The organism is Dehalobacter restrictus DSM 9455 (assembly GCF_000512895.1).
GTDB lineage: Bacteria > Bacillota > Desulfitobacteriia > Desulfitobacteriales > Syntrophobotulaceae > Dehalobacter > Dehalobacter restrictus.
The window spans coordinates 230,686-288,356 of record NZ_CP007033.1; the positions used below are offsets into that span (position 1 = coordinate 230,686).

Genomic DNA, 57,671 nt, shown 5'->3' on the forward strand with positions numbered 1-57,671 from the left:
TGAGATACCATCCACACCGGAAATAAAGCAGAAAATTAAAGCGATTGAAGGAGTCTACAGAGTCAGGATTGTAAAATAATGAAAATTGATATCATTGGTAATGGGAGGGTTCGATTTGGCTACAATCAGACCGTTTAAAGCGCTGCGGCCGAGGGAAGAACTTGCTGCGAAAGTCGCAGCACTTCCTTATGATGTCTATAACCGCGAAGAAGCATTGGCTGAAGTAAGAAAAGAACCGTTGTCGTTTTTGCAGATTGACCGGGCAGAGACCCAGTTCACTCCTGAGGTCAGTCCTTATGATATCCGGGTCTATGAGAGAGCGAGAGACAGTCTGCAGGAAATGATCCAAAATGGCGTTTTTGTCAGGGAGGATAGACCCTGCTATTATGTGTATGAACTGGTGATGGATGGCCGTTCCCAGACGGGTTTGGTCGGATGTGCCGCGATGGATGATTACCTGAACAATGTTATCAAAAAACATGAAAAAACCAGAGAAGATAAGGAAATTGACAGAATTAATCATGTCGACATTTGCAAGGCTCAGACCGGCCCGATTTTTTTGGCTTATCGGTCTCAACAGGGAATCAATGAGGTTGTCAGCCGAATTAAACAAGAAAGCCCCCTCTATGATTTCACTGCTCCGGACGGAATTAGACATACCGTTTGGAAAATAGATGGGGATCATGATTTGGCTGCGATCTATTTCGGATTTCAAAATACCCGAAGCATCTATATTGCGGATGGACACCACAGAGCTGCTTCGGCGGTGAAAGTAGGCTTGCGCAGAAGAGACGCCCATCCCGGTTTTACCGGAGAGGAAGAATTCAACTATTTTCTTTCTGTCCTTTTCCCGCACGATCAATTGATGATCCTGGATTACAATAGAGTAGTCAAAGATCTTAACGGTTATCAGAAAGATGCCCTGCTGAAAGAAATAGAAAAAGCATTTATTGTAACCAAAACGGGTGCTGAACCCTATAAGCCTCAGAAAAAAGCTGTCTTTGGTATGTATCTGGAAGAATCATGGTATAAACTGGAGGCCAGGGCTGAGATCCTTTCCGATGATCCTGTGGAAGGCTTGGACGTTTCACTGCTGCAAAATCATCTCTTAACACCGATCCTGGATATCAAAGATGTCAGAACGGATAAACGAATCGATTTTGTCGGTGGGATACGCGGCCTGAAGGAACTGGAAAAGCGGGTGGCCAGTGATATGAAACTTGCTTTTTCGATGTATCCGACATCGATTGATGAACTTTTTGCGGTATCTGATGCAGATAAGCTTATGCCGCCCAAATCTACCTGGTTTGAACCCAAACTGAGAAGCGGACTGCTTATTCACGAACTGGAATAGGGTTGACTTGCAACCCGGTATAGTACTATACCGGGTTAGCATCTAGTCTGCCGTTAAAAATATTTTTGAGCCATACACATAGGATGATAGTTTTTGTTTCATGATAAAGTCAGATGATATTTTAATGGTTAATGAGGCGGAGCGGTTGTTTATTCTATGAGTGAAAGCATGCGTGATCGGAGGTAACTATGTCAATTAATGTTACGGATGAATTTCTTAAGCTTGTTTCCATTGACAGTCCGTCCAAAAAAGAAGGGAAACTCGCAGGCTATCTAAAACGAAGGTTGAAAGAGCTCGGTGCTGATGTCTATGAGGACCATTCCGCCGCCAAAACAGGGAGTGATACGGGCAATCTGATCGCAGTACTGCAGGGCAACAGTGAGGGTGCACCGGTGATCATGCTTGCAGCTCATATGGATACGGTAGCATCCACTGAAGGAATGACACCCCGGATTGAGGAAGGGGTCATTTACAGCGATGGACAAACCATCCTTGGGGCGGATGATAAAGCTGGAATAGCCGTAATACTCGCAGTACTGAGCAGGCTTCAGGAAGACAAGCATATCCTGCATAGTCCGGTTGAAGTTGTTCTGACAGTCCAGGAAGAAATTGGTCTTTATGGTATAAAAAATCTTGATTATGCCCTTAAAGCTGACTTCGGCTATGTCTTGGATGGTGACGGCCCTGTGGGTACCGTAGTCCACGCAGCACCTTCTCATATCACGCTTGATCTGGTTGTTCAGGGTAAAGCTGCACATGCGGGCCTGGCGCCTGAAACGGGCGTGAATGCAATTGTTGTTGCGTCCAAAGCCATTGCAGACTTGAAATCAGGAAGGATAGACCAGGAAACAACGAGTAATTTCGGGATCATTACCGGTGGCACAGCACGCAATGTGGTTGCTGAAAAGGTACAAATCACGGCAGAGGTACGAAGTCATGATCAAGCGAAACTTGAAATTGAAACCGATAAAATTCTTGAAAAATTTGAAACTGTTGCAGCCAAGAACCAGGCAAATTTCAGCTATACGAAGGAACTCGCCTATGAAGCGTTTAGCATAGATCCTGCACATCCGGCTGTTCAAAATTTACTGGAGGCAGGGAAGACACTCGGCATTCACACGGAATTAACTTCGACTGGCGGAGGACTTGATGCCAATATTCTAAATTCCCGCGGCATACCGTGTCTGGCACTGGGCCTTGGGAATCATAACCCGCATACGCGCGAAGAATATGTCGAAATTGACCAGATGGAAAAATCCGTCGAATTCGTACTTGAGGCTTTGTCTTATTCATAGGATATACTGAGGTGACGACAAATGTGGGAACGTATTCGTCGTGAACTTTTAGTGGAATACTATTGGTGGAAAAGGCAGAAATTAAATAAAAGACGTTTGGATAGTCCAATTGGTCTTCTGGGAATACTGTTAATAACCGTCGGAATTATTCTGATGGTGATCATCGGGCAGGGTATTGGGGCACTGTTCCGTAATATGATACCTTTCGTAAGCGGGACACAGGTTGCCGGTACCTACTGGTCTTCCGTTTTTTTGGCCTTAAAGATCAGCCTGCTGTTAATCGTAATGATGATTGGTTTTGCCGGCATCATCATCTATAAATTATTCGGACGTAAAAAATGAAGAGTTCCGTCGATAATTGACTCCCAAGAAAAAAATGTTTGAATATAAACATTTGTGTATGTTTGTTGCCTTAAAAGAATAATAAAATAGATTCTTAAGATATTGTACAAGTCTTATTGCAGGCAGCAGTAATATCTGCTAAAATTGATAAATTGAGGGGGGGTAAGATTTTTGGATAGTTTTTCCAATATTGTGCAAGAAATTTTTAACGTTACTATGATTTCTCTACAAGTCATCATTATTTTTGTGACTTTGTATTATTTTATTTTATCGATTCTGGGGATGCGTCGGAAACCTGAAGATGATGAATTTGAACCCAAGAATAGATTTGCGATTGTCGTTGCCGCCCATAATGAGCAAAGGGTAATCGCGCCGTTGATTAACAACCTTAAAAATCTGGATTATCCGAGAGAACTTTTTGACATCTTTGTTGTAGCCGATAATTGCACGGATAACACTGCTTACCTGGCAAAAAAAGCTGGAGCCTATGTGTACAAGCGTTTTGATGAGACAAAACGCGGAAAAGGCTATGCCTTGGAATACTTATTTTCGAAGATTTTTGCTTTAGACCATACGTATGATGCTTTTGTTTTGTTTGATGCCGATAATCTCGTCAAGGGTAACTTCCTCAGAGAGATGAATAAAAAGCTCTGCCAGGGAGATCAAATCATTCAGGGCTATGTGGATTCCAAGAACCCTTATGATACATGGGTTACCACTTCATTTTCAATTGCATTTTGGATGATGAACAGGCTGGTTCAGCTGGCCAGGTTCAATTTCGGAGTTTCCAATACCCTGGCCGGTACAGGGATGTGTATTTCCTACGATGTACTTAAGAAATTTGGCTGGGGAGCTCATTCTTTGGTTGAAGATCTTGAGTTTACGATGAAAGCCCTGGTATATGGGATAAAAACCAGCTGGGCGCATGACGCGGTCGTCTATGACGAAAAGCCGCTTAGCTTTGTACAGTCCTGTCATCAAAGGAAACGCTGGGCTCAGGGGCAGGTTGACGTTGCCTGCAGATATTTGCCTATTCTTCTTGTAAAAGGATTCCGCGAGAAAAAGTGGCTGTATTTTGATGCAGCGATGCATCTCTTTCAGCCGTTCTTCCTGATTATTTCGGCTTCGTTTATTTTGATGCAGGTGTTATTCTTTCTGCGCCCTTATTATGTCAACTTGTTTATTGACTATATTCCTGCAGGTGTCTGGCAGGTTCTTTCCGGAAGTGTTGTTGTTTTTGCCATATTGTCCCTGTACTTGGACAAAAAGCCAACAAAGGCCTATTTTGGCTTGATTCTGTATCCGATCTTTATGTACAGCTGGATACCGATCATTATTGCCGGGTTTATTCATCGCAACAAGAAAGAGTGGTCGCATACGCTACATACCCGCTCGATTAATTATGAGGAAATTCGTGCGGAAGAAAAAGTATCGACCAGCTGAATAACCTCAACGGTAAAGAATACAGAAGACCCGGCTTTGACCGGGTCTTTTCGCGTGCTGTGGAATAACAATCCACCAAAAAATGTCTTGTTTTTACGCAAAAAATCCTTTGACACACCATCGATATTTGTGTATACTATAATTCGTCACAGCAAGCCTGGGTGATTAGCTCAGCTGGGAGAGCGCCTGCCTTACAAGCAGGATGTCGGCAGTTCGATCCTGTCATCGCCCACCAAACTCGAAGTTCGAAGTTCGAGGCGCGAAGTTCGAAAAAGCATATTAAGATATTGCTTGAAGAGCGGAAGGTACGAACTGAACATCGGGAAACTTACTGTAGAGGAATACGAAGGTTCGAATATCGAACGTCGTGCCTCGAATATCGAATTGGCCCCGTAGCTTAGTGGTTTAAAGCGCCTGCCTGTCACGCAGGAGATCGTCGGTTCAAATCCGATCGGGGTCGCCATACGCGATATTCGAAGTTCGTGGTTCAAAAGGTGGAAGTTAAATTCCATAGCGAATAGTCACCACGGTACTTCAACTATTGCGGATTAGATACCGCAAGAGGCATACACAAGTTCAAACATCGAATATCGTGCCTCGAACATCGATTATGCCTCGGTAGCTCAGTCGGTAGAGCAGAGGACTGAAAATCCTCGTGTCGGCGGTTCGATTCCGTCCTGAGGCACCATGATCATGCGGGTGTAACTCAGTGGTAGAGTGTCACCTTGCCAAGGTGAAAGTCGCGAGTTCGAATCTCGTCACCCGCTCCAATAGTAAACTTAAGGCGGCATAGCCAAGTGGTAAGGCAGAGGTCTGCAAAACCTTTATCCCCCAGTTCAAATCTGGGTGCCGCCTCCAAACGCCGAAGTGGCGGAACTGGCAGACGCACGGGACTTAAAATCCCGCGAGGTTTACCCCTCGTACCGGTTCGATTCCGGTCTTCGGCACCAATTTTGGGTTTGTAGCTCAGCTGGTTAGAGTACTGCGTTGACATCGCAGGGGTCGGAGGTTCGAGTCCTCTCAAACCCACCAAAATTCGTCTAAAAACCCGCTATTCATGCGGGTTTTATGATTTGCAAGGCAGGGATTTCCCTGTTTTTTTATATGGATTTGAAAAAAGCAAAAAAAGAAGGGATTATCCCCCCATTGCCTCCACTAATTTCCTTGTTCCCACCATATTGATGGCCCTTTTCAAATTATAAGCAAGAAAACTAAGCCCCAGCTCGCCTGTGGCTTTCTCTATGCCCTTACACAACAGATAGTGAGCGCCATGGTACCATTTAACCGTGCCAAAAGAATGTTCAGACAGACATAAGCGGAGCTTTTGGGGCGGGATATCGTCACGAAATCTGTGCCTGAAAGATAATAATTTGCATTGTTTTTCTTTAAAAATACACTCTAATATGACATAATATAGAGTGTAAATGTACAACAAGGGGTGGCACATGATGAAAACTATTGACAAAATTAAAGAGATTCTCAAACAAAACAATGGCATTATTACTGCCTCACAGGTTACTGATGCCAATATTTCAAGGCATTATCTTAAGAAAATGCTGGACATAGGGGCCTTGGCAAAGGTTGACCGGGGGATTTATATCAAGCCGAAAATGTGGGAAGATAAAATGTATATCTTGCAGTACAAGTATAGCCGTGGCATCTTTTCCCACGAAACGGCCTTATATATTCATGGTCTGACGGACAGGATACCCCAGAAATATACCATGACGTTTCCCTATGGATATCATACGCACTCTCTGAAAGAAGAAAATGTAATCATAAAAAAATCCGTTAAGGATCTGTACGAGCTCGGGTTGACCAAGGGCGTTTCGCCCTGCGGCAATCCCATACGCCTGTACGACGTGGAACGAACGCTGTGCGATATTGTTAAAGGCAATAACACCTGTGATATTCAGATTGTGAATCAGGCCATGAAGCAGTATGCCAAGATGCCGGGAAACAATATCCCGCTGCTTTTTGACTATGCGGAGAAAGTACGGGTAAAGCCTAAAATACTGAACTATATGGAGGTGCTGCTGTGAGAACGAACAATCCAATGCAGTTAAAAGCCTATATAAGATGGCTGCTGAGAAAAACATTTCCGCCCAGCTTGTAATGCAGAACTACATGCTGGAAAGGCTGTTGGAACGTATTTCTCTATCCAAGTATCACCCGAATCTGATTTTGAAAGGCGGTTTTTTGATCTCGGCCATTGTCGGACTGGATACAAGGGCAACGATGGATTTGGATACCACAATCAAAGGCTTTGACGTGAAAAGTAGAACTGTATTATCAAACTATAAAGCAGTAATGGAAAACATTGCTTCAAGCGAACAACTGAAAGGCTTCTGGGAAAAATACCAATCAAATTTTGATTATGCACGTGACGTTGATTTTGCTGATGCCTGCCAAACGATCAGCCAAATTTTCCAAGAAATCGGTTTTTAAGAAACAAAAAAACTTTATCTGATTAAGATTTTGAGTTTGTTTGTGCTATAATACAGTTCAAATGTCAACGATTTTTAAAAAAAATCATATTGACAGTAAAAGGTATAGTAATCCTCCGTTTAAGCAATGCTCCGGATGCAGGTTCTGGGACGAAAGGAAATGTATCGGAGGTTGTTTAGGCTATAATATCAAGGGAAAATCATCTACCTGCTGTGCCGGATAGCTTTCCTCAAGGTGATTGTATAGAAAATTCTTCCATTTACGTTTTCCAAAAATTCAAAGATATTTATTTTATAACAACGTTTTTATATGACTTCCGGTTGTCTGAAATTCTATGGACATAGCAAAAATAATGGCGTATAATTCAAAATACAAATATTTGAGTCAAGAAAGACTCTATTAACTTATTACAAATAAGTGTCGATAAACTAAACATCTAATGATAATTAGCCATGAAGGTTGAAAAATCCGCAGGAGCGGGCAGTCAGCATTCGTGGTTTTTATTTTTATGAAGTATAAAGTGCAAATCAAATATTGCAAACGCAGACTAAAGGAAGTGAACGCATTGGTAAAGATATGTATTTTTTGTTGCTCAAAAGTTACCCAAAAACTGGGGTGTTCCAGTACCCAATGTCTCTGTGCACTGTTTCTCGAATCTGTAGGCAAGATATTTCCAGAAGAAGAAAACCTTGTGCTAGAGAATATCTTTGGTGAAAGGAAAATTGTTAAGGCGAAAATCAAAGGAATTGAACTGGTAGATCAGAGAATCGTGCTGAAAAAATAGGTTGAAAATTTTTTTTAATATAGACATGTAATTTAATATATCTTATAATTTGACTATCAAAAATGAGTAATGAAGACTCATAGGATATTTAGATCCAAAAAAACAAACGAAAGATATGGATTAGAGTAAGCCACGAAGGCTGAGAAACATCCGCAGGAGCGGAGGTTCAGCTTCGTGGTTTTCTATTTTTGCAAATTCCGTATTTTAGTAACAAGAAAACAATGAGAATTTTAATCCCCCCCTAGCGGATTGTAGAATATGGGAAACCCTGATATTCTGATTTTTAACTGAGGTGATAAAAATGAATATTGAAGAAATCCGCGAAAGATGGAACCTGAAAGAACAAAACAAAAAAGCCAGCGTAGATATGTGGAATTCAATGGCCGGAAGCTTCGGTGAAAATGTTCGCCCTGGTTTTGAGGAAGATGCGTTTTTGAAGCTGCTGCTAAACAAGAATATGCTGAATCCGGAGGGACTGATCCTGGATATCGGCTGCGGCGCGGGCAAATATGCGTTGGCCTTAGCCGGGAGATGCAGCCAGGTAACTGGTGTTGACCTGTCTCCCCAAATGATTGCGATTGCCGAACAAAAAAAGAAAGAATATAAAATCGACAACGCTGCTTTTTATTGTGAGGATTGGCATAACCTGGATCTTGTGCAGGCCGGGTGGCAACACAAATTCGACCTCGTGTTTGCCCATATGACGCCGGCCGTTCAAAGTGCGGATACTTTTGAAAAGCTGAGTGCCGCGTCGAAAGGCTGGTGTATACTCTCCAAGCCGATTCGGCGAACCGATCCGGTGTCTGATGTCGTTAAAGCGCTGGCTGGAATTAAGGAGAAGCGGGAAAGCAGTGACGAAGAGCTGGTATTCGCGTTTGAACTTCTTTGGCGTCAGGGGTATCTTCCGGAACTGCAATACGAGAAGCAGGTCTGGAAAATGAAGAAAACGTTGGAGCAAGCAAAAGGGTTGTATATCAACCGGATAAAAACCTACCGCGATATTTCCTCTGCAGAGGAAAAAGAAATCGAAACCTATTTGGGATCTCTGGCCAAGGACGGTTTTGTTTATGAAGAGGTTGATACAACCGTTGCAACAATGGTTTGGCAAGTTTAATGAAATACCGAATCGATAATAGCAAGCAAGGAGGAACTAAAATGTGTGTAAAACCTACTGAATGGGAAAAGGCGGTGGAATTCCATGGACATCAGTGTCCGGGACTGGCTATCGGCTATAAAGCGGCAGTCACGGCTCGGGAAAAGATGGGCGTGCGCTTTTCTGTGGATGAAGAAATTGTCTGTGTTACCGAAAACGATGCCTGCGGCGTCGATGCGATCCAGGTCATGACCGGCTGCAGCATGGGAAAAGGGAATCTGATCTATAGGGGAACCGGTAAAATGGCGTTCAGTTTTTTTAACCGGAGAAACGGGGAAAGCCTGCGATTAATTCTAAAGCCGTTTGAAGGGGAAATGAACAGGGAAGAGCGTCAGGCATATATCCTGAACGCCCAGGCAGAAGAAATTTTTCAGATGATGAAACCAAGTTATGAATTGCCTGAAACGGCAAGGCTCTTTACCTCAGTAGTTTGTGAAGTCTGCGGAGAAAACGCGCCGGAACATAAAATCAGATTGCAGGACGGCAAAAAAGTCTGCCTGGACTGTTTCAAAGATTACGGCAGGGGCTGGTAGAGATATAACGGTAGAAAAAAATTAAAAGGAACAAGACTTAATGAAGCATAAACAAACTGATGCGGGTAATTTACAAGAAAAGGATATTTATCACCAATATACGCATAAGAAAAAAATAGTGATTTTGGTGCTGGCTTTTTTAATTGTCTTGTTAGCTATAGCCGCGGTCAACGCCGGCTCATTTAATCTCAATCCGCTTCAGGTAATTCAATCGCTCCTGGGAAAAGGAAGCGATGCTTCCAGTGTTGTCATCTGGCAAATACGGATGCCCAGGATTCTGGCGGCGATAACTGCCGGCGCCGGGTTGGCGGTGGCCGGATGTGTCATGCAAAATAATCTGAGGAACCCGCTGGCCGCGCCCGATACGCTGGGGGTCTCCCATGCGGCGGCTTTCGGAGCGAATATTGCTATTATTGTTTTAGGTGCCGGCAGTATTTCCAGTACAAGTACGGATGCGGTGACCATCAATAATCCCTATCTGGTTACGCTTTGTGCTTTTGCCTGTTCCATGGCGGCAACGCTGGTGATTCTGCTGTTGGCAGGAATACGGGGGTTTTCGCCCGAAGCCATGATCCTGGCAGGGGTAGCGCTGAATTCCCTGTTTATGGCCGGAACCATTCTGATCCAATATTTTGCCAGTGATGTCCAGGTGGCTGCTGCAGTTTTTTGGACTTTCGGGGATCTGGGAAGGGTTGCCTGGCGGGAAGTATTGATTCTGGCCTGCCTGGTAATTTTCGCCTTTATTTATTTCCTGTTTAAAAGGTGGGACTATAACGCGCTGGACAGCGGAGAAGAAACCGCCAAAAGTCTGGGCGTTCACGTAAAAAGAGTCCGGCAGGGAGGTATGTTTGTTTCGGCGTTAATAGCGTCTGTAGCCGTATCTTTTCTCGGTATTATCGGTTTTGTCGGACTTATCGCGCCTCAGATCATGCGCAGGATTATCGGCGGTGATCACCGCTACCTGATACCGGCTTCCGCTCTGATGGGATCCGTGCTGATGCTTTTTTCTGATACAATCGCCAGAACCATGGTTGCACCGGTGGTTCTTCCGGTCGGGGCTATTACTTCTTTTTTTGGCGCGCCGCTCTTTTTGTACTTGCTGGTGAGGGGGTATCAAAGACGATGATTTTATCCGTCAAAGGATTGGCGTTTCAATATCCGAGCCGGGAGGTATTGCAGGATATTAATTTTACCGTGGCCAAAGGAGATTTTCTGGCTATTCTGGGAGTAAACGGCGCGGGGAAATCCACGCTGCTGAAATGCCTGAATAAAGTGTTAAGCCCTCATGCCGGCACGGTGTTTATCCGGGAGGAAGATACCGGCAAGCTTAGCCGGAGGGAACTGGCCAAAAGAATCGGTTATGTTGCCCAACGCCAGGAAGGTGCCTTCGCCACGGTATTTGATGCTGTTCTTTTAGGAAGAAAACCGTATATTCAATGGGAAGCTTCCCAAAAAGATCTGGAAATCACCCGTAAGGCTTTAAAATCGCTGGATCTGGAAGGATATGCCTTGCGTTACCTGAATGAACTCAGCGGAGGAGAACAGCAAAAAGTTGTCATTGCCAGGGCCTTGGCGCAAGAACCGGAACTTCTTTTGCTGGACGAACCGACCAGCAGCTTGGATTTGAAAAACCAGTTTGAGGTCGCCAAAATTGTCCGGAATGTTGTCCAAGACAACCAAATGTGCGCGGTGGTCACGATGCATGACTTGAATCTGGCGATCCGATATGCCAATAAGTTCCTCCTGCTGAAAAACGGCGTTATTTTTGCAGCCGGAGGTCTTGAAGTGATGACGCCCGAAAATATTGAAAGTGTTTATGCTGTACCGGTCAAAATCAAAGAAATCGAGGATATTCCGGTTGTGGTGCCGGTTTAAATATTCCGACCCAATGAGAGTATCAGGACAAAAAATTAAACTGAAGGAAAATATGAATTGGAGGGTAAAAATGAAAAGAAAGTTTATCTCACAAAGACAATTAATCGCCCTGACCCTGGCGGCGTTATTCTGTCTGACATTTTTGTTCAGCGGGTGTTCCGCCCAATCTTCCCAGAATGCTTCTGCGAAAATCACTGTGACGGATACGCTGGGAAGACAAGTTGAAATCAACGGAACAGCTAAAAAAGTGGTTGCGATCGGTCCAGGAGCCTTAAGGCTTTGCTGCTATTTCGAGAATACGGATATATTTGCGGGTATTGAGCAAATGGAAATCGACAGTCCGACAGGAAGACCATACCTTTACGCCAATCCGTCGCTGGCGAAGCTTCCGGTTATTGGGCCGGGAGGACCCAATAACGCTCCGAATCCGGAACAAATCCTTGCCGTAAAACCGGATGTTATTTTTACAACTTACGCAGCGGATCAAGCCACTGCCGATAACTTGCAGTCCAAAACCGGTATTCCGGTTGTGGCGTTAAGCTATGGCCAAACATCAACTTTTGATCCCAAGGTCGATGTTTCCCTGACACTTATCGGCAAAATTATCGGCATGGATAAAAGGGCTCAGGAATTAGTCGGCCTGATGGCCCAATACAAGACGGATCTGGATACCAGGACAAAAGATGTGGCTGACACTCAGAAACCATCCGCTTATGTCGGCGGCTTAGGAATGAAAGGCGTCCACGGCATAGAGAGTACGCAGGGCAATTACTCGCTCTTTAATGCCGTCCATGCCAAGAATGTAGTTGATGAAACGGGCAAAACAGGTTCTTTGATGATTGATAAAGAAAAACTGATCAGTTGGAACCCGGATAAGATTTTTCTTGATGGAGCCGGATACCCTTCCGTACTTGAAGACTATAAGAAAAACCCTAAGTTCTATCAAAGTTTGTCTGCAGTAAAGAACGGGGAACTCTATGCCCTGCTTCCGTATAATTACTATACGACCAATATTGATACATCAATCGCTGATGCTTATTATATCGGTAAAGTCCTTTATCCGGAGCAGTTTAAGGATATTGATCCGGAGAAAAAAGCGGCTGAAATTTATCAGGCGCTTTTAGGAAAAGATGCTTATGCCCAGATGGCTAAGGATTTTGGCGGGTTTAGGAAGCTTGAGCTGAAGTAAAACGCTTTTTATCAGTCAATCGTTAGCTTTTAAAAATTAAAACCCATCAGGCTGAAAAACACACCTGATGGGTTACTTCTAATCATTATAGTAAAGAGGTGTTTCATGTGATACTGGAACCGCGTAAAAGAGAACAGATTATGCCGTTACCGGTCGCCCTTATTTCGACAATGAGCAAAGACGGTGTGCGTAATATTGCTCCCTGGTCAAATATTACCCCAATCCTAAGACCCTATGAGGAAATCGTTTTGGCTTCCTGGATAAAGAGAGATACATTAATCAATATCCGACAAACCGGAGAATTTGTCATCAATATCCCTCCGGCTAATCTGGCTGATGCGGTGATGGTTTGTTCCAAAAATTATTCTCCGGAAGTTGATGAGTTTCTGAAAGCCGGTTTAACACCGTTCCCGTCCAAACAGATCAAAGTTCCGGGAATTGAAGGGTGTTTGGCCTGGGCGGAATGCAAGCTGGTTGAAGAAATACTCAGGGAAAAGTATTCGTTGGTGATTGGTCAAGTTGTTCACCTGGAGGTAAATGCGTCCTTTTTCAATGAGGACGGAGACATGGATTTTGAACGTGCTCGGCCGCTTTCAGTGATGTTGGGTAATGAACAAATGTGGTTTACGAGGCCGGTTTTTACCGGAAGGAAAGCAGACTATGCCGAGATGTTTGATAAATGAGCAAAATAGTTGAATAGAACTATCGTCCTTCAATATCAAGGAGGTTAGCGTGAAAATTACAGTCTTATATGTCAGTGTTACCGGCAATACGGAAAAAATGGCGGGTTATATTCAGCAAGGAATTGAAGAGGTCGGTTGTATAGAAGTAAAGCTGATGAATCTGGTGCAGGAAGATACTGTCGATTATGAATTTGTTGAGGACAGCCAGGCGGTTATTATCGGGACCCCGGCCTATGCGGCAGACTTGAGCTGGCAGTTGAAAAAGTGGTTTGATACGGATTGGAATTGCAGTTTGGCAGGGAAACTCGGCGCGGCTTTTGCCACGGCAAATTGCCTGCATGGTGGGGCAGACCGGGCGATTTCTAGTGTTTTGAGTCATATGCTGGTCAAGGGTATGCTGGTATACTCATCCGGGATGGGCTGCGGCAGACCGTTCATTCATTTGGGACCTGTAGCGTTAAGAGACGATCTGGAGGGGAAAGAAGATCTATTTCAGTTGTTTGGAAGACGGGTTGCGGAAAAAGCAGTGGAATTATTTCACTAAAGTCGTATTTGAGATGCGTCATAGGCAATTTCCCCTGTTTCATATATTGCTAGTAAATAAAATACTAATAGAGTGTTTTGTTTTCGAATTTTTCACTTTCGCCGACATAAATTTAAGTAATTTCTCTTTTTCCAACATGTTTATCCTCCAGGCTTAAATAAGGCGGGCAAGGCCCATACCAAGAAACACTCCCAGAAAACCAATAATAATACTAACCAATGTATAAATGCCCGCAGTTAAAATATTTCCATCTTTCAACAGCATGATCGTCTCGTAGCCAAAGGTGGAAAATGTGGTAAAAGCCCCTAAAAAACCGACTGTCATAGCTAACCGCATTTCCGGACTTAAGGTAAGTTTGTCCAAAAAGAGGGTATTAAGGAATCCCAATAAAAATGCTCCGGTAATGTTGATCAAAAAGGTATGCAGGGGAAAGTCATGAGTCCATTTGTTGGATATCCAAATTCCCAGACCATAACGGGCAACCGCGCCTAAAGCGCCCCCCATCGCAACTGAAAAGACATTCATCATAATACATTTCTACTCCTCAAAGTAATTCTATATATTCCAATAAAACAATAAAAAACTCCTATCAGACTATACCAATATATAGTCTGATAGGAGCTATCAACCTTAAGGTAAAAGCGGGCTCCATCGCTAAATATAACAAAATTTATTTTAACTTTTGAGGAAAGACAATGCAAGTATTTTATGTGAGTAAAGCAATTACTTTTTGGGAGAGTACTTGATAATTTCAATATCCTCAATGGTAATCAGACCTTCATTGACTGCTTCATCTAAAAACGGCATGATTGTTTCTATATACTCAATGCTGTTCAACAATATCAATCACAATAGGAAGGTCATGGGACAATTCAAGGATTTTAGCGGTCTTGATTCTGGAATTCGCACCGAACCCTTCAATTCCCCGCAAAACGGTAACACCCGCCAGGCCAAGCTCTTTAGCTTTCTTAACAATGGCGTGATATAACAGGGTTCCTTTATATTTACTCGCTTCGCCGATATAAATCCGTAGTCTGCGCGCCTGTCCTGATATCTTAACCATAATAATCCACCCTCCCTAAAATTATTTATTAAATATAATTCAATAATCCGATCTTATTTCCTTTATATTGATTCTATGTAAGAATTCTTTGATTAAAAGTGAAATAGGTTGGGATCAAAAACGTTATGATTAGTTGAAAATCAAACTGTAATAATTCTATAATGAGTATTCTAAATGATCATTGTAAAAAATAGTATTATGATATATTATAGCATTAGTAATGAAAATCAGAATAATTTGCGATGGGGCTCGCATACGCATAAAGCTAATGGCTCCTACCTTTGAGGTAGGAGTTTTTGTTTTTTCGTACCGAATCATTCGTGAGAATACTTTATATTCATTAGGTGTAAGTTAGGGGGAATGAACGTGGAGAATACGTACTGGATTGCGACACAATGGATTCTTTTGGCTTTGGCAGCAAGTATCATATCGATCCGCTTGGGTATGTCGGTGGCTCTTGTGGAAATTCTGGTTGGTATCTTTGGCGGAAACGTCATGCACATCCAGATTACAGATTGGGTCAATTTCTTGGCAAGTGTGGGGGCGGTCATATTGACTTTTTTGGCCGGAGCAGAAATTAACCCGGTGAGCCTCAAAAAGAACTTAAAGCAAAGCATGGCGATTGGAATTCTCTCATTCCTGCTCCCTTTTTTATTTGGCATGATCGTCGCCTTTTATTTCCTGGGATGGGATGTCAATGCCGCAAAAATTACCGGGATCGCTTTATCAACTACATCTGTCGCAGTTGTTTACGCTGTCATGGTAGAAAGTAAACTGAGCGCAACTTCTTTTGGACAATCAATTCTAGCAGCTTGCTTTATTACAGACTTGGGAACAGTCTTAGCCCTGGGATTGTTATTTACAGGTTTTTCCTATAAGATCCTTATCTTTACAGGAGCGCTGGTCTTAGTGATCTTGGTAGGAACGCCCTTGGCCAAACGTGTCTTTAAAATATACAGCGGCAAGGTCAGTGAACCGGAAATAAAGTTCGTGCTTCTAATCCTCTTATTACTGGCATATCTTGCGGTATATTCAGGGAGTGAAGCTGTTCTTCCGGCGTATATCATCGGTCTTGCCATGGCGGGTTTTTTCCTGCAATATAAGGAAACACTGCATAAATTACGCGCCATCGGGTTCGTAGCCTTTACGCCGTTTTACTTTATCAAGGCAGGTTCTCTGGTTTCCGTTAAAGCCCTTATAACGACGTTTTCTCTGATAGCTCTTTTGCTGATCGTAAAGGTTGCAGCTAAATTTATTGGAGTCCTACCGGCGACTATGTTTTTCAAATATGGCAGACGGGATGGTATCTATACCACGCTGCTAATGAGTACCGGCTTAACTTTTGGGACAATTTCAGCCCTCTATGGGTTAACCAATCAGTATATTACCAATTCTCAATATAGCGTGATTGTTTCAGTCGTAATACTAAGTGCTGTTATTCCTACTTTGATAGCTCAAAAATTCTTCTTTCCTCGAAATCTATTAAAAGGAGGACAAAGCGATGGAAATCAATAAGATTCTTGTGGGGTTTGACGGTTCACCCAGCAGCAGGAAGGCACTGGAGTACGCTAAAGAATTAAGCAACAAACTTAATTCATCTGTTACAGTTTTAACTGTAGTCCGATTGCCTGATTTTAGCCAAAGCATGGACGAAGTAGAGGAAACCATTGAAGAAGCGCAAAGAAAAATTGAGCCGCTGCATCAAGAAATTCGAGAAACAGGGCTTAAGGAAGGAATGAAAATTGCAACGGAAATTGTCCACGGGCATCCGGCTGAAAAACTCATTAGTTATGCAAAAGAGAATGGGTTTGACCTAATCATTGTTGGCACAAGAGGCTTGGGAGGGTTTAAAAAACTCGTGATCGGCAGCGTGGCTCAGAAAGTAGTAAGCTATTCTGCCATACCTGTTTTAACTGTTAAAGATGGACGTTAATAAAGGACTGTTCTATTAAATCTCTGCAACGATTTTACCCATGTCGCTTGTGTCATAACCGCCTATATTCGCAAATTCATTTTTAAAAGCTGGAGAACGGATGATATTTAACATTGTTTGAATTTCTGGAGTTTGGAAATTCTCTTTTTTGACAACTAAATCATAGCGTTCTTTTTTCAGTGGAATGAAATCAATATTATCGACCTGTCTCGCGATCTTTTCGTTGCCCACGGCCACATCAGCCTCTCCGCTGCTTACGGCACTGGCAACTGCCAAATGGGACTGGTTTTCTTTCTTATACCCTCTAATTGTGCTTCCGTATATCCCAAGGAGCTTTAAATTCTCATCAAGAAGAACTCTGGAACCAGCCCCAAATTCCCTATTAATCATGGTAATGTCATCCCGGCCAAAATCTGCCCAGGTCGTGATCCCTTTTGGATTTCCTTTGGCCACATATAATCCCTGCATACGGCAGGTAAGGTGAATAATCACTGTGGGAATACCGGGAAGCAGTCTTCTGACATAGGGGACGTTATATTGATCTGTATCACTATCCCACAAATGCGTAGAGGCAACATTGATCTTATTTTTGTATAAGGAAACCAAGCTGTCATAACTCCCTATGTAAGCTCTTAGCGCGTGAATATCATGTAGTCTCATGTAATTGGAAAGAATATCGAGAATCAGATCCTGGCCGCAAATAATAAATCCATCTTGCTTCTTTTCAATGCCTAACAAGCTGAAGGCGCCCAAAGTGCCGGATGGTGAACTCGGGCTGAATGGGCCTTTTTTGGAACGGGATATATAATCCTGCACGTCGTTTTCTGTGAAACGGACTTTTCTTCCTACCTTGTAGGAGACGATTTCGCCTTTTTTAATGAGATCATAGATTGTGCTTTTGCTTACATGAAGCATGTCAGCCACATCTTGGGTTGACAAAGCTTTTTTTTCGCCCATTTTATATCCTCCTATACTTCAGATGGTATGACAATGAGTACCCAAATAATCATTTGAATATATAAACCGTTGACTTTTTGTGTGAAATTGTACTAATATAGATATTAAACGTCATATATACACATCTTTGTCTCAATTCGTATTATATCGTACATTTTTACACGAGGCAAGTACGAATTAATACGAAAAGAGATAAAGAAAAGAGAATGTTATGACTTGCTTATACCTATTGCTGACATCGGAGGTTGATGTCATGAAGATTGTAAAGGCAGGTCCTTAGTATTGGGATGTTTCTCGACATTGATTGGTATCTATGACGTGTTTTCTTAACCATCGCCTAGAACATAGGAATCCAGACAAAAACATTTTACGAATGAAAGAGGAGAAAGATTATGTACAGAAAATTTTTTGCAAGTGTTTTAATACTAATGGTTTTAATGGCTGCACTGACCGGTTGCAATTCGTCAGCTTCTGCGCCAAAAGAGACGACCGATAACACAGCCGTTAAAAAAACAGGTGAAAAGATCACAGTCGCAGCTGCAGCCGATTTGGCCCTTGCCTTTAAAGAAATTGGCGATTTGTACGAACAGACCACAGGAAATGAAGCAGAGATCACTTTCTCCTCCTCGGGAACAGCCAGAGAACAGATTGCCAACGGCGCGCCCTATGATGTCTATGCTTCGGCCAACATCAAGTATGTGGATGACTTAATAGCCCAGGATAAAATTATCGCCGACAGCAAAGAATTATATGCTATTGGCCGGGTAGGCGCGGCAACCCTCGTAAGCAGTCCGCTTCAGATTAAGGAAGCCAGTGATTTATTAAAACCGGAATTTAAGAAAATAGCCATCGCCAATCCGGATCATGCCCCTTATGGTGTTGCTGCCAAGGAAGCTCTGGAATCTATGGGGTTATGGGATAAGCTAAAGGACAAAATGGTTTATGGCAAAGATATTCAGGACGTATTAACGATGGTCAAGACGGGCAATGTTGAAGCAGGTCTTATCTCCTTATCCGTTGTTAACAAAAACGAGGTCAACTTCCTGCTTTTTGATGATAAACTGCATAAACCTTTAAAGCAAGCTATTGCCGTTGTTAAGGGCACGCAACACGAAAAAGCAGCCAGAGAGTTTATCAAGTTTGTGAATGGAGAGCAAGGCAGGGAGATTATGAAAAAATATGGTTTTGTCTTGCCGGGTGAAGTCTAAAGCATGGATAATATTAACCTTTTTCCGCTTTTTTTATCTTTTCGGGTAGCGTTTACAGCAACTTTTATCGGAATTGTTTGCGGCTTGCCCCTGGCCTATTTATTAAGCCGCAGACCGGGAAGATTATCCGATTTTATCGATACGCTGACGAACCTTCCCGTTGTCTTGCCGCCAACAGTGCTGGGCTATTATCTGCTTGTCTTACTGGGCCGTAATTCTTGGCCGGGCAAGTTTTTGGAAGAACAGTTCAATATCATGATTGTATTTACGACGACAGGGGCGGTTATTGCCGCCACTGTCGTTTCCATTCCCTATATGATTAAAGCGTCCAAGGCCGCGCTTTCGGAAATCAACGAGGATTACCTGAATGCGGCCAGGCTCTTGGGAAGAACGGAACTTAATATCTTTGTAACTATCATGGTGCCGATTGCCTGGAGGGGAATTATCTCCGGCATTACCATGTCTTTCGCGAGAGCCTTGGGGGATTTTGGCACAACCCTGATGGTCGCCGGGAGTATCCCCGATAAAACCCTTACCATGCCGATTGCCATTTACGATTCGTTGCAGGCGGGAAACTATAATATGGCCAACTTTCTTGTGCTGATCATGACCAGTGTTGCCGTTGCGGTTTTATATATTGTCAACCGGCTGGAAAAAAAGATGAAGAAGGGGTGAGCGAGGGTGCTGGAAGTCTCGATCGAGAAAACGCTGGGAAATTTTACGCTGCAATCTTCTTTTATCAGCGGCAAGGGAGTGCTGGGAATTCTCGGTTCATCCGGCTGCGGCAAAAGTCTGACCTTAAAATGCATCGCCGGGCTCTATTCCCCGGACAAAGGTGCGATCAAACTAAACGGGAAAGAACTATTTAATTCGGACAGCAAAGTGAATGTTTTGCCCCGGCGAAGAAATATTGGCTATGTGTTTCAGAATTACGCACTGTTTCCTCACCTGACTGTCTACAAAAACATTGCCTACGGTGTCCAGCACCTGGATAATGCAAAACGCCATGAAAAAGTCCTGGAAATGATCAGCAAAATGCAGCTGAACGGCCACGAAAAACAATTTCCTTCCCAACTGTCGGGAGGGCAGCAGCAGCGTGTGGCTTTAGCCAGAACCTTGATTACCGAACCCGAATTATTGCTCTTGGATGAGCCTTTTTCAGCGTTGGACAGTCATGTTAAGCAGATCCTGGAAAAGGAATTGCTCAGTATTATTAAGAAGAATTATCATGGCATTGTTTTGCTGGTTACGCATAACATTGAAGAAGCTTACCGGCTCTGTGACAGGATTTTGGTTTTCGATAAAGGAACATCGGTGCAAATCGGGGAAAAGGAAGAAATTATCCGTTATCCGGCGACTGTGTCGGCTGCCAGGATAACCGGCTGCAAGAATCTCTTTGAGGTAGAAGTTTTAGGTGAAGAAGAAGGATATATCCACATAAAGGCAGAGAGCTTTTGCTTGAAGGCAGTAAAAAGGAAAAGTGAGCTTCATACAAAAATGATGGCTGGAATCCGGGCACAAGATTTGAGAATATCTTCAGAAAATAAAGAAAATCCCAATACCTTTGAATGTCAAGTAACAGATGAAATTGAAGGAATATTTTCAACAACAGTAATCGTAAATTGTCTGGGAAAGAACTTGCAAGTAGAAGTTCCTGGGAGTGATCTGCTTTTAACACACTGCAAAGAACAAAAGCAAAAACTCTGGCTGTATATTCCTGAAGAAAAGATATTCTTAATGAATGTTGATCAATCGCACCATGGTATGACTATGCCAGTGGTAAATTAAACGATAATATTTTTTTTTGAGTCTATTAAATAATTCTTAGAAATCTTATTAAGCTTAGGGGGCTAACATATGATTATGGAAAAAGTGTTGGCGGCAGCCCAACCTTACCTATTGGGTAAGTCCGTGCGTGACTTGGTGATTGGTGTTTCGTTAATTGGCTGTCAGCTTGATAACGGAGACATCGGCGTATCATACGTCCTGCGTGATGACTTGCCAAACGGCTGCTCGGACTTCCCTTATGCCCAAGAGGTAATTGGTAAACCGGCTTCCGAAATTGCTCGCTGGATAATTTCCGGCAGCGAAGACTTACAACGGGCGATTGCGGCTTCTGTTCTGACAGCAGCCTCCTGCGGACAGAATATTCCCGACGATGACCCAAGCGGCATGCTTTTTGGTATTAGAGTGCATCCCGGAGATACTGTGGGCATGGTAGGCATGATTGGACATGTGGCTAGGCAAATATCAAAATCAGTCAAGGAATTGATTATATTTGACAAAGGAATATCCCTTCACGGGGGAGACAGTATGATCCATCCTATGGAGGAACAACCCAAGCTGTTGCCCGCTTGTGACGTTGTAGTCTTAAGCGGGACCACAACCATAAATAATAGTATCGATCCTTTGTTAGCAATGTGTGGCAAAGCCCGCGAGATCCTTATGGTCGGTCCATCCACCCCCATGTTCCCTGAAGGGTGGCGGGGCAGCGGTGTAACCCGTTTGGCTGGTTCATGGTGGGATAAAGGCCACAAGGAAGAAATATTCAAATCAATTTCATTGGCCTGCGGTGTAAGTTATCTCAAAAAATTTATGCAAAAAAAGGTTGTTGATGTAAAAAAATTTTAGGAGATCATAATATGCATTTTTCAGTATCTGGTGTCGATATCTTTCCTCTTATCCCTCCGCTAATAGCAATAATAGTCTCTTCCATTACCGCTTCTGCGGGAATTTCGGGAGCATTTTTATTGTTGCCTTTTCAGGTCAGTGTTCTGCATTTTAACAGTCCTGCGGTAAGCCCGACAAATTTAATTTATAACATCATTGCTATTCCTGGCGGTTTATACCGCTACATAAAAGAAAGACGAATGGCCTGGGCTCTAACAGGTATAGTATCTCTTGGTACTCTCCCTGGTGTTTTTGTTGGGGCCTGGATCAGAATAAAGTATCTTCCAAACCCCAAAGATTTTAAATTATTTGTAGGTATTGTTCTTTTATATCTAGGTTACCGCCTGTTATCGGACATCTTAGGCTGGAATAAGAAGACGAAAGAACGAAATGACATTTTGAATAAAAAGTTTGCCGAACAGGTGGTTCGCGTGAAAGAAGTCAATTCAAGTGTTCTAGCTTCAGGTCTCCCTTCAGATGCTGTGGTTAAGACAAAATGTTTTTCATTGTCCAAGGTCGAATATGAATTTTGGGGAGAAACCTATTCATTTCATACCGTTCCTGTTTTTATTCTAGCTTTAGGAGTAGGTTTGATCGGTGGTATATATGGTATTGGCGGAGGCTCAATTATCACACCAGTTTGCGTTTCTCTTTTTGCCTTACCAATTTATACCGTCGCAGGAGCTGCTTTGGCCAGTACATTTATTACTTCGATTGCGGGCGTAATTTACTATCATATTTTAGCACTGGCGGCAATTTCAAATTCTGCTATTGCTCCGGATTGGTTTCTGGGCTTGCTGTTCGGTATAGGCGGACTTGTTGGAACTTATCTGGGCGCTTATTTTCAAAAATTTCTTCCGGAAGCTCTCGTCAAGATAATTCTTTTAGTTCTGATTTCTATTCTTTCGATTACATATATTTTGGAATCTTTTCTATAACATCAAAAGACTATTAGCTTCAAAGAATTATTTCTGACTTAGAACGAATATCCTAACATCAACTAAACTTCTGATTCTTGGCCAAGCTTTTTCACAGGAAATAATTGATTAAAATAATAGTTGGCAGATTATATCTTTGTACTGCCGACTATTTTAATTTTATAAGGATGAAATTAAATGAAATCAATTCAGTAGGTTATTGACATATGTTCAAAAATATCTATAATTATAATCATAAAGGGCATATGTCAATAACCAAAAGAGGAGGGAATTCTTATGCCGGGAAGAGACGGAACAGGTCGCTTAGGTCGCGGAGCAATGAGCGGGAAAGGTTTAGGGTTATGTACCGGAGTGAATGCTGCCAGAAATGGTAACGGATCTGGTTTGGGCCGAAGAAGAGGCTATGGCAGAAATTTAGCGGATAATATGATGCTTTCTTCATCGAGAAAGGAATTGCTTTTAAGTCAAAAAGAACTCCTTGAAAAAAGACTCCATTGGATCAACAAACAAATAGAAAGTAAATAATAAACAAAGAATAGCAGGAGGACGCTCCTGTTACTTTCTTACAAAAAGAGGGAAAGCCAATTATGCCAAGACCAAGAAAAGGTAGAAAAGTATGCTGCTTGCCGGAAAGCAGTCTTTTTGGGCCGCTTAACGCTGTCATCAATCAGGCGGATTTAGTCTTAATGCTGGTTGATGAGTATGAAACAATACGGCTCATTGACTTACAGGGTTTTACGCAGGAAGAGTGCGCAGAACAAATGCATATTGCACGTACCACTGTTCAGCGTATTTATAACGATGCCCGGAAAAAGCTGGCGGAATCTCTGGTGAACGGAAAAGTGCTGCGGATAGAAGGCGGAGATTACGAGCTTTGTGAAGGATTGGAAAAAACCTGCCGTTGCGGGGGTTGCCGCAGGCACCGTTGGGCAGAATTTTCAGGGGCTGATAACAAAGAAAACTAAGTAGTCTGAAATTAAGCACAGGGAGGATTGATTATGAAGATTGCCATACCCGTAGACAACAATTCGATGGATTCAAGCGTTTGTATTTCTTTTGGACGGGCTCCATACCTTCTTATTTACGATACCGAAACAGAAGGAAGCAACTTTTTGGATAACAGTGCCGCTGCCAGCCAGGGCGGAGCGGGAATCAAAGCTGCCCAGAATATTGTAGACAGTGGAGCAGAGGCGATCATTACACCGCGTTGCGGAGAGAATGCGGCGGAAGTACTCAAAGCGGCGGAAATTAAACTCTATAAAAACACCAATAACTCAATCCGGGATAATATAGAATCTTTTAAGGAAGGAAAATTAAGTTTGCTGGACGATATTCACCCCGGTTTTCACCAGCATGGAGGGAAGTAATGAAAATCGCTGTCTTAAGCGGCAAAGGAGGTACGGGCAAAACCCTTGTCTCTGTCAACCTGGCTGCAGTGGCACTGGACTCCGTTTATATCGACTGTGATGTCGAAGAACCAAACGGCCATTTATTCTTTCAACCGAAGGACTTACAGAAGGAACGGGTCACGGTTAAGCTTCCCCAGGCTGACCCAGAGCTGTGCACCGGGTGCCGTACCTGTGTCAATTTCTGCAAGTTCAACGCCTTGGCTTATATTAAAAATAAGCTGATTGTCTTTAACGAGGTTTGTCATTCCTGCGGAGGATGCCTGCTTTTCTGCCCGCAAAAGGCGATTTCGGAAAAAGAAAGGGAAATAGGTCTGATCCAAAGCGGGATATCCGGCAATGTCCGGGTCGTGTCCGGAATGATGAATATAGGAGAAGTATCAGGGGTGCCGATTATTAAAAAGCTTTTGCAGGATAGCCGTAAGGAAAACAAAAATGTTTTTTTAGACTGTCCTCCAGGGAGCGCCTGTATGGTCATGGAGAGTATCAAAGATGCCGACTATTGTATTCTGGTAGCGGAGCCAACTGTTTTTGGCGTTCATAATTTAGAAATGGTGTATGAACTCGTAAGGATTTTTCAGAAACCATTCGGCGTTGTCCTCAACAAATGTTTGGAAGAAGAAAACCCTGCCGAAGATTTTTGTCTGCAAAACCAGATTACAATTCTGGAAAAAATCCCGTTTGATTTGGAATTGGGCACCATGCATTCCAATGGACAGATCGCCGTAAGAAAGCATCCAAAATACAAAGAACTGTTTCTAAACCTGTTGAAGACGGTAAGTAAGGAGGCTAGGCATGAAACAGCTTCTGATACTTAGCGGCAAAGGCGGTACCGGAAAAACAACCATCGCCGGTGCTTTTATCAAGCTTGCCGAGGCCAGGGCTTATGCCGATTGCGATGTGGACGCCCCTAATCTTCACCTGATCATGACTCATATTTCAAAGGCCAGGCAAACGGATTATTATGGTATGGAAAAAGCGGTTATTGATACAGAATTATGTGATAGTTGCAGCATATGCAGGCAAAACTGCCGCTTTGAGGCCATAAACGAAAGCAACGGTAAGTATGAGGTTGATTCCTATGCCTGTGAAGGCTGCGGCGTGTGTGATGCAGTTTGTCCGATAGGGGCGGTTTTCCTTCAACCGGCTGTAGCCGGAGAGTTGATGCTTTATAAAGATAATGGGGTTTTCTCTACCGCCAGGCTTAAAATGGGCAGCGGTACTTCCGGCAAGCTGGTGAGCGAGGTTAAAAAGCAGTTGAAGCAGGAAGCAGCGGATGCTGATCTGGTCATTATCGACGGTTCGCCGGGAATCGGTTGTCCGGTGATCGCTTCGCTTAACGGAGCGGACATGGTCCTGATCGTTGCCGAACCATCTCTGTCAGGGATTAGCGATATGAAGAGAATCATTGCAACAGCAGAAAAGTTTAGAATAAAAATCGGAGTTTGCATTAACAAGTATGATACCAACAAAGAGCTCGCCCAGAAAATAGAGGCATTTTGCCAGGAGCGGGATCTGTCTATCGTAGGCAAAATTCCTTTTGACACTGCAGCAATAAAAGCTATAAACAAGGGAGAAGTTATTGTAGATATTGATTGTCCCGCAGGATGGGCGGCAACCAATGTTTTTTATAAAACGTTAAAGCTAATGAATAGCTGAATGATCAGTTTCGAAGGTAAATCAGGATAACGATCAACCGAAATTAAATTGATAACTTAAGTATAAGGAGAGAACGTAAAATGAGCGAAAATTGCAATCAAAATTGTAATACTTGCAGCGATGAATGCGCCGACAGAAAAGAGCAAACAGACTTTACCGCCAAACCGCATGAACTGAGCAATATCAAAAAAGTGATTGGTATTGTCAGCGGCAAAGGTGGCGTCGGTAAATCGCTGGTAACTTCCATGCTGGCTGTAACCATGAATAGAAGGGGTTATAAGGCCGCCATACTTGATGCAGACATAACAGGCCCATCCATTCCTAAGGCCTTTGGCATTACGCAGAAACCTGATGCCAGCGAACTTGGCCTGTTTCCCCCCAAGAGCAAAACTGGCATCCAGCTTATATCGATCAATCTGCTGCTGGAAAATGAGACAGATCCGGTTATTTGGCGGGGTCCGATACTTTCCGGCGTAATTAAACAGTTCTGGTCGGAAGTGATTTGGGGGGATGTGGATTTCATGTTTATCGATATGCCCCCTGGTACGGGCGATGTGCCGCTGACGGTATTCCAATCTATCAAGCTGGATGGCATTATTATCGTGGCTTCGCCTCAGGAGTTGGTTTCCATGATTGTTTCCAAAGCGGTTAAAATGGCCAAATCAATGAATATTCCTATTTTGGGGCTGGTAGAAAACATGTCTTATTTTAAGTGTCCGGAATGTGACAAAGTATATAAAATATTTGGGGAAAGCACCATTGAGAAAATTGCTGAACAGCATCAATTAAAAGTTCTTGTCAAGCTTCCTATTGATCCGAAGATAGCGGCAGCCTGCGATAAAGGGATGATCGAGTTTTATGACGGGAATTGGCTTGACGGAGCAGCGGACATTCTGGAAAACTTAGAGGAGAATAAAGACAATACGATTTTGGAGGATAAAAAAAGGAGAAATACCAATATGAAAATTGCCGTAGCGATTGAAGGAAAAGAGGTTGCCAAACATTTTGGACACTGTGAGGGTTTCGTGATTTTTGAGACGGAAAATCAACAGATTATGAATAGTGAAACTATACCGAACCCCGGACACCGTCCTGGATTTTTGCCGAACTTTTTAAACGATATGGGAGTTAAGGTGATTATTTCAGGCGGCATAGGAGGCGGAGCAATTGAAATATTCAATGAAAAAGCTATTGAGGTCATAACCGGTGCCTCAGGAGATGCACAAGCTGCCGTAGAGCAGTATTTGCAGGGAAATCTGAAATCGACTGAGTCTGTTTGTCATGAACACCAGCACCATGACGAGTGCGACGGACATTAATTTTGTTTTTAATTGCTCACCTGGTCCGAATATCGGTCAGGAAATTTAACGATAACAGCGATATTAACATATGACTCATGCAACTTTTAAACCTAAAAACAAATTGATATTATTTATTGGAGCCTGCCTGTTTGGCGGGCTCTTAAAGCAGTACTTACGTTAATTTAGAGTGCAAATAGATGCATTAATAACATTTGGAGTAATTTCGGTATAGCCGGATTGAAAAAAGCCCTTTCATTCAGGCCTAATTCCACCCTGAATGAAGATATATTTTCTACCTACAATTCATAATGTAAAGGGTGGTTAAGCATGTTTACAATTATTCTTTATGTTCTGGCGGCAGTACTTCTCCTGCTTTCGTTTCTCAAAGATAAAAAAAAGACCAAGATGGCCCTGATGAAAGCCTGGAAGTCCTTCGAAAACATACTGCCGCAGTTTTTATCAATTCTTATTATTATTGGCATCATGCTGGCGGTACTTAGTCCTAATACGATCTCCAGACTAATCGGTCAACAATCCGGTTGGATTGGAATGGTTATTGCAGCTATTGTTGGTTCTGTTACATTAATACCGGGTTTTGTTGCATTTCCCTTAGCTGCGGCACTTCTAAAAAGCGGTGCAGGCTTTATGCAAATTGCCGTATTCATTTCTGCATTGATGATGGTAGGGATTGTGACGTTACCTCTGGAAATAAAATATTTTGGAAAAAAAGCTGCGATATTAAGAAATTCTTTAGCGTTTATGTTTTCCTTCGTGATAGCAATCGTGATAGGGGTGGTGCTAGGGTGAAGAAACTATTGAACCGTTATAAATTTTTTATTATCCTGGCAGTCATAAACTTAGGCCTTGTTATTATTTACCCTTCAATAGGAAAAACTTCTTTAAGCATGACTTGGAGCAACACTCTTGAGATGCTTTCTGTTATACCTCCGATTTTTATTCTTCTTGGACTTCTGGATGTTTGGGTCCAAAGAGAAACAATGATCAAACTTATGGGAGAAAAATCTGGGATGATCGGTGTAACCTTAGCTTTTTTTCTGGGTTCGGCGGCAGCGGGTCCTTTATATGCAGCGTTTCCTATTGCTGGGGTTCTTCTGAAAAAGGGAAGCAAACTTTCCAACGTGCTTATCTTTATAGGGGCATGGTCAACAACCAAAATACCTATGCTGCTTTTTGAGACATCAGCGATGGGTTGGAAATTTATGCTGACAAGGTTTATTATCGATATTCCGGGAATTGCTTTAATTGCTTATATTACACAAAAAGCTTTAAGTGAAAAAGAAATTAAACATATATTTGAAATGGCTAAAAGTCAAATATAGAAATTTACATGGAGGAAGAGTCATGGGAAAAGTATTGTCAATTCATATCAGTCCGGAAAGAGGTACGGTTAAGTCGGATGTACAGGAAGCATTGATCGTAAAAGGATGGGGGCTAGAGGGTGATGCCCACAGGCTGTGTAAAAACGTAGAGAATAATGGATAAATATGGTATAATTAAGTAAGGAAACCGAATCATAAGGGGAATAATTATGCCATATAAAAACGGAATAAACCGCGAACAAATTACACTATTTCCGGAAAGCATAGATGATTATATAACAGAGGACAATGAGGTTCAGTTTATTGATGCATTTGTAGATAATATAGAAACAGAATTTAAGTATTCCAAAACAAGTGAAACGGGGCGCCCTCCATATAACCCAAAGGATCTGCTCAAACTATACCTGTATGGGTACATCAATGCCATAAGATCGAGTAGAAAGCTTGAAAAGGAATGTCATAGAAATCTAGAGGTAATGTGGCTTCTAAAGAGTCTAAGGCCGGATCACAAAACGATAGCAAACTTCAGGAAAGACAACAAAGAAGAAATTCCAAAAGTATTTAAAGAATTCACGCTGCTCTGTAAGAAACTATCAATGTTTGGGGGAGAAATAGTATCGGTAGATGGAAGTAAATTTAAAGCAGTAAACTCAAAAAAACAAAACGTTGTAAAAGAAAAAGCTGTTGCAAGGATAAAAGAAATTGAGAAGCAGATAAACGAATACCTGAAGGAAATTGAAGAAAATGATAAGAATGAAGAAGACACAAAAACGATAACGAAAGAAGAGCTGCAAGAGAGAATTGAGACAATTAAAAAACGCAAAGAAAAATATGAAACCCTAAAGGCTAAGATGGAAGAAACGGGAGAAACCCAAATATCAAGCACAGATCCAAACAGTAGACTAATGATGAACAACCGTAAAATGGAAGTCTGCTACAATATACAAACGATAGTAGATGAGAGAAACAAACTGATATTAGACTATAAAGTAACAAATGAAGTAAGCGACATAAATCAACTGTCTATCATGGCATTAAAAGCGCAGGACATACTGCAAACTGAAAACATAGATGTTTTAGCAGACAAAGGATATTACAAGTCAACTGAAATCAAAGCCTGTATAGATAATGGAATGGTTCCCTACGTATCCAAGCCAGAAGTAAGTGGCGGAAAAGGCTATAAGCTCGAGAAATTTGAGTACATAAAAGAAAAAGACATATACATATGTCCAGGGAAGCAAGAACTAACATACAGAAAACAAACAAATAAAAACGGTAAGATAATAAGGAGCTATTACACAAAAGGTTGTAAATATTGCAAAATCAGAAGTCAGTGCACAGAAAATAAGACCGGAAGAGAAATTCAGAGATGGGAACATGAAGAAATATTAGAAGAAATGCAAAAACGATTAAAGGAAAATGCAGAAAAGTATTTCTTGAGAAGATGTTTATCTGAACATCCATTTGGAACAATAAAACGGACAATGAATGCAGCATATTTGCTGATGAAAGGCTTTGAAAAAGTAGAAGTTGAAATCAGTTTGATAATGCTGTCTTATAATATTAAAAGAGTAATAAACATACTGGGAGTAAAGAAATTGATTGAAGTACTGGGGTAAAAGACCTTTGTATTTTTATATTTGTAGTACAACAAGAGCAATTATTGGTAAATCAATTTTATAACTGTAAATTAAGGATGAGTTTTTACACGGTCTGCCCATGGCGGTGATTGGGACCGGCAAGTCAGTATTTTCCCTGGAAGCTTTGACCAAGGTGTCGGAGGAGAAGCAAAAAGAAGTCTTAGAGGATGGATATACGGAAAATGTTACAATTGCGGATGTTCCTTTAGAGAAACTGCTCGTTGGACGGATCGTTCGCCTTGGCGAGGCGGAAGTGAAAATCTTGTATGTTGGGAAGGAACAATACAAAGAGCATGGAAGGCCATATATAGTTAGTCGGGAAGGGCGTTTTGGCCGTGTTGTAAAAGAAGGGCGTATCCGGGTTGGGGATTCAGTAGAATTGCTTTGATACAAATTTAAATAAATCTACCGTATTTTTTAAGGATTAAAAAATGTTATCACGCCAAAGATAGTCAAAACTATTAGAGCAAACAGATTGGTAAGAGGTTGGGATTGTATTTGAGGGGCAATATTCAATAAGGGCATAAACAACCCCATAGAAGCAAACCCAACTGCGTTCGCTACGATGACACCTTTTAAACGGCAAAATTCTTGCCGGTCACTTTCATGACGATAACTACTAATATTACTGTGCCAATGCCCAAGGCCATTGTTCCGAATAATGACTTAAAGAAAAAGGGTCAGTCAGTGGCAGTCTGTAAAACGGATATTACCAAACGCAAGCAGACCGATTTAATGGTTGAACGTTGTATTAAGCTATTCGGCAATGTAAATATTTTAATAATGTCGGGATAGCCCAGCAAAAGCTTTTTTCGGATATTACTGAAAAAGAATATTTTTACCACGAAGGTTGAAGACACCGTAGGAGCGGTTATCAAAGTTTAACAAAATATAGACAGCCGGTGCGCCAACAAAAACGACTCCTGCCCAGCGATGAATAATTGAAGCATTATGAAGATATTAGTTTGTGATTGTTCGTTGTTTAATGCCATTCATGCCAAAAATGCAGTAGACGAAACCGGCAAAACCAGTTCAGTAATGATTGATAAGAAAAACCCCGGATTCTATCAGACCGTTACAGCGGTAAAAAATGGCGAAGTCTATACCCAAATGGCTAAAGACTATGGCGGCTTTAAGAAAGTAGTGTTAAAGTAGAGGGTCAATATGCTGCAAGCAGGTCTTCTGGCTCAAGGTTCATTGCTTTTGAGCTAGTGATACGAATAAATTTTAAGGATTTTAAGGACTTCGGTGAGCGGTCAAAGTAAATGCAACCTTTGACAGAGTAAATATAGTGGGGTTTCATTGAGTCTGTCAAAATACTGGGAATAACAGGTATAGTACCTGTTAAAAATAGCCGATTCAGATTATATGGAGTGAAAATCTGCCAGCCGAGTTCTAAAAAAGAGTATACTAATAAAAGGGGTACCCGGAAATCGTTTTTCGGACAGAGTAACCGCGTCCCCTTGATCAGGATCGGTATGGATGTGTTCTGCGGGTTAAATGATACTGAAATTATTTTTTCAAAAGCGACGGCTTCAGCAGGATTTTATTAGCAGGAATCCTGCTGATTCCCAGGTTTTTAAGGACATCATCGTACCCGTAGATGAAACTAAACACATCCAACGGCGATTTGTCGCCCAGTTTCTCCCTGGAATAGGAGTTGATATGCGACATCATAAGGTCAATATCCCCTTGGCACAGGGCGTCAAACGATGTGCCTTTGGGCAATATTTTCCTAATGAACTCGTGGTTCAACTCCACGTTGGGCTTCTGGTATGATGCGAATGGGTCGCAGTAGTACAGCCGCGTCCTGCGGCGGCCCTGTGCATCATACTCCAAAGCTTTCGGGTTTGAAAACTCTGAACCGTTGTCAGTGAGGCAAACGGAAAGAAGGCGGCTGAACACCTCTCTGCTAAGAGTTTCGTCTAGGCAGTTGAAGACGTCGATAACGGACTGGGAGGTATTGCGTTCCCTGATGAAGGCCAGCATCAAGTCACAGGACTTGAACATCATCGTGAGCAGGACCTTTCCACCGACACGCCCGATAACTGAATCTATCTCAACGACCGGAGCGTCTGATGCTTCCGTAAAGGCCAGGAAGTCGGCGTAGGTGCGGCCAAGCCTGCAGGTGCTGTCGATTTTATGCTCCACCGTTTTGGTTTTTCTGGGCTTAAGGCGGCAGACCCGGGGCATGTCAATGTTTCTCGCCTTAAAGAGTCCGCCGGAAACATAGCGGTAGATGGATTTCTCACTGACGATAAGCCTGTCGGCATTGTGGACTGCGATGTGATGAACAGATTGCCCACGCTGGATGAGGGGACTGATCCATTCGTCAAGGTAGAGCAGTTCATCCTCGGTAATATTTGCACCGGAGCGGGATTCCACCAGCATCTCTCGGTATGCCTCATGAGCATTTCTGTGGAGGTAATACTTTTTCCGTAGGACACACTGGTAAGCTTCAAGACAACCGTTGCAGACATACGGTGGATCATAAAGCCTGTGGCAGCGTCGCTCCTCGAATTCCTCGCATACGGCATTGCAGTAATTACAGCGGGAACACTTTCTTGTGCAATTAGGCTTGTCGGAGCAGATCTGCATTTTTTGGCAGACATTGAGATTGGCGCAGCGGTTATGGATACGGTATGGCGCATATTTATTGCTTTCAATGGCGCGGGCGCGAATTTCACGGGAAATGGTGGATGCGCTTTTTTCAAGGGTGACGGCAATCCGCTTAAGAGATACGCCCTCTCGCAGTAGCTGCTCAATTTGTAGACGCTCCGAATCAGTGAGATGCTTGTTTTTTGCCATGGTAAATTCTCCTTTGACTCAAAGATTCCCGCAGAACACATCCTAAAGTTCTTGTCGGAATATTGCCAGACTAAATGCAATCACTCCCCCATGGGGGAGTGAAGAAAAAGGAGACTTTCGATTGTAAGACTTAATGCCACTATCCTGTTTGAAGATTTAAATGCAATCACCCAGTAATGTATAGGTTGCATTTACAAAGTCAATTGAGGTTTTAAGGACTTCAAACAATAAGTCCAAATTTGTTCGTGACATAAGCTCTTTTATAAGATATAATAATAGAAAAATTGAATATGTGGTAATGAGCGATTCTTGCCCGAGGGCAAGAACTGAAAAGGGAAGTCAGTGAATGCTGACGCGGTACCCGCCACTGTACGAGGGAGTCGATCCACAAAAATGTCACTGGGATTTGCCTGGGAAGACGTGAGTCGATGATGATCTTGAGCCAGGAAACCTGCTCTTGCCAGCCGCTACGGCAACCTACGGGATGTTAGGGAGGTGAATACTCTGTGTTTTCTGGATTCTTACCGTTTTTTGATACAGGTTAGACTCTTTACCCTTTCATGGTAAAGAGTTTTTTTGTTTTTCGGATTTTGTTATTAGCTATGGAGGTTAAAATGATCATCCTTCTGGGAGAAACGCCTGCAGCTCGTGAGATTAGTGAACATCTCCAAAACAGGGGGATCAACTTCATCAAGAAGTCGGCTTGGATTGGCAAAGACAACCTGACGCTGCCTTCTGTTATTGTCGATATCAGCCATCCTTCCAGTGATAAGTTTGTTTCGCTAAGTCAATTTTGCAAACAATCCGGAGTCCCTTATCTTAGGCTAGAAAGGCCTGAAACCAATATTCCGGATAGTCCCTTAATTTCTCAGGCATGTAATTGGGAGGAAGCGCTGCTTTGTCTGAATGAGCGCATTAGCACATTATACCAGAAGAAAGAACGGCAGGTAAAAGTTTTTATCACTACCGGCAGTCATCAACTGGAAAGTATTGTGCATAGCCCCTTTGCCGGTATGGCCCGTTTCATTGTCCGCGTTCTTCCCGAAGGCTGTCTGGTGCAGAAATGTCAGGATTTAGGCATTCATCCCCGGGACATCCTGGCCATGCAAGGTCCTTTTTCCAAAGATATTAATAAAGCACTGTTTAAGTTTTACGGAGCGGACATCGTTTTGACAAAGGATAGCGGGCTTGCCGGCGGAACGGATACAAAAATATCGTCAGCTTTAGAATTGGGGTTAGAAATTCTGCTGATACGGAAAAATAAAGCTGGCTATGGTTTAATCATGAATAATATTGACGAATTAATAACATGGATTGATGAGAATATTTTAAAATAATTCATTAAAAATTTTGGATAAAAAGAAAGGTGACGCTAATGAATAGTAAAAGAATAATGATGATCGCAAGCATTACGTTGATGCTGATCTTATTGCCTCAAAACGTTTTCGCCATGCATATTATGGAAGGTTTTTTGCCCCCGGTTTGGTGTATTTCCTGGGGTGTCCTGACAATCCCGTTTTTAGCTTATGGTTTGTATTCCCTGCGTAAGTTGACGACAGAATCTTCAAAAGTGAAGTTACTGCTGGCGATGGCCGGTGCGTTTGTCTTTGTCTTATCCTCTCTGAAAATACCCTCCGTTACCGGAAGCTGTTCACATCCCACCGGAACAGGGTTAGGCGCAATTTTATTCGGTCCGGCGATCATGAGTATCCTTGGCATCATTGTTTTATTATTCCAGGCTATTTTGCTGGCCCATGGAGGGCTTACGACTCTGGGAGCGAATACATTTTCCATGGCGGTTGTTGGTCCGTTTGTAGCCTTTGCTGTTTATCTTATTGTGCTCAAAGCAAAAGGACCCCGGTCACTGGCAATCTTCTTAGCGGCAACACTTGGGGATTTAGCTACCTATATTACAACATCAATTCAGCTGGCACTTGCTTTTCCTGACCCAACGGGAGGGATTACAGTTTCTGCAGCTAAATTTTTGGGTATTTTTGCTGTTACCCAAATCCCCTTGGCAATCAGTGAAGGAATACTGACTGTGATTATCTTCAATGCAATTATGAATTACCTTAAAGGCGATGAACTTCAATCCTTAAAAATATTTTCCAAGGGGGCCGCACGATGAATAATACTTATGATAAACAGGGCAATAAAAAAAGAATTACTACCAATCTTATCTTGATTGTTATTGTTATCCTGCTGGCTGTCATTCCGCTTATTATCGCTAAAGATGCGGAATTCGGCGGAGCGGATGGCCAAGCCGAAACTGCGATTACCGAGATTAACCCTGAATACAACCCCTGGTTTTCTTCAATTTTTGAGCCTCCCAGCGGTGAAATTGAAAGCTTGTTGTTTGCTCTGCAAGCAGCGTTAGGTTCCGGCATTCTCTTTTATGGACTGGGTTACCTGAAAGGGCGCAGTAAAAAAGAAGAGAACAGAAATAAAGCTTAGTGGCAACATCGTAAAGTATGAGTATTCTGCGTAAGAATATAAGCAAAATTCGTATGAAATAAGGAAAAAAGCATGATAAATATTGACAATTACGCCTATGCTTCAAAACTGAAACGTAAAAATCCGATGGAAAAAGTTGCCTTTGCTTTGTTGACCCTGGGTGTCTGTCTTTGGGGGAATTCCATCCTGCTCTCGCTTGTAGTTTTACTGATCATGACGTGGTTGTCCGTCAGGAAGGGTGGGATCCCGCTCCGCTTTTTTCTTAAACTGATGCTCCTGCCGATGTCATTCTTAATCTTGGGAGTGCTTATGATAGCCTTTCAAATCTCAAATGATCCCCAGCAGTTTGTTATGTCTGTGCCGGTGTTCGGTACATTTTTAGGATTTTCTAAAATCGGTATAGAGACAGCCGCACAGCTATTCTTCAGGGCCTTAGGAGCGGTATCCTGCTTATATTATTTGTCCCTGAATACGCCGATGGTTGACCTCCTATCTGTACTGCGGAAGCTGAAATGTCCTAAAATTCTGGTGGAATTGATGAGTTTAATTTATCGGTTTATTTTTGTATTGATGGAAACAGCGGAGACAATGTATACGGCTCAAAATTCCCGCTTAGGTTATTCCAGCCTGAAAGCGGGGTATCATTCGTTGGGGGCTCTGGCATCAACTCTTTTTATCCGGGCCTACAAACGCTCGGATGAGATTTTTACGGCGATGGAAGCCAGGGGATATGACGGGGATATTGAAGTATTGGAAGAACTGGCTCCTTTCTCTTGGCAGGGTTTCTTACCAGCAGTATTGATAAATATGATTTTGATCGGTTCCGTATTGTTGGGAAGGCAGTATATAGGGGGATTGCTTTGATGAATTCGGAATGTCCATTTGAGGCTTCCGCGCATCGGACACTTGATGAAAATACTGAAATAAAAAGTCATTACATGTTCTAACTAACTGAATACTGACAAAGCTCAGGTACCAAAGTCCGAGGATTTTGGTTGAAAAGGGAAGCAGGTGCAAATCCTGCACGGTCCCGCCGCTGTAATGGGGAAATGTTTCATGAATGCCACTGGTTTATTCCGGGAAGGCGTGAAACATTGATGATCCGGAGTCAGAAGACCTGCCTGAGTAGTTTACTTCAACTCTGCGAAAGACAGAGGAGGTGCTGTATGTTAAACATCATATATTTTACTAAATATATTGTTGACACCTCTTGACGTGAAGTTGAGAGGTGTTTTTGTTAAAGGATAAAGATGGAGGAATTTTCATGATTAAGTATCAAAAGAATTTTTTTATTGTCGTCATACTGATTATGATTTGTTCGCTGATAGTGGCAGGCTGTTCCGCCGGAAGCCAGGAAAGCAATAAGCCCTTAACCGGCAAAGAGGTCAGTTTAAGTTATACAAACGCATTTAAGATTGCTGATTATGGCAACAATATCAAGCTGTTGACGGATGCGGAAAACAATCAGTTCCTGCTGGTGCCGGAAGGAGTGAAGACACCTAAAATACCGGAGGCCGCAGGGGCGACGGTTATCAATACACCGCTGAAAAAGGTAGTTTACTGTTCGACCACACAGGTAGGCTTGCTTCAGGCAATATTCTCAGACAAGGACTGGGACAGTATTGCCGCCGTCACTACAGATACAGCAGAATGGTATGTTGATGAAGTGAAAACGCGCATGGAGAATGGAACGATTCAATATGTCGGCACAGGGGGCATGGCAGATCCGGATTTTGAAAAGATCCAAGCACTGAACCCCGATATGGTCTTTGTCTATACCGGAGATTACGGACTGCAGAAAACGCTCGCCAAAATGAAGGAACTTCATATCCCCTGCGTGGTCGTCAATGATTATACGGAACCTACGGATATGGGACGTCTGGAATGGCTGAAATTTTTAGGCGCGTTCTACAACAAGGACCAGAAAGCCGCCGGCTTTATTGAAGAGAAAGCGGCGATGCTGCAGGAAATCACAGCTGCCGTTAAAGATAAGCCGAGTCCAAAAGTTGTCTATGGCATGGTCTACGATGGCAAGGTGTATATTACCGACGGCGGATCCTATGTGGCAAAACAAATAAAGGAAGCCGGGGGAGATTATGTATTTGCGAATGTTAACCCGGATAAAACCGGCAGTTCCCAAATTTCCATGGAAGAATTCTATGAGAAAGGCAAGGATGCGGACGTATTTATTTATTCCTCAATGGTTGCCTATATGCCCTCCGTCGAGAGCCTGCTAAAGGCCGAACCGTTATTAAAAGATTTTAAAGCTGTCAAGAACGGAAAAGTGTATTGCTTCGCTCCTTGGTACTACATGTCGATTAACAAAACGATTGAAGGCGTGAAAGATATGGCCTCGCTCTTCCATGAAGGACTTTACCCGGAATGGAAACTTGTCATGTTCCAACAGCTGCCGGGAAAATAGAACATGGAACAAAAGCGTGTCAAACCAACCTTGTTTTGACTGCAAGACTTGTTTGAGCGGTGCAATCATAACATGTACAGCGGAGGAAAAAATGAAAATTCATACTTTATCGACTGGGGATGAAGTCCACAGGTATCAAAAGAGCATCATCATTCCGTTCCAAGAGGACCGCAAGGTGCTAAGCACCTCCGTTCTAAACGGAGGATACAGCGAAAAGCTCAAAGCGGCCTTCAACCACGATTCCAATCCGGGAGAAGGGATGACCTGCTCGCTTAGGACAGATTCCTACCTGAACGACCTGAAGCTGCTTGCCGCAGAGATCGGCCTCGATCCGGAAACGGTGACGGGCATTTCCACCGCCGCGTCGATGGATAATGTTTCGATCAAAACGGTTTCTTATGATAATCTCACGGTGACCGCCATTGTCACCGGAGGAGTGGAAGTCAACGGCGGGAGGGTCGGAGACCCGGCATCTTACCATGAAGCTCAGGGCAAAACCGTCATGACAAAGGAAGGAACCATCAATATTATCCTGAATATCGATGCGGATTTACTCCCAGGTACGTTGACCCGCGCTTTGGTAACCTGCACGGAGGCCAAAACGGCCGCCTTGCAGGAGCTGATGGCGGGAAGCAATTACTCCCGGGGGTTAGCGACAGGTTCAGGAACAGACGGTACGATTATCATTGCCAACAGCCAATCCGATTTAAAACTGACCTATGCGGGCAAACACAGCAAGCTGGGTGAACTGATCGGCTTAGCGGTGAAGCCGGCCGTCAAAGAGGCGCTGTTTTTGCAGACCGGTTTATGTCCAAAAAGCCAGCACAGTATGCTGCGACGCTTGAAACGCTTTGGCATCACGGAAGATAGTATCTGGAACAAGCATTGTGACTTGGGAGAAAAAGCATTGGTCAAACCCTTATTTATTCAGCAACTGGAAATCCTGGACAGAGAAGAGGAACTTGTCGCCCTGACCTCGCTGTATGTCCACCTGATGGACCAAGCGGATTGGGAGCTGATCTCTCCCGGGCGTGCAGCACAGGAAGGCAAGGCTATTGCCGACAGAATAAGACAAAAGTACGGGCTCGACGTTGAATATACTTATTGCTGGCAATCCGCTGAGGAGACAATAACCGGAATGCTGGAAAATTTCGCGGATCTGACGGCAAGAATCACCACAGTATGCTCGGATTAATGGTACTTACCGGGATCAATGTACATGTTTCCGGCAAGCACAATAAGTAGGGGAGAAAAAATGGATCAACAAAGACTGAAATTGAAAATGCATGTGTTTTTTATTATTATACTGGCGCTGCTGGCAACAATGGTGTTTCTATTGAATATTTCAGCCGGTTCTGTAAACATCAGCCTGGAACATATTATCAAAATATTGACGGGACATGAAACCGGGAATGACACCTATGCATCGATTGTCATGAACATCCGTCTGCCAAGGGCGTTGGCAACGCTAGTCGGTGGCGCTTGCCTCGCGGTGGCAGGACTTTTGCTGCAAATCTTCTTCAGGAACCCGATCGTAGAACCCTACGTGCTTGGCATCTCATCGGGCGCCAGTCTGTTTGTGGGCCTCGTGGTCTTAGGGGGATATACTTTCGGCATGACGCATATGACGCCGATGTTTCTGTTCGGCGGCGCGTTTCTCGGTGCGATGGTCGTCATGCTGGTTGTGGTATTAGCCGCCAAAAAAGTCAGGAATATCACCACACTGTTAATTATCGGGTTAATGGCGGGATTTATCTGCAGTGCAATGACCAGTATGCTGACAGCGTTTGCCGATAAAGAAAAAATTCATGCGTTTATGATGTGGACGCTGGGGAGCTTTTCCGGTTTTTCCTGGACGCAGGTGGAGTGTCTGTATCTGATCGGTGTTCCGTTCCTGCTGATGTCCTTATTGATTTGCAAACCGCTGAACGCGATGCTTTTCGGAGAAAAATACGCCTTATCGATGGGGTTGAACATCAAACGGTTCCGGATGCTGGTTATCCTGATTTCCAGCGTACTGACCGCGGTAATCACGGCGTTTGCCGGCCCGGTTTCCTTTGTGGGTCTGGCGGTCCCCCATATGGTGAGAATTTCTTTTGGTACTTCCGACAACCGTGTTTTGCTTCCGGGTGTTATCCTGGCAGGCGCGTTAATGACCGGAATTTGTGATTTGGGAGCGCGGATGCTGATGGCACCGACAGAATTGCCGCTGAGCGCGATTACTTCGTTGATTGGCGCGCCGATTGTTGTCTATCTGCTGCTTAGAAAGGGGAGTGAACTGTGAATAATGTGATTCTTGCTGAGAAAATGGATGTCGGATATGAAAAAACGGTGGTGGTGGAAAATGTCGACCTCCGGGGCATCAAGGGACAGCTAATTTGCCTGCTTGGTCCCAACGGAGCCGGAAAATCCACCATCCTGAGAACGCTGTCCGGGCTTCTTGCGCCTGTCAGCGGGACAGTGTATATCAACGGCAGTGATTTAAAAAGCATTAAAAAACCAGAATTGGCGAAAAAGTTAGCTGTAGTCTTGACAGAACAGGTATCGTTAGGTCTGCTTACCGTTTTTGAAATTGCAGCTATGGGACGCTTTCCGCATACCAACCTGATCGGCAAATTGTCGGACGAGGACAAAGGAATTATTCAGGAAGCCCTGCAGGCGGTAAATGCCGTCCATTTGAGGGACAGATATTACGCTGAACTCAGTGACGGTGAAAAACAAAAAGTGATGATTGCCCGCGCCTTGATCCAGCAGCCGGAGCTGATTGTTCTCGACGAACCAACAAGCCACCTGGATGTCAAACATAAAGTTGAAGTCATCAGTATCCTGCGCAGGTTATGCCTGGAAAAAGGCATAACGGTCGTGCTCTCGCTCCATGACATTGATCTGGCCATTAAAGGCTGTGAAACCATCCTGCTGATCCAGGACGGAAAAATTGCAGCCCAGGGTACGCCTGAGGAAATCATCAAGGCCGGAACGATTCAATCGTTGTATGAGATTGAAGGGGCGCAATACAATGAATTGCTGGGAAGCCTGGAATTTTTCAGCCGTCAGTATCCCGAGATTTTTATTGCAGGGGGGAATGGAACGGGCGCAGGCGTGTATCGTGCGCTTTCCCGGGCCGGATACGGAATGTGCTGCGGGGTGCTGCACAGCAATGATATTGATATCCATATCGGTAAGGCCTTAGGTTGTGAAATTATTGAGGAAGAGGCTTTTAACGCCATCCATGAAGATAAATATCATCAGGCCAGGGAGATTATGAAAACCGTGGATTATATGATTGATACAGGTTTTCCGGTAGGAAGCATCAATCAGCGCAATATGGACCTGGTGATTGAAGCGGTGAAAATGGGGAAAACCGTATTCTCCTTGTTCCCGAAAGAACATGCATTCAAGCGTTACGGGGAGTGGACGGATAAAATCCGCTATTGCTCGAAAGCGGCGGAAGTTACCAAATGCATTGAAGACAAAAAAACAATGGAAAGGGTGTGAGGCATTATTATGATCATTGCCCGACTTGCTACGGGAGATCAAGTTTACAAGTATAACCGCTGCCTGGTGGTACCTTTCTTAGGAAAGCGCAAGGTCATGAGCACCTCCATGCATAACGGAGGCTACCGTGAAGATTTAACGGCGGTGTATAACCAGGATGTCAACCCGGGTTCCGGCCGGGAATGTGAACATTGCAAACCGGGACAGGAAGAAAAAATCAAGCGGTTTATGATCGACGATCTGGGACTGGATTACGACACAGTGGCCTATATGGCGACCATTGTCTCCATGGACAGCGCTGCCGTCAAAACGGAAACCTATGATGAGCTGACCGTTACCGCCATTGCTACAGCCAGTCTGGAAGTCAACGGCGGACGGGTGGGAGAGAAAGCCACAAGCTATGAAAAACGTGGGAAAAGCGTTAGTCTCAAGCCGGGAACCATTAATATCATGGTTTTTGTCAACGCCGATATGACACCCGGATGCCTGGCACGCAGCATTGTCACAGCTACAGAAGCTAAAACCGCCGTCCTGCAGGAACTGCTGGCCGGAAGTTTGTATTCATCCGGAATTGCCACCGGATCAGGAACAGACAATGTGATGATTATTGCCAATGCGGAATCGGATAATACCTTGACCTATGCCGGGAAGCACGGCAAACTGGGGGAATTGATCGGCCGGATGGTTATGGATGCAGTCAGGGAATCGCTGGGGAAACATATGGGCCTTACCAGAGAGAGCCAGCACAGTATGCTGGCCAGACTGAAACGGTACGGCATCACTGAAAAAAGCTTCGGCGACAAGTGCCGCGAGGTCTGTTCCGGAGTGAGCCTGGCCGATGCAATCGGCCGTATCCATGTGCTGGATTCACAGGATGAAATCGTTTCCTTAACGTCACTTTATGTCCATTTGCTGGATCAATTGTCTTGGGGATTGCTTTCAGTAAAGGAAGTTGAGTTTTCCGGAAAAATTATCTTGCAGAATCTCGCCGAACACCGGAAGACGACAGCGGAATGGACCGCCTGTGCCAATGCGGATCAAAAAGAATGGGTGCAAGCGATGCTGGATTCATTTGTTACGACAGTCTGCCGGGGAACAGCAGCGGCAATTCAAACGAATCAAGAAGATTAATGAGGGTTGACCGTAGGGCTTTCAGACGAAATGTATTTCATATTTAAGTTATAAGGAGAAAAATAATAATGAAAAGAAAATCTCAATTGCAATGTTTTTTAATTTTAACAATGGTACTAACTTTGCTGGTGATGCCCCTGGGGTGTGCCAAAGAGACTGCGCAAATGGATTCCGGTATAGCCGCCGCCATCGGCAGTGTTAAAGATGTGAAAGCCATGTATCCTGCCGGGAGCAGCATGAATTTGAAATTTGCCAAAAACTTCAGCATTGCGTACCTGGAAGACGGCATGAAACTTGTTACCGACGGCCAGAAGAGACAAATGCTTCTCCTGCAGGAAGGACAGCAGGCGCCTGCGGAATACAAAGAATTACCAACAGTCACCCTGCCTTTAAGTCAGGCGATCTACTCCAGTTCGACACAGGTCGGTTATCTGCGGGCGTTTGATAACGATATGCTGTTTGACAGTATCGTCGGCGTTCGGATGAAAGCGGAAGACTGGGACTTTGATGCGATGAAGAACCGTATGCTGAGCGGGCAAATCAAGGATATCGGCGATAATACCACGACAAGTACCAGCTATAACCATGAAATTATTCAATCCTTAAATCCAAAACTTGTTTTTACGAGCCAGGGAATGGGGACAGAGCAGCAGAAACTGATGGAAATGCTGAATCAGGCAGGGATTCCTTATTTGTTCGACGGGTCGAGTACGGAGCTTGATTATCGGGGAACGATGGAATGGCTGAAATTCTATGCGGCCTTTTACAATCTGGAAAAAGAAGCAGACATTTACTTTGATCAGGCGATCGCCCGGATTGACGAAATGAAAGAAAAGGTCAAGGACGCTCCGAAACCGAAGGTCGGCTGGGGAATCATCAGTATGGGCAAAGTCTATGTGGAAAACGGCGGCTCCAAAAGTGCGCAAATGGTCAGAGACGCAGGCGCTGAATATATTTTTAACGATATTGGCGCCGGTCAGGACGGTGTGACGAGCATCAGCGTTGAGGAGCTTTACAACCGTCTGGCGGAAGCGGATATTTTCCTCAACAGAGGGATGCCGAAATATGGGCCGGATATAAAATCCATCACGGATCAGGCCCCGGTCTTGGCTGAGCTGCCTTGTTTCAAAGATAAAAAAGTCTGGCAGATTACGGATAGTTACTGGAGTACGTACCATAATATCGACCAAAAATATATTGAACTGGCGGCGATCTTTCATCCTGATCTTTATCCGGATTATCAGTTTAAAAACTTCATCCTGATGCCGGATGTTGCGGAGTAAGGGAGGAGAGTCATGGTCAATATTGTTGTGATTCTGACACCGATGGAGCCTTTTTTGACATTCAGGGAAGCACAAGCGGAACTGGACAGCCAATATCCGGGACAATTTCAGATCCATTTATTTAATACAACGGAACTCGACAATGACAAGGAGCAGGCTGCGGCCTGCCTCGAGGCCAGTCGCAACGCGGATTTTGTCCTGATAAAAATTCACGGGTCATTATCTTTTTTCAAAAGTTTTCTCAATCTCTTCACCTGTCTGAAGCAAAAACAACGTCTTTTTGTTTATACCACGATTGAAGAAGAGAATGCGGAAGTTTTTCCGGATTGCAGCATCCTTCCGGAGGATTTTAAGACGATCAATAAATACTATCAATCCGGCGGGCTTAAGAATACGGTCAATTTAATCAAATGGCTGGGCAATCAGTACGCCGGAGCAGGTGTTCCTGTGGAAGCGCCTGTTTGCCCGAAATGGAGCGGGATCTATGATCCGGATGAGAATACGGAAGACGAAGACGCATACCTGACACAGGTGAAAAACAGCGGGCTGCCGGTCATCGGCATCATTATCAATGTCCTGCTGGTTCAAAAGAATAATCTGGTCCATGTCGATGCCTTAATCCGGGAAATAAGAAAACAAGGCGCGCATCCTTTGTGTGTTTATTCGGATATGCTTCCGGACCAAGACCTGGGCTGTGAGGGAATCAGAGCCGCTCTGGAGCGCTGCATGATGTCTGAGGGAAAACCTTTGGTGGATTCGATCATTAACACCACCGCCTTCAGTCTGACCATCCTGGCTGATCCGGGTGACGGGTCCAAGCCGAGGGAAAGCAGTATTTTTGAACTTTTGCAGGTTCCGGTTTTTCAAGCCATGACCACATTGCAGTCTTTTGAGGAATGGAACCATTCGGTCAAAGGGCTGGACGGCCTGTCATTGAGCTGGAGCGTTTTCCAGCCGGAATTTGACGGACAGGTCATCACGTTCCCGTTCGCGACGACGGAAACAGTCGAAACGGCGTTGGGGCCAAAAAGAGAGGCGCAGCCGATTGCCGAGCGGGTGGAAAGTATTACAACCCTGGCAATCAACTGGGCCAAACTGCGATACAAGGATAACACAGAGAAAAAAGTCGCAATCATCCTGCATAATAATCCGCCCCGCAATGACAACATCGGCGGCGCTGCCGGGCTTGATACCCTGGTATCGCTGCAGCGGATGATCGGACGGCTGGAAGAATGCGGCATTAAGACGGATTACCATTTTGCCGACGGCAAAGAAATCATTGACCGGATCACCGCGGGACTGACCAACGACGGCCGGTGGTCCTCCCCGGAAACCATGCTGGAAAAGAGTATCGACACCGTCAGAAAAGAGCAGTACGGACGATGGTATGATGAATTTATTCCCCGGGTGAAAGAGAATCTGGTCAAATACTGGGGCGAACCGGTAGGCGATTTCATGGCGGTCGACGAACAATTGCTGGTTCCGGGCATTCTAAACGGCAATATTTTTATCGGGCTGCAGCCGCCGCGGGCGTTTGAGGAAAAAGCGGAAGAGATGTACCACAGTACGGATATTCCGTGCCCGCATCAGTATATCGGCGTTTACAACTGGGTGGAAAAGGTGTTTCAAGCTGATGTCATTATACACGTGGGTACCCATGGCACCATTGAATGGCTGCCCGGCAAGGAAGTCGGGCTGTCCAAAGATTGCTACAGCGATATTTGCATCGGCACGGTTCCGCATTTGTATGCCTACATCATCAATGCTCCCGGTGAGGGAACGCAGGCGAAAAGAAGGACCTACGCAACCATCCTGGATCACATGGTTCCTTCAATGATGGAAAGCGGCGTTTACGATGAACTAGCCGAGGTCGACGAGCTGATGAAGCAATATTACCATATCCAAAGCGCCGATCCGAAGAAACTGCCGGTCATTCAAAAGCAGATACGGGAGCTGGCGGTCAAGATCAATCTAAACAATGATATCGGTCTCACCCCGGAGATGCTGGAAGAAGATATCGACGGCTGCATAAAGCAGATGCATTCCTGGGTCAGCAAGGTGCAGGCCTGTGATATTTATGACGGGTTTCATATTTTTGGCATGGTCCCGGAAGAGGACCGGTTTCGGAATATGCTGAAGATGTTGGTAAGAAACAGAAACGGGAACACACCGTCACTTCGGGAAGGCGTATGCGATCTTCTGGGTCTTGATTTTGAAATGCTGCTGGCAGTGCCGGAGACACCGACAGCAGACGGAAAATCCTATGGGATTTTGCTGGCTGAAGCAGATGAAATGGGAAGAGAAATCTTTCTGGAATTGGAAAAACATCATTATGAGCTTCAGGCAGTGGAGGGAATGATTGAACAGTTTAAGGCGAAGTGCGTTAGCTGTTCAGAAAGCACGGACAGTTTCCGTAAGATGAACAGTACGGATAGGCTCAGACAATGCCTGAACTTTGTCTGTTCCTTCATTAAGCCGCGGGTGATGCGGATTACAGATGAACTGGACCGCTTTATCGGCGGTGTCAACGGGAAATTTGTACCTCCCGGCCCTTCAGGAGCGCCGACCAGAGGGAATGCTCGAATACTCCCGACAGGCCGCAATTTTTATTCCGTTGATCCGGGAGCTATGCCCTCGCGGTCATCCTGGGAGATTGGCCAGACCTTAGCGGACCAGCTGTTGGAACGGTATCTCCGGGATGAGGGAAAATACCCGGAAAGTACTTCAATTTTAGTCTATGCCACCGAAGCCATGCGGACGTACGGGGACGATATTGCGGAAACCTACTATTTGCTGGGGGTACGGCCTGTCTGGCTGGGCAATACGGACCGGGTCATCGGGATTGAAGCCATTCCCCTGGAAGAACTGGGACGGCCGCGCATCGATGTGACGTTAAGAATTACCGGATTGTTCAGGGACGCATTCCCCAACTTGATCGAACGGGTAGAAGACGCGGTGAATTTAGTCGCATCCCTTGATGAACCGGAAGAGCAGAATTACATTAAAAAACATGTCAAGGAAGAAGTAGCCGAACTGGTCGCCCAAGGCATCGAGATGGAACAGGCTTATGAATATTCGCTGATCAGAGTCTTCGGAGATGCTCCGGGCGCTTATGGCGCCGGGACCAAAAATGTGGTGGAAAGCAAAAAATGGAATGACGTCACCGATCTGGGCAAAGTTTATACCACCTGGGGCTGTCATGCTTACGGCAAGAAACTGCACGGGGAAAAACTGCCGGAAGTGTTTGCCTTGCGGATGAAAAAAGTCAATGTTGCGGTGAAAAACGAGTCTACCCGGGAGTTTGACATGCTGGACAGCGATGACTTTTACAATTATTTTGGCGGCATGGTGGCGGCGATTACCACCCACAGCGGTTCCCAAAAACCGGCCTATGTCCCGAGCACATCCGATACCGATCATATAGAGACGCTGTCATTGCATGAAGAAGCGTCACGGGTCATGCGGGCCCGGGTCAATAATCCCAAGTGGATCGAAGGATTGAAAAAGCATGGCTACCGGGGGGCGAAACAAATCTCGGCCATGGTCGATATTACCTTTGGCTGGGATGCGACGACCAATGTAATTGATGACTGGATGTACGACTGTATTGCCCAGCGTTATGCGTTTGACCGGGAAACGGCGGACTGGATGCGGGAAGTCAATCCCTGGGCCCTGCATAATATGGCCGAGCGTTTGCTGGAAGCCAATCAGCGCGGCATGTGGCATGCGCCGGAAGAAAGTGTGGAGAAACTGAAAAAGATCTATCTGGAAATGGAAGGCAGCTTGGAGGAACTGGGATAGAATTTTTCGGGCCTGTCTGCATGCCACAATTCCGCTTTCGGCCGTTGTGTCTTCCATGACACAAAAGGCCGCGCTTCGCTTCCTTGCTTCGCTGACGCCGGAACTGTGACATGCAGACTGATCAAAAGTTGGTTAAGTAAGTTCAGTAGAAGGAGATGGAATAATTGGCTCACATTTATCCTTTTGCGGCAGTTGTCGGCCAGGATGCCGTGAAGAAGGCGTTGATTTGGAATATGGTCAATCCCAGTATCGGCGGCGTGCTGATCAGCGGCGAGAAAGGGACGGCCAAATCCACGCTTGTCAGGGGAATCAGCTGCATTGCACCGGATGTCCGGCTGGTGGAATTGCCGCTGAATGTGACTGAGGACAGGTTATGCGGCAACATCAACTTTGAACATGCCGTGAAATACGGGGAAAAACGTTTTGAAGCCGGTATTTTGCAGCATGCCCACGGCAATGTTCTTTATGTGGATGAAGTTAATCTTTTAAGCGATCCTATCGTGAAAACGCTGCTGGAGTCGGCATCATCCGGGATGAATATCGTCGAAAGGGAAGGAATCTCGTACCGGCACCCCTCACGGTTTATTCTGGTTGGCAGTATGAATCCTGAAGAAGGGGGCCTGCGTCCTCAATTTTTAGACCGTTTCGGCCTGTATGTCGAAGTCAGCGGGGAGCAGGATACCCGGATCAGGGCGGAAATCATCCGGCGGCGGGTGGAATATGAAAAAGACCCGGCGGCATTTTGCGAAAAGTGGCAGGAAGAAAGTGAACAGCTGCGTATTGACATCCGGCGGGCAAAAGCAGCGATCAACCGGATTGAAGTAACAGCAAATGCCATACAATTGGCTGCTGCTATTGCCAGGGAAGGTAATTGCGCCGGTCACCGGGCGGAATTGGTGATTGTGGAAACGGCCAAGGCAATTGCAGCCATGGATTCCCGCATTGCCCTAAATATCTCAGACATCAAAGAAGCAGCGCAATATGCCCTGCCTCACCGGACAAGAGAAAAGCAGGAACAGCCGCCGTACTCTCAGCCGGAGCAGGAAGAACAGGAACAAGAGCAGGAACAGGAAGATCAGGAACAGACCCAGGAAGAAAACGAAAATCAGGAACAGGATCAAAATCCGGATCAAAGTCAGGACCCGGCGGATTCCAATGAGGCGCAGCAGGAAAAACAGGATCAAAACGACAACGACCGACCGGATGAAGGATCGGAGGACTCTCCGTCTTCCGAGCAGCAAAACCAAGATGACAGGGAACCAAATGAGGATCAGGAAGGCGCCGAAGGACCGTCTGAAACCTTGGATATTCCGGAAGAATCCTTTATTGTTTCCAGATGGCTCTCCGATGCCGGCATTCGTACCATCCAAAAGGGAAGCGGCAAGCGGAGTCTGGTCAAAACATCATCAAAGCAGGGAAGGTATGTGCGCTATCGTTATCCGGGCAGAGACGAAAGCTATGATCTCGCTTTCGACGCCACGCTGCGGGCGGCAGCTCCATACCAGGTTTTCAGAGAAAAAAACGGCAGAGCGGTGGCTGTCGAAAAAACGGATATCCGGGTGAAGGTTCGCGAGAAGCGGACAGGAAATACCATTATCTTTGTCGTGGATGCCAGCGGTTCCATGGGGGCGAACAAAAGAATGGCAGCGGTAAAGGGGGCAATCCTCTCTCTGCTCAATGACGCGTATCAGAAAAGAGACAAAGTCGGGATGATTGCGTTCAAAAACCGCTCGGCAGAGCTTCTTCTGGGAATCACCCGAAGTGTGGAATTGGCGGAGAAAAGGATGGCTGCGCTTCCTACCGGCGGCCGAACACCGTTGGCCGCAGGGCTCAACCTGGCCTACGAAATTGTTAAAGCGGCGAAAATAAAAGACAAAGACACGCTTCCGGTGATTGTTTTGGTCTCAGACGGCAGGGCGACCTACAGTGAAAGCGGATTGGATGCTTTTGAGGAAGCCGTTGCCGCAGCCCAAAGGATTGGGGCGGAGAAAATCAAATCTGTCGTCATAGACACCGACCAGAGCTTTATTAAGTTGAACCTGACGGAGAAGATTGCCAAGAGCATGAAGGCGGACAGTTTTGTTATTGAAGACCTCCGGGCACAAAATCTTGTCGCGGCAGTATCGTTATCGATCTAGGGATTGAAGCAAAGGAGAATAACGAATGAATAATGAGATTAAAAAGTACCCGTTTACAGCAATTGTCGGCCAGGAAAAGATGAAATTGGCATTAATTCTGAATGTGATTAATCCGTTTTTAGGCGGGGTCTTAATTCGCGGCGAAAAAGGAACAGCCAAATCAACGGCTGTTCGGGCGCTGGCTGATATGCTGCCGGAACGTTCGCAGGCGGAAGGATGCCAATTTTCCTGCGACCCGCTGCAGTCGGATAAAGTTTGTAGTGAATGTGCGGAAAAGATGAAGAATGATCAACCGATCAAGAGTATCACGACAAAAATGAAAGTCATTGATCTGCCCGTCAGCGCCACGGAAGACCGGGTCGTCGGAACACTTGATATTGAGCATGCCATCAAAAAAGGAGAAAAGAAATTTGAACCGGGTATTCTGGCCCAAGCCAACCGGAATATCCTTTACGTTGACGAAGTCAATTTATTGGATGACCATGTGGTGGATATCCTGCTTGATTCGGCAGCAATGGGGATCAATACCATCGAAAGAGAAGGCATCTCCTTTTCTCATCCGGCAAGATTTACTTTGGTTGGAACCATGAATCCGGAAGAAGGGGATTTGAGACCCCAGCTTTTGGATCGCTTTGGACTCGTTGTCGATGTTGCAGGGGAAAATGACACCGCCCAAAGAGTGGAGGTCATAAAGAGAAGGCTGGCTTACGAAAAAGACCCGGAAGCCTTTTGCCGCTCGTTTGATCACGAACAGTCGGCGTTGGCGGAAAAAATTCAAAAGGCAACCGCACTGCTTCCCCGGGTAAACTTTGAGGATGAACTTTTAGAAATGGCTGCGAAAATATCCATAGCACTCGGCGTTGACGGGCACCGGGCAGATATTGTCATGATCAAGGCTTCTATGACGATTGCTGCTTTCTATGGCAAAGATAAGGTGACCAAAGAAGAATTAAAAGAGGCGGCTGCCTATGTTTTGCCGCATAGAATGCGGCGGAAGCCTTTTGATGATTCGCAGATGAGTATCGATACAATAGAAGAGATCATTAATAAAATCATGGAACCGTGCGTTTAGAAAGCAAAAAAATATAACATGCCGGAAAATAGAAGGACGAATAAATCTTAATGAGTAATGAACAAGGTAAGTTAGCAATGAAGAAAGAAAGAACCCTGATTGTATTATGGACCACAAGCAAATGCAACCTGCAGTGCAAATACTGTTATGCCTCGGCTGCCGGAGAGCAAAAAAACATGGATTCGGATACGGCGGTAAAAATCTTGGATTATTTTGCGGATCAGCCCGTGAAGCTTCAGTTAACAGGCGGAGAGCCCTTGCTCAATTATGACCTGGTTTGTACAATATATGACTATATTGTCCAGCGCGGCTATGACGTCTCGCTGCAGCTGCAGACAAATGGAACCATCATCAATCAGGAAATCGCTAACGGCATTAAAAAAATGAAAATGGCTGTCGGCGTGAGCCTGGACGGTCCTCCGGCGGTGAATGAAAGTATCAGAGGCGGAACGCAGCAGACCGTTCAGGGCATTCAGCATTTAGCCAAAGCAGGGGTCATGCTTAATTTGAACAGCGTGGTGACAGCGCAGAATGTCGATAAGCTGCCGGAACTTGCAGATTTTGCGCTGTATCTTGGCAATGTGGCCGGTATTGGCTTTGATCTGCTGAGAAACGCAGGACGGGCCAAAGAAAACAGCGGGGCGGTGGGCAGGCCTACAGGCGAACAATTGAACACCGCGTTAAGACGCCTTTTTGAAAAATCGGAGTCAATTTATCAACAGTTCGGCAGAAAGATTATGATCCGCGAGGTCGAAGAAGCGAAGAAGCGCCTGTCCTCTCCGGCTGGCACTCAGGAATATTGCTATGCTTCCTGTGGACGCTCTTATGTTTTCTTACCCAATGGCGACTGCTATCCCTGCGGCTCGCTGATCGACAATCCCGACTTTTATATGGGCAATATCGGGAATCCGCCACTGAAACCGATTGCCATAGTCAAGCAAAGAGCGGGCCGGTGTGAGGCGTGCTGTTATCACCCCTTCTGTCCGGGAGGCTGTCCCTCCAGACTGATCGTCAATGCGGATGAGGCAGAGGATACATTAGACTGTGTTTTAAAAAAATCGGCTTTTGATATTGCCTCCGGTTTATTGAAATAAAATATTAGGTATTTCGGAAGCAATCGTTATGAAAATAAATTGAGAGGAGCATACCCATGTTACGTCTTATCAACTTGACTAAAAAATATGGAAACCTGACAGCGGTTAACGGGCTGAACCTGGATATTGAAGACGGGGAATTCTTTGGACTGCTGGGGCCGAATGGAGCAGGAAAGACCACGACGGTCAGAATGATCAGCACTCTGACGCCTAAAACTTCCGGTGACATTGTCATTAACAACGAAAGCATGGACCGGAACCTGGTTGCAGTTAAGATCAAAATCGGCGTTGTCCCCCAGCATAATAATCTGGAGAATGAGATGACCGCCTGGGAAAATCTTGAGGCTCACGGGATGCTTTATAACATGTCTAAGGCCTTAAGGAAAGAACGAATTGATGAACTGCTGGAATTCACGGAACTGACAAAACGGAAAAACGACCTGGTGGGCAAATATTCCGGCGGCATGAAAAGAAAACTGATGATTGCCAGGGCGTTGATGCACAATCCGGAGATTTTGCTTCTGGATGAGCCTACCGTCGGACTGGATGCCTCGGCCAGGAGGAAAATGTGGGACCTGTTAAAAAGCCTGAAAAGCAGAGGGCTGACCGTGCTCTTAACAACGCACTACATTGAAGAAGCTGAGGTGCTGTGCGACCGGGTAGGACTCATTAATGGCGGGGCCCTGGTGGAATTGGATTCACCCCAAAAATTGATTGAAAAAGTTGGTAAATTTGCCGTTGAAAATTTTGTTAATGGTAAGACCAAAGAAGAATTTTTTGAAACAAGGGAAGAGGCTGTCGCCTATGCAGCGGCTTTAGAGGGAAGCGTCAATATCCGGCCGTCCAATCTGGAGGATGTTTTCCTGAAATTAACCAATAGAAGGGTGGAATCCTGATGGCTGCCTTATACGGAATATTGTGGCAGGAGTTTGTTTTATTTAAAAGAAAGTTTTGGAGCACAACGATCGGCGCCATGGTTTCACCGACACTGTATCTGATCGCTTTCGGCTGGGGATTAGGCAGCGGGATGCAGGTAGAGGGGCGCTCCTATATGGAGTTTGTGATTCCGGGGATTATCGCCATGAGTACGATGTTGGTAAGCTTCAGCAACGCCGCCAACTCCATTAATATCGCCAGAATGTATTACAAAACGTTTGAGGAATTTATGGTCGCGCCCGTGAATATGACGGTATTTGCGCTGGGCAAAATTATTGCCGGAGCGTTATACGGCATGTACTCCGCACTTTTGATTATCATTTTGGTATCCGTTTTTGCAGGAGGACTTCCTTTGTCGCCTTATTTTATCCTCATAACACTGCTGAACTGTTTTGTTTTCTCTGCCGGCGGCTTTCTGGCAGGTTTAATGATCAACTCACACGGTGGGATGGCCAAGTTTTCCAACTTCGTGATTACCCCGATGTCATTTCTCTGTGGGACGTTTTTTTCTATTGAGAAGATGCCCCTGGTATTGAAGTATTTCATCCAGGTGCTGCCGCTTACGCATACCAGCATAGGTCTAAGGAGCACAGGAGAAGGGATCGCAGCGATGGCCCTGCATTTCGGTGTATTGGCAGGCTATTTCATTGTGCTTTTTATTGTTGGGGCGTGTTATTGTAAAAAAGTAGAATGAAAAAGTCAGAAGAAAACGATTCGATGATAACGAATATCTTGCCTATTGGTTATAAGTCTCGTTTTTCAGCGTTTAAAAATCGTGGTAAAACATCTTACAAATACCTTTATTTCATCTTCAGTCAGTTGCCGGACATAATGTTCGGACAGTATCCGGAATTTCTTGAAGATTATCTTTCGTGGAGCCTCGAGGTTCAAGAAGCCTGTAAAAGAGCAAAAAATTAGTTGCGTTAAAGGCAAACTCATCAAAAGATGGGGACGCAAAGCCGCAGGGGCTAAGGTACTTACTCGTACTATGGTAGCCTGGCTGCCGTAGAGACTTTGTCTAACCTGCCTTTAACGGCAGTTTTTTTTATGCATTGTAAGGAATCAATTTACTATTATTACAATATTAGAAAATATCGACATATTTCGATCAATTTATCAATGCTCACGAAGCTATTATCTTTACTTTTTTTTGTAAGTAAGTTGATGACAGATAAAAAATGGATTTATGTTAAAGGAGCTAAAACAGTATATGTACAGGATTAAATTTAACTTTTATCTTTATAGGATAAATTACGGAATCTAACTGCTGTACAATAAAATACAATATAACCTGGAAAACCGCAGTTTGCAAAAATTAGGCTGCGGTTTTCTTATTGACAAAAACAACGCTTTTTCGACTTTAAATAAATTAAAACAATCTCTTTATGATCTGATGATATTGAAGAATAAAGGGATAGCGAACAAACTGGTTTTTGCTGTTTTCTTTGAATATTTCCCAGTATGCCGTTCTCCGCCTCTGTTTTGGTTGTTCTACCCCCTTGAGGTCTTTGAAAATTGAATATGTGTTTTATCCGGTACGTTCCCCATATGTCCTGTAAAAGGAAAGCCAGATTGCAGGTACGCAAAGATCACCTGTCCGGTAATTCTTGAGGATTGCAATAAGAGGATCAATAATGCTTAATCGGGTTGATGAAGGTAAGGTTGAAGCGATCAATACCCATGCAATAAATAAATGTTGGTAGCATTTATGGCCATGACACATATGGCGGGATAATGATACTTGCGTGCAGTCGAGGTTAAGTCCCAGAGTGCGCCCCGGTCGTTGACGGGGAGGTGAATTTCCTATGAGACGGTTAACCGCCGTCTGCCGGATAAGATCGTGATTGAAAAACCAAAACAGAGGTGCAGTTATAGGGGCACGCTTATTTTTTACGTATTAATCTATCACAAAGGTGTGCCCCTGTAATTGCAAATATATAAATAGGAAGGAATTATAAATGGACGAGAAATTTTATACGGTACCTGAAGTTGCTGAACTTCTAAAGGTAAGCAAAAATTACATATATGAATTGATTAATCGAAAGCAAATTAATTATTTACGTTTGTCGGAAAGAAGAATAAGGATTCCTGCCAGTGCTTTGGAGAATTGCAAACTACAAGATTTGGACACTCTTGGTTATAATCAGATTGTCCAATCCCCAAAGGCGGGGAGGCCAAGAAATGTCTGTAAGAGAGCGCGGTGAGAGTTGTTGGCAGATCCAAATTTATTTAGGGAGAAAGGAGGACGGCGCAGAAGATTATCATTATGAAACATATCATGGAAATGAGACTCAAGCGAACAGATATCATGATAAATTGAAAAAGCAAATAAAAAAACAATTAAAGTCTGCTTCAGGAAAATTGCTGTCTGTTGAAGATCTAATTGACAAGTGGGCCAATATATTAGGAAAAGAAATTGAGGATACAACCAAAGATACTTACAAGCGGCAAGCGAATGCAGTAAAGCCGCTTGTTGAAGGGCAGATGCTCTATGAATTGAATGTAGAAATAATCGAAGAAAGATTAAAGACTCTTGACGGGAAAATTGACGCCGGCATCCTAAAGGTCAGAACAGTGAGGAATTACTATTCGATATTAAAAAGAATTCTTGCTTGGGGAGCTTCGAGGGATTTGGTTCAGCCGGATTTAATGAAAGATATAAAACCCCCGAAGGTCTCCAGGATCAAAAGAGATGTTTATTCTCAAAGCAACTTAAATATTTTCATCGATACTGCTAAAGAATATAAACACTATTTGCCCCTTAGAATCCTAGGAGTAGGCGGCTTACGCGTCGGGGAAGTAATCGGCGGCAAGTGGAAGAATTTAGACCTGACTCATGAGAACGGGAAAATGAAAATCGTAGAAGCCATGAATTCCAGAACGAGAAAAGATAATAAAGAGACAAAGACCTTGAATAGTGAACGAACGATTATCTTCGATGTGGAAACAACAAAAGAATTGGTAATTCATAAAGAATCTATGCAAAAGCTGAATAAAGCGAACGACAACGATTTCATTTTCCTAAGTGAAGACGGCAACCCGTTACGGTATCAAGTTTTATTCAGAGCGAAAGAACGTGTCCTTAAAAAAGCCGGACTGCATCATATCCGGATTCATGACCTGAGACATGGGGTGGGGTCGATCTTGTTAGACAAAGGTTATTCACTAACAACCGTGGCAGAATTTTTAGGACAAACCCCGGCGACGACAGCCGCGGTTTATGGCCATTCCTTACGACTAGGTAACTGTGAAGACGTATTGCGGTGAATTACCAAAATCCAGTCAAAAAACCCAGTCAATTCATGCAAATTGAATAATACCAGCGGTTTAAGGGTTGCGTTCAAAGCTTCGAGTCCTCTCAAACCCACCAAAATTAAAAACAAGAAAACCTTGTAATCCTTGATATTAGCGGATTTACAAGGTTTTTTACTATTATTACGAGTATTTTTAGTAGTTCATTATAGGCGCTAAGCTTGGATGACCGCTTGGGAATAACTAAGATTCGAATCCGGATTCGAATCTGGCAAGTTCCCGCCGGGAGAGGTTGGTTTAGGGTCAGAATTCCTTGTAGATTCACTTCCCATCAAAACAAAAGACTATATGATTTGGTTAAGTACGGTCAAGTAATTAAATTATAATACAAAGAATACACTCAAAATACAAAACATTATATTCCCAACTTTGAAAAATAGCCTCCTTTATAGTTAATTTATAAAACAATTAACTATAAAGAGAGGTTATTTTTTATTTGGGATAATCGTATAAAATAGGTGCATCGTTATAAGGTTCTTAAATTGGGATAAAATATAGTATAAACAATACGTGGAAGGTTTACTTGTAAGGGAATATTAAAGGAGTGACTGGCCATGAAGAAGAAAATTGTCTTGCTTTCTTTAACAGTACTTCTATTTGGGTTAGGCATTACAGCCATCGCCTATTATAATACGCCTATTAAAGATTATCAACAGCCACGGGCAGGAGAGGAAAATGAACAAACTCCACCTGAAGACAGTTTTGCTATCCGCGGAGTTATTGAGGGGTTCTACGGAACCCCCTGGACCATGGCGCAAAGAATCAACATGCTTACCTTTATTGGCCAACACCATTTAAACACGTATGTCTATGCTCCCAAGGATGACCCTTATCAGCGGACCAATTGGTCAGACCTCTACCCAATTGGACAACTACAGCAGATGAAGAGTTTGGTGCAAAGTGCAAAAGCGAATGGAGTTAATTTTGTTTATTCTATTTCTCCTGGTATCCCGTCACCGCTGCCTGGTGAAACATTGACCTCAGCAATGGTTGCCAACTCCATTACCTTTACATCTAAAGCCGATGTACAACTGCTTGAAAGCAAAATTGATCAGTTGCGTTCGATTGGAGTTCACACTTTTATGCTTTCATTTGATGATGTTCAACACTACTTGAAAAGTTCTGACCAACAAGTGTATGGTTCTGATTATCCTAAGGCTCATATCGATTTAGCAAATAAATTGCTTGAGGATGAGACTGTAAAAGATTCAAGTTTCAGGCTTTGGCTTGCTCCCACAGACTACTACGGTCTTAAGGACAGCGCCTATTGGACTACAATACGGTCACAGCTAGATCCCTCTATACAGGTGATCTGGACGGGGTCTTGGGTTTTAAACAAATCCATTACAAGTAGTGAAGCTGACCAAGTACGGCGGCTTTTGGGTAGGAAACCTCTTATCTGGGACAATTATCCGGTCAACGACTATACCTATGCAGTAAAGAAAGCGCCACAACTATTTATGGGACCATTGATCAATCGTTCGGAGGATTTGTCGGCATACACGAGTGGCATGTTAGCAAATCCCATGCTTCAACCTGAAGCGTCAAAAGTCGCACTTTATACTGTTTCCCAATATCTGTACAATCCCAGCACGTACCAGCCGCTTCAAGCCTGGGACGAAGCGCTCCAGAGCATGTCTGGCATAGGCGATGCATTGGCCTTCCGTAAATTTTGTCAATATTCAAGCCAAAGCACACTTGATACGGGTGACAATACCGGGTTTTCCAAATTAGCCGGCGCTTTTTGGCAAGAATACCAATCAGGCCAGCATGGACCTAGTGAATTAGAACTTCGTAAAGAATTACAATTACTGAGTGCTTTGCCCGATAATCTTAAGAAGACGATAACCAACCAACAGCTCTTGGCAGAAATTGGCCCATGGGCAGTAAAACTGGGTGAAGAAGGGCAAGCGGGACTACAGGCTTTAGTATATTTAGATTTATCGAACAATGATCCGCAAAAGCTT

At 44.1% G+C, this 57,671-nt stretch carries 58 protein-coding genes, 7 tRNA genes and 3 riboswitches (2 of these 68 only partly in view); of the genes, 61 read left to right on the forward strand and 4 right to left on the reverse strand.

The annotated features are described in order from the left end of the window. The 22 genes from DEHRE_RS01110 to DEHRE_RS01215 all read left to right on the forward strand — a co-directional run. On the forward strand, window positions 1-79 hold the 3' portion of the coding sequence (locus DEHRE_RS01110; protein WP_019226696.1) for a phosphoglycerate dehydrogenase. It extends 1,085 nt beyond the left edge of the window; 79 of the gene's 1,164 nt are visible here — the last part of the coding sequence; its start codon lies beyond the left edge, outside the window; its stop codon occupies window positions 77-79. Between the two features lie 36 nt (window positions 80-115). Further along, window positions 116-1,354 (forward strand): DUF1015 domain-containing protein, encoded by a 1,239-nt coding sequence (locus tag DEHRE_RS01115; RefSeq protein WP_019226697.1) that lies wholly within the window; start codon window positions 116-118, stop codon window positions 1,352-1,354. A 188-nt stretch (window positions 1,355-1,542) separates the two neighbouring features. Then, the gene (locus tag DEHRE_RS01120) at window positions 1,543-2,649 is read left to right on the forward strand and encodes a M20/M25/M40 family metallo-hydrolase (protein WP_019226698.1); all 1,107 of its coding nucleotides are present in this window, start codon (window positions 1,543-1,545) and stop codon (window positions 2,647-2,649) included. Between the two features lie 21 nt (window positions 2,650-2,670). After that, window positions 2,671-2,991 (forward strand): hypothetical protein, encoded by a 321-nt coding sequence (locus DEHRE_RS01125; protein ID WP_019226699.1) that lies wholly within the window; start codon window positions 2,671-2,673, stop codon window positions 2,989-2,991. Window positions 2,992-3,162: 171 nt separating this feature from the next. Beyond that, window positions 3,163-4,434, forward strand: a complete 1,272-nt coding sequence (locus DEHRE_RS01130; RefSeq protein ID WP_019226700.1) for a glycosyltransferase family 2 protein — start codon at window positions 3,163-3,165, stop codon at window positions 4,432-4,434. A 159-nt stretch (window positions 4,435-4,593) separates the two neighbouring features. Continuing rightward, window positions 4,594-4,669, forward strand: a tRNA-Val gene (locus DEHRE_RS01135). A 151-nt stretch (window positions 4,670-4,820) separates the two neighbouring features. Continuing rightward, window positions 4,821-4,897, forward strand: a tRNA-Asp gene (locus DEHRE_RS01140). A 149-nt stretch (window positions 4,898-5,046) separates the two neighbouring features. Further along, window positions 5,047-5,122: transfer RNA gene (locus tag DEHRE_RS01145), tRNA-Phe, on the forward strand. Window positions 5,123-5,129: 7 nt separating this feature from the next. After that, window positions 5,130-5,204: transfer RNA gene (locus DEHRE_RS01150), tRNA-Gly, on the forward strand. 13 nt (window positions 5,205-5,217) lie between these two features. Next, window positions 5,218-5,292 (forward strand) — tRNA-Cys (locus DEHRE_RS01155). Window positions 5,293-5,295: 3 nt separating this feature from the next. After that, window positions 5,296-5,384 (forward strand) — tRNA-Leu (locus DEHRE_RS01160). Between the two features lie 5 nt (window positions 5,385-5,389). Next, window positions 5,390-5,466: transfer RNA gene (locus DEHRE_RS01165), tRNA-Val, on the forward strand. A 413-nt stretch (window positions 5,467-5,879) separates the two neighbouring features. After that, window positions 5,880-6,476, forward strand: a complete 597-nt coding sequence (locus DEHRE_RS01170) for a type IV toxin-antitoxin system AbiEi family antitoxin domain-containing protein (RefSeq protein ID WP_242837001.1) — start codon at window positions 5,880-5,882, stop codon at window positions 6,474-6,476. A gap of 73 nt (window positions 6,477-6,549) precedes the next feature. Continuing rightward, entirely contained in the window at window positions 6,550-6,882 is a 333-nt protein-coding gene (locus tag DEHRE_RS01175) for a nucleotidyl transferase AbiEii/AbiGii toxin family protein (protein WP_242837002.1), read from the forward strand. A 691-nt stretch (window positions 6,883-7,573) separates the two neighbouring features. Next, complete coding sequence (locus tag DEHRE_RS15515) at window positions 7,574-7,666, forward strand: CooT family nickel-binding protein (RefSeq protein WP_345787588.1); 93 nt, start codon at window positions 7,574-7,576, stop codon at window positions 7,664-7,666. A 301-nt stretch (window positions 7,667-7,967) separates the two neighbouring features. Beyond that, entirely contained in the window at window positions 7,968-8,780 is an 813-nt protein-coding gene (locus DEHRE_RS01185) for a class I SAM-dependent methyltransferase (protein WP_025205004.1), read from the forward strand. 41 nt (window positions 8,781-8,821) lie between these two features. Then, window positions 8,822-9,352 carry an FmdE family protein gene (locus tag DEHRE_RS01190; RefSeq protein ID WP_025205005.1) on the forward strand — a complete coding sequence of 177 codons (531 nt, stop codon included), beginning with the start codon at window positions 8,822-8,824 and terminating at the stop codon, window positions 9,350-9,352. 40 nt (window positions 9,353-9,392) lie between these two features. Next, the gene (locus DEHRE_RS01195; RefSeq protein WP_025205006.1) at window positions 9,393-10,478 is read left to right on the forward strand and encodes a FecCD family ABC transporter permease; all 1,086 of its coding nucleotides are present in this window, start codon (window positions 9,393-9,395) and stop codon (window positions 10,476-10,478) included. Next, window positions 10,475-11,227 carry an ABC transporter ATP-binding protein gene (locus DEHRE_RS01200; protein WP_025205007.1) on the forward strand — a complete coding sequence of 251 codons (753 nt, stop codon included), beginning with the start codon at window positions 10,475-10,477 and terminating at the stop codon, window positions 11,225-11,227. The genes DEHRE_RS01195 and DEHRE_RS01200 overlap by 4 nt, the downstream gene beginning before the upstream one ends. A gap of 70 nt (window positions 11,228-11,297) precedes the next feature. Then, window positions 11,298-12,416 (forward strand): iron ABC transporter substrate-binding protein, encoded by a 1,119-nt coding sequence (locus DEHRE_RS01205; protein ID WP_025205009.1) that lies wholly within the window; start codon window positions 11,298-11,300, stop codon window positions 12,414-12,416. A gap of 107 nt (window positions 12,417-12,523) precedes the next feature. Beyond that, window positions 12,524-13,099, forward strand: coding sequence for a flavin reductase family protein (locus tag DEHRE_RS01210; protein WP_025205010.1), 576 nt, complete (start codon window positions 12,524-12,526; stop codon window positions 13,097-13,099). 49 nt (window positions 13,100-13,148) lie between these two features. Continuing rightward, window positions 13,149-13,643: a flavodoxin family protein gene (locus DEHRE_RS01215; RefSeq protein ID WP_025205012.1), complete on the forward strand. Its 495-nt coding sequence runs from the start codon at window positions 13,149-13,151 to the stop codon at window positions 13,641-13,643. 153 nt (window positions 13,644-13,796) lie between these two features. Here the strand turns inward: DEHRE_RS01215 and crcB are convergent, their stop codons facing one another. Beyond that, complete coding sequence (gene crcB / locus DEHRE_RS01220) at window positions 13,797-14,171, reverse strand: fluoride efflux transporter CrcB (RefSeq protein ID WP_019226704.1); 375 nt, start codon at window positions 14,169-14,171, stop codon at window positions 13,797-13,799. 295 nt (window positions 14,172-14,466) lie between these two features. Next, window positions 14,467-14,706, reverse strand: coding sequence for a DUF190 domain-containing protein (locus DEHRE_RS01225; protein WP_345787589.1), 240 nt, complete (start codon window positions 14,704-14,706; stop codon window positions 14,467-14,469). 360 nt (window positions 14,707-15,066) lie between these two features. On the opposite strand from DEHRE_RS01225, the gene DEHRE_RS01230 reads away from it, so the two are divergent. Together DEHRE_RS01230 and DEHRE_RS01235 are read left to right on the forward strand one after the other, a co-directional pair. Continuing rightward, entirely contained in the window at window positions 15,067-16,221 is a 1,155-nt protein-coding gene (locus DEHRE_RS01230; protein WP_242837003.1) for a cation:proton antiporter, read from the forward strand. Then, window positions 16,208-16,639 (forward strand): universal stress protein, encoded by a 432-nt coding sequence (locus DEHRE_RS01235; RefSeq protein WP_019226706.1) that lies wholly within the window; start codon window positions 16,208-16,210, stop codon window positions 16,637-16,639. Before DEHRE_RS01230 ends, DEHRE_RS01235 begins: the two co-directional genes overlap by 14 nt. Window positions 16,640-16,654: 15 nt before the next feature. On the opposite strand, the gene DEHRE_RS01240 is transcribed toward DEHRE_RS01235, so the two are convergent. After that, the gene (locus DEHRE_RS01240) at window positions 16,655-17,596 is read right to left on the reverse strand and encodes a helix-turn-helix transcriptional regulator (RefSeq protein WP_019226707.1); all 942 of its coding nucleotides are present in this window, start codon (window positions 17,594-17,596) and stop codon (window positions 16,655-16,657) included. A 392-nt stretch (window positions 17,597-17,988) separates the two neighbouring features. On the opposite strand from DEHRE_RS01240, the gene modA reads away from it, so the two are divergent. From modA to DEHRE_RS14585, 18 genes are all read left to right on the forward strand, one after another. Further along, window positions 17,989-18,804, forward strand: coding sequence for a molybdate ABC transporter substrate-binding protein (modA, locus tag DEHRE_RS01245; protein ID WP_019226708.1), 816 nt, complete (start codon window positions 17,989-17,991; stop codon window positions 18,802-18,804). Window positions 18,805-18,807: 3 nt separating this feature from the next. Next, entirely contained in the window at window positions 18,808-19,479 is a 672-nt protein-coding gene (gene modB, locus DEHRE_RS01250; protein WP_019226709.1) for a molybdate ABC transporter permease subunit, read from the forward strand. 6 nt (window positions 19,480-19,485) lie between these two features. Continuing rightward, window positions 19,486-20,592, forward strand: a complete 1,107-nt coding sequence (locus DEHRE_RS01255) for a sulfate/molybdate ABC transporter ATP-binding protein (protein WP_019226710.1) — start codon at window positions 19,486-19,488, stop codon at window positions 20,590-20,592. Window positions 20,593-20,661: 69 nt separating this feature from the next. After that, window positions 20,662-21,435 (forward strand): DUF364 domain-containing protein, encoded by a 774-nt coding sequence (locus tag DEHRE_RS01260; protein WP_019226711.1) that lies wholly within the window; start codon window positions 20,662-20,664, stop codon window positions 21,433-21,435. Window positions 21,436-21,446: 11 nt separating this feature from the next. Continuing rightward, on the forward strand, window positions 21,447-22,412 hold the full coding sequence (locus tag DEHRE_RS01265; protein WP_019226712.1) for a sulfite exporter TauE/SafE family protein: 966 nt from the start codon (window positions 21,447-21,449) through the stop codon (window positions 22,410-22,412). A gap of 276 nt (window positions 22,413-22,688) precedes the next feature. After that, window positions 22,689-22,937 (forward strand): DUF5320 domain-containing protein, encoded by a 249-nt coding sequence (locus tag DEHRE_RS01270; RefSeq protein ID WP_019226713.1) that lies wholly within the window; start codon window positions 22,689-22,691, stop codon window positions 22,935-22,937. A 62-nt stretch (window positions 22,938-22,999) separates the two neighbouring features. After that, window positions 23,000-23,377, forward strand: a complete 378-nt coding sequence (locus DEHRE_RS01275) for a DUF134 domain-containing protein (protein ID WP_019226714.1) — start codon at window positions 23,000-23,002, stop codon at window positions 23,375-23,377. 33 nt (window positions 23,378-23,410) lie between these two features. Beyond that, window positions 23,411-23,779, forward strand: coding sequence for a NifB/NifX family molybdenum-iron cluster-binding protein (locus tag DEHRE_RS01280; RefSeq protein ID WP_019226715.1), 369 nt, complete (start codon window positions 23,411-23,413; stop codon window positions 23,777-23,779). Then, window positions 23,779-24,636 carry an ATP-binding protein gene (locus tag DEHRE_RS01285; protein WP_019226716.1) on the forward strand — a complete coding sequence of 286 codons (858 nt, stop codon included), beginning with the start codon at window positions 23,779-23,781 and terminating at the stop codon, window positions 24,634-24,636. The genes DEHRE_RS01280 and DEHRE_RS01285 overlap by 1 nt, the downstream gene beginning before the upstream one ends. Beyond that, the gene (locus DEHRE_RS01290; RefSeq protein WP_019226717.1) at window positions 24,614-25,477 is read left to right on the forward strand and encodes an ATP-binding protein; all 864 of its coding nucleotides are present in this window, start codon (window positions 24,614-24,616) and stop codon (window positions 25,475-25,477) included. The genes DEHRE_RS01285 and DEHRE_RS01290 overlap by 23 nt, the downstream gene beginning before the upstream one ends. Before the next feature lie 80 nt (window positions 25,478-25,557). Next, window positions 25,558-26,796, forward strand: a complete 1,239-nt coding sequence (locus DEHRE_RS01295) for an iron-sulfur cluster carrier protein MrpORP (protein ID WP_019226718.1) — start codon at window positions 25,558-25,560, stop codon at window positions 26,794-26,796. A 309-nt stretch (window positions 26,797-27,105) separates the two neighbouring features. After that, window positions 27,106-27,585: a permease gene (locus DEHRE_RS01300; RefSeq protein WP_019226719.1), complete on the forward strand. Its 480-nt coding sequence runs from the start codon at window positions 27,106-27,108 to the stop codon at window positions 27,583-27,585. After that, entirely contained in the window at window positions 27,582-28,118 is a 537-nt protein-coding gene (locus DEHRE_RS01305) for a permease (RefSeq protein ID WP_019226720.1), read from the forward strand. Before DEHRE_RS01300 ends, DEHRE_RS01305 begins: the two co-directional genes overlap by 4 nt. A 22-nt stretch (window positions 28,119-28,140) precedes the next feature. After that, a complete protein-coding gene (locus DEHRE_RS14720; RefSeq protein ID WP_158208134.1) occupies window positions 28,141-28,281 on the forward strand; it encodes a hypothetical protein in 141 nt (46 codons plus the stop codon). Between the two features lie 46 nt (window positions 28,282-28,327). After that, window positions 28,328-29,737, forward strand: coding sequence for an IS1182 family transposase (locus tag DEHRE_RS01310; RefSeq protein ID WP_019226930.1), 1,410 nt, complete (start codon window positions 28,328-28,330; stop codon window positions 29,735-29,737). 100 nt (window positions 29,738-29,837) lie between these two features. Beyond that, window positions 29,838-30,146 (forward strand): MOSC domain-containing protein, encoded by a 309-nt coding sequence (locus DEHRE_RS01315; RefSeq protein WP_176714375.1) that lies wholly within the window; start codon window positions 29,838-29,840, stop codon window positions 30,144-30,146. Between the two features lie 218 nt (window positions 30,147-30,364). Further along, window positions 30,365-30,553 (forward strand): hypothetical protein, encoded by a 189-nt coding sequence (locus DEHRE_RS14580; RefSeq protein WP_034362522.1) that lies wholly within the window; start codon window positions 30,365-30,367, stop codon window positions 30,551-30,553. A 156-nt stretch (window positions 30,554-30,709) separates the two neighbouring features. Continuing rightward, complete coding sequence (locus DEHRE_RS14585; RefSeq protein WP_141690619.1) at window positions 30,710-30,913, forward strand: hypothetical protein; 204 nt, start codon at window positions 30,710-30,712, stop codon at window positions 30,911-30,913. 357 nt (window positions 30,914-31,270) lie between these two features. On the opposite strand, the gene DEHRE_RS01320 is transcribed toward DEHRE_RS14585, so the two are convergent. Then, window positions 31,271-32,566, reverse strand: a complete 1,296-nt coding sequence (locus DEHRE_RS01320) for a helix-turn-helix domain-containing protein (RefSeq protein WP_025205019.1) — start codon at window positions 32,564-32,566, stop codon at window positions 31,271-31,273. Window positions 32,567-32,849: 283 nt separating this feature from the next. Continuing rightward, a riboswitch (cobalamin riboswitch) is annotated at window positions 32,850-33,039 on the forward strand. 141 nt (window positions 33,040-33,180) lie between these two features. Here DEHRE_RS01320 and DEHRE_RS01325 point away from each other — a divergent pair. The 19 genes from DEHRE_RS01325 to DEHRE_RS01425 form a co-directional block, all read left to right on the forward strand. Beyond that, window positions 33,181-33,903, forward strand: coding sequence for a precorrin-6A/cobalt-precorrin-6A reductase (locus tag DEHRE_RS01325; protein ID WP_019226633.1), 723 nt, complete (start codon window positions 33,181-33,183; stop codon window positions 33,901-33,903). 38 nt (window positions 33,904-33,941) lie between these two features. Continuing rightward, window positions 33,942-34,694, forward strand: a complete 753-nt coding sequence (locus DEHRE_RS01330; RefSeq protein ID WP_019226632.1) for an energy-coupling factor ABC transporter permease — start codon at window positions 33,942-33,944, stop codon at window positions 34,692-34,694. Further along, the gene (locus DEHRE_RS01335; RefSeq protein ID WP_019226631.1) at window positions 34,691-35,020 is read left to right on the forward strand and encodes an energy-coupling factor ABC transporter substrate-binding protein; all 330 of its coding nucleotides are present in this window, start codon (window positions 34,691-34,693) and stop codon (window positions 35,018-35,020) included. Before DEHRE_RS01330 ends, DEHRE_RS01335 begins: the two co-directional genes overlap by 4 nt. Before the next feature lie 72 nt (window positions 35,021-35,092). Further along, window positions 35,093-35,884, forward strand: a complete 792-nt coding sequence (gene cbiQ, locus DEHRE_RS01340; protein WP_019226630.1) for a cobalt ECF transporter T component CbiQ — start codon at window positions 35,093-35,095, stop codon at window positions 35,882-35,884. An 89-nt stretch (window positions 35,885-35,973) separates the two neighbouring features. Next, window positions 35,974-36,159, forward strand: a riboswitch (cobalamin riboswitch). A gap of 125 nt (window positions 36,160-36,284) precedes the next feature. Further along, on the forward strand, window positions 36,285-37,442 hold the full coding sequence (locus DEHRE_RS01345; RefSeq protein ID WP_025205023.1) for an ABC transporter substrate-binding protein: 1,158 nt from the start codon (window positions 36,285-36,287) through the stop codon (window positions 37,440-37,442). Window positions 37,443-37,533: 91 nt separating this feature from the next. Then, window positions 37,534-38,637, forward strand: a complete 1,104-nt coding sequence (locus DEHRE_RS01350; protein WP_025205024.1) for an adenosylcobinamide amidohydrolase — start codon at window positions 37,534-37,536, stop codon at window positions 38,635-38,637. Window positions 38,638-38,697: 60 nt separating this feature from the next. After that, the gene (locus tag DEHRE_RS01355; RefSeq protein ID WP_025205033.1) at window positions 38,698-39,726 is read left to right on the forward strand and encodes a FecCD family ABC transporter permease; all 1,029 of its coding nucleotides are present in this window, start codon (window positions 38,698-38,700) and stop codon (window positions 39,724-39,726) included. Beyond that, entirely contained in the window at window positions 39,723-40,937 is a 1,215-nt protein-coding gene (locus DEHRE_RS01360) for an ABC transporter ATP-binding protein (protein WP_051408083.1), read from the forward strand. Before DEHRE_RS01355 ends, DEHRE_RS01360 begins: the two co-directional genes overlap by 4 nt. A 9-nt stretch (window positions 40,938-40,946) precedes the next feature. Continuing rightward, entirely contained in the window at window positions 40,947-42,068 is a 1,122-nt protein-coding gene (locus DEHRE_RS01365; RefSeq protein WP_025205036.1) for an adenosylcobinamide amidohydrolase, read from the forward strand. Between the two features lie 68 nt (window positions 42,069-42,136). After that, complete coding sequence (locus DEHRE_RS01370) at window positions 42,137-43,351, forward strand: ABC transporter substrate-binding protein (protein WP_025205038.1); 1,215 nt, start codon at window positions 42,137-42,139, stop codon at window positions 43,349-43,351. 12 nt (window positions 43,352-43,363) lie between these two features. Next, window positions 43,364-47,152, forward strand: a complete 3,789-nt coding sequence (gene cobN / locus DEHRE_RS01375) for a cobaltochelatase subunit CobN (protein ID WP_025205040.1) — start codon at window positions 43,364-43,366, stop codon at window positions 47,150-47,152. A 164-nt stretch (window positions 47,153-47,316) separates the two neighbouring features. Next, window positions 47,317-49,290 (forward strand): VWA domain-containing protein, encoded by a 1,974-nt coding sequence (locus DEHRE_RS01380; RefSeq protein ID WP_025205042.1) that lies wholly within the window; start codon window positions 47,317-47,319, stop codon window positions 49,288-49,290. A gap of 25 nt (window positions 49,291-49,315) precedes the next feature. Then, on the forward strand, window positions 49,316-50,362 hold the full coding sequence (locus DEHRE_RS01385) for a magnesium chelatase ATPase subunit I (RefSeq protein ID WP_025205045.1): 1,047 nt from the start codon (window positions 49,316-49,318) through the stop codon (window positions 50,360-50,362). Window positions 50,363-50,412: 50 nt separating this feature from the next. Continuing rightward, the gene (locus DEHRE_RS01390) at window positions 50,413-51,456 is read left to right on the forward strand and encodes a radical SAM/SPASM domain-containing protein (RefSeq protein ID WP_025205047.1); all 1,044 of its coding nucleotides are present in this window, start codon (window positions 50,413-50,415) and stop codon (window positions 51,454-51,456) included. A gap of 56 nt (window positions 51,457-51,512) precedes the next feature. Beyond that, window positions 51,513-52,352, forward strand: a complete 840-nt coding sequence (locus DEHRE_RS01395; RefSeq protein ID WP_025205049.1) for an ABC transporter ATP-binding protein — start codon at window positions 51,513-51,515, stop codon at window positions 52,350-52,352. Further along, on the forward strand, window positions 52,352-53,086 hold the full coding sequence (locus DEHRE_RS01400; RefSeq protein ID WP_025205051.1) for an ABC transporter permease: 735 nt from the start codon (window positions 52,352-52,354) through the stop codon (window positions 53,084-53,086). Before DEHRE_RS01395 ends, DEHRE_RS01400 begins: the two co-directional genes overlap by 1 nt. 224 nt (window positions 53,087-53,310) lie before the next feature. Beyond that, window positions 53,311-53,400, forward strand: a riboswitch (cyclic di-GMP riboswitch). Between the two features lie 950 nt (window positions 53,401-54,350). Continuing rightward, entirely contained in the window at window positions 54,351-54,596 is a 246-nt protein-coding gene (locus DEHRE_RS01415) for a helix-turn-helix domain-containing protein (RefSeq protein ID WP_025205056.1), read from the forward strand. Next, the gene (locus DEHRE_RS01420) at window positions 54,574-55,659 is read left to right on the forward strand and encodes a tyrosine-type recombinase/integrase (protein WP_025205058.1); all 1,086 of its coding nucleotides are present in this window, start codon (window positions 54,574-54,576) and stop codon (window positions 55,657-55,659) included. The genes DEHRE_RS01415 and DEHRE_RS01420 overlap by 23 nt, the downstream gene beginning before the upstream one ends. Window positions 55,660-56,258: 599 nt before the next feature. Continuing rightward, window positions 56,259-57,671, forward strand: partial view of a protein O-GlcNAcase gene (locus DEHRE_RS01425; protein ID WP_025205060.1) — the 5' portion only. Its footprint extends 105 nt past the window's final position; only the first 1,413 of its 1,518 coding nucleotides appear in the window; the start codon lies at window positions 56,259-56,261; the stop codon falls past the right edge of the window.

Excerpts from the sequence above, each read along its gene's own strand:
- DEHRE_RS01200 (WP_025205007.1), top strand. The coding sequence starts at position 10,475 with ATGATTTTATCCGTCAAAGGATTGGCGTTTCAATATCCGAGCCGGGAG.
- DEHRE_RS01275 (WP_019226714.1), top strand. The coding sequence starts at position 23,000 with ATGCCAAGACCAAGAAAAGGTAGAAAAGTATGCTGCTTGCCGGAAAGC.
- DEHRE_RS01205 (WP_025205009.1), top strand. The coding sequence starts at position 11,298 with ATGAAAAGAAAGTTTATCTCACAAAGACAATTAATCGCCCTGACCCTG.
- DEHRE_RS01385 (WP_025205045.1), top strand. The coding sequence starts at position 49,316 with ATGAATAATGAGATTAAAAAGTACCCGTTTACAGCAATTGTCGGCCAG.
- DEHRE_RS01270 (WP_019226713.1), top strand. The coding sequence starts at position 22,689 with ATGCCGGGAAGAGACGGAACAGGTCGCTTAGGTCGCGGAGCAATGAGC.
- DEHRE_RS01285 (WP_019226716.1), top strand. The coding sequence starts at position 23,779 with ATGAAAATCGCTGTCTTAAGCGGCAAAGGAGGTACGGGCAAAACCCTT.
- DEHRE_RS01315 (WP_176714375.1), top strand. The coding sequence starts at position 29,838 with ATGGCGGTGATTGGGACCGGCAAGTCAGTATTTTCCCTGGAAGCTTTG.
- DEHRE_RS01190 (WP_025205005.1), top strand. The coding sequence starts at position 8,822 with ATGTGTGTAAAACCTACTGAATGGGAAAAGGCGGTGGAATTCCATGGA.
- DEHRE_RS01195 (WP_025205006.1), top strand. The coding sequence starts at position 9,393 with ATGAAGCATAAACAAACTGATGCGGGTAATTTACAAGAAAAGGATATT.
- DEHRE_RS01230 (WP_242837003.1), top strand. The coding sequence starts at position 15,067 with ATGAACGTGGAGAATACGTACTGGATTGCGACACAATGGATTCTTTTG.
- DEHRE_RS01330 (WP_019226632.1), top strand. The coding sequence starts at position 33,942 with ATGAATAGTAAAAGAATAATGATGATCGCAAGCATTACGTTGATGCTG.
- modB (WP_019226709.1), top strand. The coding sequence starts at position 18,808 with ATGGATAATATTAACCTTTTTCCGCTTTTTTTATCTTTTCGGGTAGCG.
- DEHRE_RS01240 (WP_019226707.1), bottom strand. The coding sequence starts at position 17,596 with ATGGGCGAAAAAAAAGCTTTGTCAACCCAAGATGTGGCTGACATGCTT.
- DEHRE_RS01185 (WP_025205004.1), top strand. The coding sequence starts at position 7,968 with ATGAATATTGAAGAAATCCGCGAAAGATGGAACCTGAAAGAACAAAAC.
- DEHRE_RS01325 (WP_019226633.1), top strand. The coding sequence starts at position 33,181 with ATGATCATCCTTCTGGGAGAAACGCCTGCAGCTCGTGAGATTAGTGAA.
- DEHRE_RS01295 (WP_019226718.1), top strand. The coding sequence starts at position 25,558 with ATGAGCGAAAATTGCAATCAAAATTGTAATACTTGCAGCGATGAATGC.
- DEHRE_RS01125 (WP_019226699.1), top strand. The coding sequence starts at position 2,671 with ATGTGGGAACGTATTCGTCGTGAACTTTTAGTGGAATACTATTGGTGG.
- DEHRE_RS01355 (WP_025205033.1), top strand. The coding sequence starts at position 38,698 with ATGGATCAACAAAGACTGAAATTGAAAATGCATGTGTTTTTTATTATT.
- DEHRE_RS14720 (WP_158208134.1), top strand. The coding sequence starts at position 28,141 with ATGGGAAAAGTATTGTCAATTCATATCAGTCCGGAAAGAGGTACGGTT.
- DEHRE_RS01365 (WP_025205036.1), top strand. The coding sequence starts at position 40,947 with ATGATCATTGCCCGACTTGCTACGGGAGATCAAGTTTACAAGTATAAC.
- DEHRE_RS14580 (WP_034362522.1), top strand. The coding sequence starts at position 30,365 with ATGACGATAACTACTAATATTACTGTGCCAATGCCCAAGGCCATTGTT.
- modA (WP_019226708.1), top strand. The coding sequence starts at position 17,989 with ATGTACAGAAAATTTTTTGCAAGTGTTTTAATACTAATGGTTTTAATG.
- DEHRE_RS01290 (WP_019226717.1), top strand. The coding sequence starts at position 24,614 with ATGAAACAGCTTCTGATACTTAGCGGCAAAGGCGGTACCGGAAAAACA.
- DEHRE_RS01390 (WP_025205047.1), top strand. The coding sequence starts at position 50,413 with ATGAGTAATGAACAAGGTAAGTTAGCAATGAAGAAAGAAAGAACCCTG.
- DEHRE_RS01335 (WP_019226631.1), top strand. The coding sequence starts at position 34,691 with ATGAATAATACTTATGATAAACAGGGCAATAAAAAAAGAATTACTACC.
- crcB (WP_019226704.1), bottom strand. The coding sequence starts at position 14,171 with ATGATGAATGTCTTTTCAGTTGCGATGGGGGGCGCTTTAGGCGCGGTT.
- DEHRE_RS01415 (WP_025205056.1), top strand. The coding sequence starts at position 54,351 with ATGGACGAGAAATTTTATACGGTACCTGAAGTTGCTGAACTTCTAAAG.
- DEHRE_RS14585 (WP_141690619.1), top strand. The coding sequence starts at position 30,710 with ATGAAGATATTAGTTTGTGATTGTTCGTTGTTTAATGCCATTCATGCC.
- DEHRE_RS01120 (WP_019226698.1), top strand. The coding sequence starts at position 1,543 with ATGTCAATTAATGTTACGGATGAATTTCTTAAGCTTGTTTCCATTGAC.
- DEHRE_RS01265 (WP_019226712.1), top strand. The coding sequence starts at position 21,447 with ATGCATTTTTCAGTATCTGGTGTCGATATCTTTCCTCTTATCCCTCCG.
- DEHRE_RS01395 (WP_025205049.1), top strand. The coding sequence starts at position 51,513 with ATGTTACGTCTTATCAACTTGACTAAAAAATATGGAAACCTGACAGCG.
- DEHRE_RS01300 (WP_019226719.1), top strand. The coding sequence starts at position 27,106 with ATGTTTACAATTATTCTTTATGTTCTGGCGGCAGTACTTCTCCTGCTT.
- DEHRE_RS01175 (WP_242837002.1), top strand. The coding sequence starts at position 6,550 with ATGCAGAACTACATGCTGGAAAGGCTGTTGGAACGTATTTCTCTATCC.
- DEHRE_RS01235 (WP_019226706.1), top strand. The coding sequence starts at position 16,208 with ATGGAAATCAATAAGATTCTTGTGGGGTTTGACGGTTCACCCAGCAGC.
- DEHRE_RS01170 (WP_242837001.1), top strand. The coding sequence starts at position 5,880 with ATGATGAAAACTATTGACAAAATTAAAGAGATTCTCAAACAAAACAAT.
- DEHRE_RS01420 (WP_025205058.1), top strand. The coding sequence starts at position 54,574 with ATGTCTGTAAGAGAGCGCGGTGAGAGTTGTTGGCAGATCCAAATTTAT.
- DEHRE_RS01370 (WP_025205038.1), top strand. The coding sequence starts at position 42,137 with ATGAAAAGAAAATCTCAATTGCAATGTTTTTTAATTTTAACAATGGTA.
- DEHRE_RS01320 (WP_025205019.1), bottom strand. The coding sequence starts at position 32,566 with ATGGCAAAAAACAAGCATCTCACTGATTCGGAGCGTCTACAAATTGAG.
- DEHRE_RS01345 (WP_025205023.1), top strand. The coding sequence starts at position 36,285 with ATGATTAAGTATCAAAAGAATTTTTTTATTGTCGTCATACTGATTATG.
- DEHRE_RS01260 (WP_019226711.1), top strand. The coding sequence starts at position 20,662 with ATGATTATGGAAAAAGTGTTGGCGGCAGCCCAACCTTACCTATTGGGT.
- cbiQ (WP_019226630.1), top strand. The coding sequence starts at position 35,093 with ATGATAAATATTGACAATTACGCCTATGCTTCAAAACTGAAACGTAAA.
- cobN (WP_025205040.1), top strand. The coding sequence starts at position 43,364 with ATGGTCAATATTGTTGTGATTCTGACACCGATGGAGCCTTTTTTGACA.
- DEHRE_RS01280 (WP_019226715.1), top strand. The coding sequence starts at position 23,411 with ATGAAGATTGCCATACCCGTAGACAACAATTCGATGGATTCAAGCGTT.
- DEHRE_RS01350 (WP_025205024.1), top strand. The coding sequence starts at position 37,534 with ATGAAAATTCATACTTTATCGACTGGGGATGAAGTCCACAGGTATCAA.
- DEHRE_RS01310 (WP_019226930.1), top strand. The coding sequence starts at position 28,328 with ATGCCATATAAAAACGGAATAAACCGCGAACAAATTACACTATTTCCG.
- DEHRE_RS01225 (WP_345787589.1), bottom strand. The coding sequence starts at position 14,706 with ATGGTTAAGATATCAGGACAGGCGCGCAGACTACGGATTTATATCGGC.
- DEHRE_RS01400 (WP_025205051.1), top strand. The coding sequence starts at position 52,352 with ATGGCTGCCTTATACGGAATATTGTGGCAGGAGTTTGTTTTATTTAAA.